General features: G+C 69.9%; 60 protein-coding genes, 1 tRNA gene and 1 other RNA gene (2 of these 62 cut by a window edge). 32 read left to right on the top strand and 30 right to left on the bottom strand.

Annotation, left to right across the window (positions count from 1 at the left end; translation table 11 throughout):
* The 5 genes from ACQUQ0_RS14415 to ACQUQ0_RS14395 form a co-directional block, all read left to right on the top strand.
* Nucleotides 1-369: the 3' portion of a DUF7411 family protein gene (locus ACQUQ0_RS14415; RefSeq protein WP_435186068.1), read on the top strand. 228 nt of this gene lie to the left of the window's left edge; the window shows 369 of its 597 coding nt (coding positions 229-597); its start codon lies beyond the left edge, outside the window; it ends in the stop codon at nucleotides 367-369.
* 94 nt (nucleotides 370-463) lie between these two features.
* Nucleotides 464-1366 (top strand): EamA family transporter, encoded by a 903-nt coding sequence (locus ACQUQ0_RS14410; protein WP_435186067.1) that lies wholly within the window; start codon nucleotides 464-466, stop codon nucleotides 1364-1366.
* Nucleotides 1367-1414: 48 nt separating this feature from the next.
* Nucleotides 1415-2710 carry a histidine--tRNA ligase gene (gene hisS / locus ACQUQ0_RS14405; RefSeq protein WP_435186065.1) on the top strand — a complete coding sequence of 432 codons (1296 nt, stop codon included), beginning with the start codon at nucleotides 1415-1417 and terminating at the stop codon, nucleotides 2708-2710.
* 105 nt (nucleotides 2711-2815) lie between these two features.
* Nucleotides 2816-3667, top strand: coding sequence for a tRNA pseudouridine(38-40) synthase TruA (gene truA / locus ACQUQ0_RS14400; protein ID WP_435186127.1), 852 nt, complete (start codon nucleotides 2816-2818; stop codon nucleotides 3665-3667).
* Nucleotides 3668-3699: 32 nt separating this feature from the next.
* Nucleotides 3700-3990 (top strand): hypothetical protein, encoded by a 291-nt coding sequence (locus ACQUQ0_RS14395; protein ID WP_435186063.1) that lies wholly within the window; start codon nucleotides 3700-3702, stop codon nucleotides 3988-3990.
* 1 nt (nucleotide 3991) lies between these two features.
* Here ACQUQ0_RS14395 and ACQUQ0_RS14390 read toward each other — a convergent pair whose 3' ends face one another.
* Nucleotides 3992-4723, bottom strand: coding sequence for an SDR family oxidoreductase (locus ACQUQ0_RS14390; RefSeq protein ID WP_435186061.1), 732 nt, complete (start codon nucleotides 4721-4723; stop codon nucleotides 3992-3994).
* Between the two features lie 70 nt (nucleotides 4724-4793).
* The gene (locus ACQUQ0_RS14385) at nucleotides 4794-5345 is read right to left on the bottom strand and encodes a GbsR/MarR family transcriptional regulator (protein ID WP_435186059.1); all 552 of its coding nucleotides are present in this window, start codon (nucleotides 5343-5345) and stop codon (nucleotides 4794-4796) included.
* Nucleotides 5346-5485: 140 nt separating this feature from the next.
* Here ACQUQ0_RS14385 and ACQUQ0_RS14380 point away from each other — a divergent pair, with 140 nt between their 5' ends.
* The 4 genes from ACQUQ0_RS14380 to ACQUQ0_RS14365 are packed head-to-tail and all read left to right on the top strand — an operon-like array spanning nucleotide 5486 to nucleotide 9298.
* Nucleotides 5486-7072: a COG1361 S-layer family protein gene (locus tag ACQUQ0_RS14380; protein WP_435186057.1), complete on the top strand. Its 1587-nt coding sequence runs from the start codon at nucleotides 5486-5488 to the stop codon at nucleotides 7070-7072.
* Nucleotides 7069-7821: an ABC transporter ATP-binding protein gene (locus ACQUQ0_RS14375; protein ID WP_435186056.1), complete on the top strand. Its 753-nt coding sequence runs from the start codon at nucleotides 7069-7071 to the stop codon at nucleotides 7819-7821. Before ACQUQ0_RS14380 ends, ACQUQ0_RS14375 begins: the two co-directional genes overlap by 4 nt.
* Complete coding sequence (locus tag ACQUQ0_RS14370) at nucleotides 7818-8567, top strand: hypothetical protein (protein WP_435186055.1); 750 nt, start codon at nucleotides 7818-7820, stop codon at nucleotides 8565-8567. Before ACQUQ0_RS14375 ends, ACQUQ0_RS14370 begins: the two co-directional genes overlap by 4 nt.
* Nucleotides 8564-9298, top strand: coding sequence for a hypothetical protein (locus tag ACQUQ0_RS14365; RefSeq protein WP_435186053.1), 735 nt, complete (start codon nucleotides 8564-8566; stop codon nucleotides 9296-9298). Before ACQUQ0_RS14370 ends, ACQUQ0_RS14365 begins: the two co-directional genes overlap by 4 nt.
* 148 nt (nucleotides 9299-9446) lie before the next feature.
* Here the strand turns inward: ACQUQ0_RS14365 and ACQUQ0_RS14360 are convergent, their stop codons facing one another.
* Both ACQUQ0_RS14360 and ACQUQ0_RS14355 read right to left on the bottom strand, forming a co-directional pair.
* Nucleotides 9447-9893, bottom strand: a complete 447-nt coding sequence (locus ACQUQ0_RS14360) for a universal stress protein (RefSeq protein WP_435186051.1) — start codon at nucleotides 9891-9893, stop codon at nucleotides 9447-9449.
* 75 nt (nucleotides 9894-9968) lie between these two features.
* Nucleotides 9969-10490, bottom strand: a complete 522-nt coding sequence (locus ACQUQ0_RS14355; protein WP_103993131.1) for an archaemetzincin family Zn-dependent metalloprotease — start codon at nucleotides 10488-10490, stop codon at nucleotides 9969-9971.
* A 39-nt stretch (nucleotides 10491-10529) separates the two neighbouring features.
* On the opposite strand from ACQUQ0_RS14355, the gene ACQUQ0_RS14350 reads away from it, so the two are divergent.
* On the top strand, nucleotides 10530-10949 hold the full coding sequence (locus ACQUQ0_RS14350; RefSeq protein ID WP_435186049.1) for a UPF0146 family protein: 420 nt from the start codon (nucleotides 10530-10532) through the stop codon (nucleotides 10947-10949).
* Nucleotides 10950-11028: 79 nt separating this feature from the next.
* Here the strand turns inward: ACQUQ0_RS14350 and ACQUQ0_RS14345 are convergent, their stop codons facing one another.
* The 3 genes from ACQUQ0_RS14345 to hisH form a co-directional block, all read right to left on the bottom strand.
* Entirely contained in the window at nucleotides 11029-11469 is a 441-nt protein-coding gene (locus ACQUQ0_RS14345) for an Hsp20/alpha crystallin family protein (protein ID WP_372387052.1), read from the bottom strand.
* A gap of 104 nt (nucleotides 11470-11573) precedes the next feature.
* The gene (pheA, locus tag ACQUQ0_RS14340; RefSeq protein ID WP_435186047.1) at nucleotides 11574-12380 is read right to left on the bottom strand and encodes a prephenate dehydratase; all 807 of its coding nucleotides are present in this window, start codon (nucleotides 12378-12380) and stop codon (nucleotides 11574-11576) included.
* A gap of 72 nt (nucleotides 12381-12452) precedes the next feature.
* The gene (gene hisH / locus ACQUQ0_RS14335; RefSeq protein WP_435186045.1) at nucleotides 12453-13097 is read right to left on the bottom strand and encodes an imidazole glycerol phosphate synthase subunit HisH; all 645 of its coding nucleotides are present in this window, start codon (nucleotides 13095-13097) and stop codon (nucleotides 12453-12455) included.
* A gap of 146 nt (nucleotides 13098-13243) precedes the next feature.
* Between hisH and phnD the strand changes: the two genes are divergently transcribed.
* The 3 genes from phnD to ACQUQ0_RS14320 all read left to right on the top strand — a co-directional run bounded on the left by phnD (nucleotide 13244) and on the right by ACQUQ0_RS14320 (nucleotide 16198).
* A complete protein-coding gene (gene phnD, locus ACQUQ0_RS14330; protein ID WP_435186044.1) occupies nucleotides 13244-14290 on the top strand; it encodes a phosphate/phosphite/phosphonate ABC transporter substrate-binding protein in 1047 nt (348 codons plus the stop codon).
* A 76-nt stretch (nucleotides 14291-14366) separates the two neighbouring features.
* Nucleotides 14367-15188, top strand: a complete 822-nt coding sequence (gene phnC / locus ACQUQ0_RS14325; RefSeq protein WP_435186042.1) for a phosphonate ABC transporter ATP-binding protein — start codon at nucleotides 14367-14369, stop codon at nucleotides 15186-15188.
* Nucleotides 15185-16198, top strand: coding sequence for a PhnE/PtxC family ABC transporter permease (locus ACQUQ0_RS14320; protein ID WP_435186040.1), 1014 nt, complete (start codon nucleotides 15185-15187; stop codon nucleotides 16196-16198). Before phnC ends, ACQUQ0_RS14320 begins: the two co-directional genes overlap by 4 nt.
* Here ACQUQ0_RS14320 and ACQUQ0_RS14315 read toward each other — a convergent pair.
* The 3 genes from ACQUQ0_RS14315 to ACQUQ0_RS14305 form a co-directional block, all read right to left on the bottom strand.
* Nucleotides 16195-16833 carry a uracil-DNA glycosylase gene (locus ACQUQ0_RS14315; RefSeq protein ID WP_435186038.1) on the bottom strand — a complete coding sequence of 213 codons (639 nt, stop codon included), beginning with the start codon at nucleotides 16831-16833 and terminating at the stop codon, nucleotides 16195-16197. The genes ACQUQ0_RS14320 and ACQUQ0_RS14315 overlap by 4 nt on opposite strands.
* Before the next feature lie 24 nt (nucleotides 16834-16857).
* Nucleotides 16858-17460 carry a DUF99 family protein gene (locus ACQUQ0_RS14310; RefSeq protein ID WP_435186036.1) on the bottom strand — a complete coding sequence of 201 codons (603 nt, stop codon included), beginning with the start codon at nucleotides 17458-17460 and terminating at the stop codon, nucleotides 16858-16860.
* A gap of 96 nt (nucleotides 17461-17556) precedes the next feature.
* Entirely contained in the window at nucleotides 17557-17733 is a 177-nt protein-coding gene (locus ACQUQ0_RS14305; protein ID WP_372387066.1) for a DUF5786 family protein, read from the bottom strand.
* 125 nt (nucleotides 17734-17858) lie between these two features.
* Here ACQUQ0_RS14305 and ACQUQ0_RS14300 point away from each other — a divergent pair, with 125 nt between their 5' ends.
* The 3 genes from ACQUQ0_RS14300 (at nucleotide 17859) to ACQUQ0_RS14290 (ending at nucleotide 19330) form a co-directional block, all read left to right on the top strand.
* Nucleotides 17859-18491: an MBL fold metallo-hydrolase gene (locus ACQUQ0_RS14300; RefSeq protein WP_435186034.1), complete on the top strand. Its 633-nt coding sequence runs from the start codon at nucleotides 17859-17861 to the stop codon at nucleotides 18489-18491.
* A gap of 125 nt (nucleotides 18492-18616) precedes the next feature.
* Complete coding sequence (locus ACQUQ0_RS14295) at nucleotides 18617-18772, top strand: DUF7563 family protein (RefSeq protein WP_372387069.1); 156 nt, start codon at nucleotides 18617-18619, stop codon at nucleotides 18770-18772.
* 48 nt (nucleotides 18773-18820) lie between these two features.
* Nucleotides 18821-19330, top strand: a complete 510-nt coding sequence (locus ACQUQ0_RS14290) for a DUF5807 family protein (protein WP_435186033.1) — start codon at nucleotides 18821-18823, stop codon at nucleotides 19328-19330.
* Nucleotides 19331-19553: 223 nt separating this feature from the next.
* On the opposite strand, the gene ACQUQ0_RS14285 is transcribed toward ACQUQ0_RS14290, so the two are convergent.
* The gene (locus ACQUQ0_RS14285) at nucleotides 19554-20795 is read right to left on the bottom strand and encodes a DHH family phosphoesterase (RefSeq protein WP_435186031.1); all 1242 of its coding nucleotides are present in this window, start codon (nucleotides 20793-20795) and stop codon (nucleotides 19554-19556) included.
* 68 nt (nucleotides 20796-20863) lie between these two features.
* Nucleotides 20864-21334, bottom strand: coding sequence for a universal stress protein (locus ACQUQ0_RS14280; RefSeq protein WP_435186029.1), 471 nt, complete (start codon nucleotides 21332-21334; stop codon nucleotides 20864-20866).
* A gap of 109 nt (nucleotides 21335-21443) precedes the next feature.
* Here ACQUQ0_RS14280 and ACQUQ0_RS14275 point away from each other — a divergent pair, with 109 nt between their 5' ends.
* Nucleotides 21444-21902, top strand: coding sequence for a universal stress protein (locus ACQUQ0_RS14275; protein WP_435186027.1), 459 nt, complete (start codon nucleotides 21444-21446; stop codon nucleotides 21900-21902).
* A gap of 21 nt (nucleotides 21903-21923) precedes the next feature.
* Here the strand turns inward: ACQUQ0_RS14275 and ACQUQ0_RS14270 are convergent, their stop codons facing one another.
* The 3 genes from ACQUQ0_RS14270 to ACQUQ0_RS14260 are packed head-to-tail and all read right to left on the bottom strand — an operon-like array spanning nucleotide 21924 to nucleotide 23805.
* The gene (locus ACQUQ0_RS14270) at nucleotides 21924-22478 is read right to left on the bottom strand and encodes a GNAT family N-acetyltransferase (RefSeq protein WP_435186025.1); all 555 of its coding nucleotides are present in this window, start codon (nucleotides 22476-22478) and stop codon (nucleotides 21924-21926) included.
* A complete protein-coding gene (locus ACQUQ0_RS14265) occupies nucleotides 22475-22840 on the bottom strand; it encodes a universal stress protein (protein WP_435186023.1) in 366 nt (121 codons plus the stop codon). The genes ACQUQ0_RS14270 and ACQUQ0_RS14265 overlap by 4 nt, the downstream gene beginning before the upstream one ends.
* 44 nt (nucleotides 22841-22884) lie before the next feature.
* Nucleotides 22885-23805 (bottom strand): winged helix-turn-helix domain-containing protein, encoded by a 921-nt coding sequence (locus tag ACQUQ0_RS14260; protein ID WP_435186021.1) that lies wholly within the window; start codon nucleotides 23803-23805, stop codon nucleotides 22885-22887.
* A 334-nt stretch (nucleotides 23806-24139) separates the two neighbouring features.
* Here ACQUQ0_RS14260 and ACQUQ0_RS14255 point away from each other — a divergent pair, with 334 nt between their 5' ends.
* The gene (locus tag ACQUQ0_RS14255; protein ID WP_435186020.1) at nucleotides 24140-24913 is read left to right on the top strand and encodes a DUF5806 family protein; all 774 of its coding nucleotides are present in this window, start codon (nucleotides 24140-24142) and stop codon (nucleotides 24911-24913) included.
* Nucleotides 24914-25560: 647 nt separating this feature from the next.
* On the opposite strand, the gene ACQUQ0_RS14250 is transcribed toward ACQUQ0_RS14255, so the two are convergent.
* The 4 genes from ACQUQ0_RS14250 to rnpB all read right to left on the bottom strand — a co-directional run bounded on the left by ACQUQ0_RS14250 (nucleotide 25561) and on the right by rnpB (nucleotide 28852).
* The gene (locus ACQUQ0_RS14250; protein WP_435186018.1) at nucleotides 25561-26793 is read right to left on the bottom strand and encodes an MBL fold metallo-hydrolase; all 1233 of its coding nucleotides are present in this window, start codon (nucleotides 26791-26793) and stop codon (nucleotides 25561-25563) included.
* Nucleotides 26794-26839: 46 nt separating this feature from the next.
* Nucleotides 26840-27136, bottom strand: coding sequence for a hypothetical protein (locus ACQUQ0_RS14245; protein WP_435186125.1), 297 nt, complete (start codon nucleotides 27134-27136; stop codon nucleotides 26840-26842).
* A gap of 89 nt (nucleotides 27137-27225) precedes the next feature.
* Nucleotides 27226-28356, bottom strand: a complete 1131-nt coding sequence (locus ACQUQ0_RS14240) for a matrixin (protein WP_435186017.1) — start codon at nucleotides 28354-28356, stop codon at nucleotides 27226-27228.
* A gap of 113 nt (nucleotides 28357-28469) precedes the next feature.
* Nucleotides 28470-28852, bottom strand: an RNA gene (rnpB, locus tag ACQUQ0_RS14235) — RNase P RNA component.
* Nucleotides 28853-29058: 206 nt separating this feature from the next.
* Here rnpB and ACQUQ0_RS14230 point away from each other — a divergent pair.
* On the top strand, nucleotides 29059-29661 hold the full coding sequence (locus ACQUQ0_RS14230) for a TIGR00296 family protein (protein ID WP_372387094.1): 603 nt from the start codon (nucleotides 29059-29061) through the stop codon (nucleotides 29659-29661).
* A gap of 131 nt (nucleotides 29662-29792) precedes the next feature.
* Here ACQUQ0_RS14230 and ACQUQ0_RS14225 read toward each other — a convergent pair whose 3' ends face one another.
* The 3 genes from ACQUQ0_RS14225 to ACQUQ0_RS14215 form a co-directional block, all read right to left on the bottom strand.
* A complete protein-coding gene (locus ACQUQ0_RS14225) occupies nucleotides 29793-30428 on the bottom strand; it encodes a histidine phosphatase family protein (RefSeq protein WP_435186014.1) in 636 nt (211 codons plus the stop codon).
* A 110-nt stretch (nucleotides 30429-30538) separates the two neighbouring features.
* Nucleotides 30539-31693, bottom strand: coding sequence for a nicotinate phosphoribosyltransferase (locus ACQUQ0_RS14220; protein WP_435186012.1), 1155 nt, complete (start codon nucleotides 31691-31693; stop codon nucleotides 30539-30541).
* Nucleotides 31694-31790: 97 nt separating this feature from the next.
* Complete coding sequence (locus ACQUQ0_RS14215; RefSeq protein WP_435186011.1) at nucleotides 31791-33251, bottom strand: Hvo_1808 family surface protein; 1461 nt, start codon at nucleotides 33249-33251, stop codon at nucleotides 31791-31793.
* Nucleotides 33252-33363: 112 nt separating this feature from the next.
* Between ACQUQ0_RS14215 and ACQUQ0_RS14210 the strand changes: the two genes are divergently transcribed.
* Nucleotides 33364-33942, top strand: coding sequence for a cysteine hydrolase family protein (locus tag ACQUQ0_RS14210; protein ID WP_435186010.1), 579 nt, complete (start codon nucleotides 33364-33366; stop codon nucleotides 33940-33942).
* 15 nt (nucleotides 33943-33957) lie between these two features.
* Here ACQUQ0_RS14210 and ACQUQ0_RS14205 read toward each other — a convergent pair whose 3' ends face one another.
* Complete coding sequence (locus tag ACQUQ0_RS14205) at nucleotides 33958-34968, bottom strand: hypothetical protein (protein ID WP_435186007.1); 1011 nt, start codon at nucleotides 34966-34968, stop codon at nucleotides 33958-33960.
* Between the two features lie 68 nt (nucleotides 34969-35036).
* Between ACQUQ0_RS14205 and ACQUQ0_RS14200 the strand changes: the two genes are divergently transcribed.
* Both ACQUQ0_RS14200 and ACQUQ0_RS14195 read left to right on the top strand, forming a co-directional pair.
* Complete coding sequence (locus ACQUQ0_RS14200) at nucleotides 35037-35801, top strand: lipoate--protein ligase family protein (RefSeq protein ID WP_435186005.1); 765 nt, start codon at nucleotides 35037-35039, stop codon at nucleotides 35799-35801.
* A 24-nt stretch (nucleotides 35802-35825) separates the two neighbouring features.
* A complete protein-coding gene (locus ACQUQ0_RS14195) occupies nucleotides 35826-37124 on the top strand; it encodes a dihydroorotase (RefSeq protein ID WP_435186003.1) in 1299 nt (432 codons plus the stop codon).
* 206 nt (nucleotides 37125-37330) lie between these two features.
* On the opposite strand, the gene ACQUQ0_RS14190 is transcribed toward ACQUQ0_RS14195, so the two are convergent.
* Nucleotides 37331-38101 carry a carbon-nitrogen family hydrolase gene (locus ACQUQ0_RS14190; protein ID WP_435186001.1) on the bottom strand — a complete coding sequence of 257 codons (771 nt, stop codon included), beginning with the start codon at nucleotides 38099-38101 and terminating at the stop codon, nucleotides 37331-37333.
* Nucleotides 38102-38232: 131 nt separating this feature from the next.
* Between ACQUQ0_RS14190 and ACQUQ0_RS14185 the strand changes: the two genes are divergently transcribed.
* Entirely contained in the window at nucleotides 38233-39657 is a 1425-nt protein-coding gene (locus ACQUQ0_RS14185) for an FAD-dependent oxidoreductase (protein ID WP_435185999.1), read from the top strand.
* 299 nt (nucleotides 39658-39956) lie between these two features.
* On the opposite strand, the gene ACQUQ0_RS14180 is transcribed toward ACQUQ0_RS14185, so the two are convergent.
* Nucleotides 39957-40030 (bottom strand) — tRNA-Lys (locus tag ACQUQ0_RS14180).
* Nucleotides 40031-40226: 196 nt separating this feature from the next.
* On the opposite strand from ACQUQ0_RS14180, the gene ACQUQ0_RS14175 reads away from it, so the two are divergent.
* A complete protein-coding gene (locus ACQUQ0_RS14175; RefSeq protein WP_435185998.1) occupies nucleotides 40227-42455 on the top strand; it encodes a PAS domain S-box protein in 2229 nt (742 codons plus the stop codon).
* 17 nt (nucleotides 42456-42472) lie between these two features.
* Here ACQUQ0_RS14175 and ACQUQ0_RS14170 read toward each other — a convergent pair whose 3' ends face one another.
* The 3 genes from ACQUQ0_RS14170 to ACQUQ0_RS14160 form a co-directional block, all read right to left on the bottom strand.
* On the bottom strand, nucleotides 42473-43159 hold the full coding sequence (locus ACQUQ0_RS14170) for a DUF7119 family protein (protein WP_435185997.1): 687 nt from the start codon (nucleotides 43157-43159) through the stop codon (nucleotides 42473-42475).
* 153 nt (nucleotides 43160-43312) lie between these two features.
* Nucleotides 43313-43459: a hypothetical protein gene (locus ACQUQ0_RS14165; protein WP_435185995.1), complete on the bottom strand. Its 147-nt coding sequence runs from the start codon at nucleotides 43457-43459 to the stop codon at nucleotides 43313-43315.
* Nucleotides 43456-43590, bottom strand: a complete 135-nt coding sequence (locus tag ACQUQ0_RS14160; RefSeq protein ID WP_372387116.1) for a hypothetical protein — start codon at nucleotides 43588-43590, stop codon at nucleotides 43456-43458. Before ACQUQ0_RS14160 ends, ACQUQ0_RS14165 begins: the two co-directional genes overlap by 4 nt.
* Nucleotides 43591-43807: 217 nt before the next feature.
* Between ACQUQ0_RS14160 and ACQUQ0_RS14155 the strand changes: the two genes are divergently transcribed.
* From ACQUQ0_RS14155 to ACQUQ0_RS14135, 5 genes are all read left to right on the top strand, one after another.
* The gene (locus ACQUQ0_RS14155; RefSeq protein ID WP_372387118.1) at nucleotides 43808-44119 is read left to right on the top strand and encodes a hypothetical protein; all 312 of its coding nucleotides are present in this window, start codon (nucleotides 43808-43810) and stop codon (nucleotides 44117-44119) included.
* 98 nt (nucleotides 44120-44217) lie between these two features.
* The gene (locus tag ACQUQ0_RS14150; protein ID WP_435185992.1) at nucleotides 44218-46011 is read left to right on the top strand and encodes a nitrite/sulfite reductase; all 1794 of its coding nucleotides are present in this window, start codon (nucleotides 44218-44220) and stop codon (nucleotides 46009-46011) included.
* Between the two features lie 119 nt (nucleotides 46012-46130).
* Nucleotides 46131-46430 (top strand): DUF6360 family protein, encoded by a 300-nt coding sequence (locus ACQUQ0_RS14145; RefSeq protein WP_435185990.1) that lies wholly within the window; start codon nucleotides 46131-46133, stop codon nucleotides 46428-46430.
* Nucleotides 46431-46588: 158 nt separating this feature from the next.
* Nucleotides 46589-47308, top strand: coding sequence for a DUF4396 domain-containing protein (locus ACQUQ0_RS14140; protein WP_435185989.1), 720 nt, complete (start codon nucleotides 46589-46591; stop codon nucleotides 47306-47308).
* A gap of 130 nt (nucleotides 47309-47438) precedes the next feature.
* Nucleotides 47439-47867 (top strand): SHOCT domain-containing protein, encoded by a 429-nt coding sequence (locus ACQUQ0_RS14135; RefSeq protein WP_435185987.1) that lies wholly within the window; start codon nucleotides 47439-47441, stop codon nucleotides 47865-47867.
* Nucleotides 47868-47904: 37 nt separating this feature from the next.
* Here the strand turns inward: ACQUQ0_RS14135 and ACQUQ0_RS14130 are convergent, their stop codons facing one another.
* A complete protein-coding gene (locus tag ACQUQ0_RS14130) occupies nucleotides 47905-48105 on the bottom strand; it encodes a heavy-metal-associated domain-containing protein (RefSeq protein ID WP_435185985.1) in 201 nt (66 codons plus the stop codon).
* A 128-nt stretch (nucleotides 48106-48233) separates the two neighbouring features.
* Here ACQUQ0_RS14130 and ACQUQ0_RS14125 point away from each other — a divergent pair, with 128 nt between their 5' ends.
* The 3 genes from ACQUQ0_RS14125 to ACQUQ0_RS14115 all read left to right on the top strand — a co-directional run bounded on the left by ACQUQ0_RS14125 (nucleotide 48234) and on the right by ACQUQ0_RS14115 (nucleotide 52650).
* A complete protein-coding gene (locus tag ACQUQ0_RS14125; RefSeq protein ID WP_435185983.1) occupies nucleotides 48234-48827 on the top strand; it encodes an AsnC family transcriptional regulator in 594 nt (197 codons plus the stop codon).
* Between the two features lie 91 nt (nucleotides 48828-48918).
* Nucleotides 48919-51666, top strand: a complete 2748-nt coding sequence (locus ACQUQ0_RS14120) for a heavy metal translocating P-type ATPase (protein WP_435185981.1) — start codon at nucleotides 48919-48921, stop codon at nucleotides 51664-51666.
* A 78-nt stretch (nucleotides 51667-51744) separates the two neighbouring features.
* Entirely contained in the window at nucleotides 51745-52650 is a 906-nt protein-coding gene (locus tag ACQUQ0_RS14115; RefSeq protein ID WP_435185979.1) for an acyltransferase, read from the top strand.
* Between the two features lie 111 nt (nucleotides 52651-52761).
* Here the strand turns inward: ACQUQ0_RS14115 and ACQUQ0_RS14110 are convergent, their stop codons facing one another.
* Nucleotides 52762-52867: the end of an ATP-binding protein gene (locus tag ACQUQ0_RS14110; protein ID WP_435185978.1), read on the bottom strand. The gene runs 980 nt beyond the window's last position; the window shows 106 of its 1086 coding nt (coding positions 981-1086); the start codon falls outside the window, past its right edge; it ends in the stop codon at nucleotides 52762-52764.

The raw sequence follows: 52867 nt of genomic DNA, 5'->3' as shown, positions 1-52867 counted from the left end.
CGAAACGGGATCCAGCGCGTCCACGAGCACGCCCTCGAACGCGCCGCCGACCTTGACGTCGACGCCGTCGCCGACGGCACCCGCCGGGACGACCGCGTCCCCACCGTCTCGCGCGCCCAGGCCCAGAGCCTCGAAGACCGCCACGGCGTCGACTACCTCTCGCCGCTGGCCGGCCTGGGCCGCCACGCCGTCGACCGCCTCGTCGACGAGAACTTAGACGTCGAGACCGGCCCCTCCGCGGAGATCCCGAAGGGCGACTACGAGGCCGAACTCCGCGAACTGATCGCCCGCGAGGGCGGCCGCGAGGCCGTCGATCGGGTGTTCCCGGACCACGAGCAGTCGTACGTCCGCGGGTTCGCCGGCGACTGACCGCCGGGGGCGACCGCCTCCGCTTCGGCGCTCCCGCCCCGCGTTTTCGACCCGAATCCGAACCCATTTCTCCCGGCGTCTTCGACCTCCGCTCGTGTTCTCGCTCGGCCCCGGCGTCGCCTACTCCGTCGTCGCCGCCTTCGTCTGGGGGACGTACATCTTCGTTTTGAAGCGCTACTTCCGCGGGTATCCCGGAACCGTCCTCACCGCCGGCATCAACGCCGCCGCGCTCGCGTGGTACCTCCCGCTCGTGACGCTGCGGTCGCGGGCTCTGCGGACGGCCCCGGACCCCGCGTCGCTCGGCGCCGCCGCGCTGGCCGATCCCTTCGGGACCGCCGTCCTCGTCGCGACCGTCCTCTCGACCGCGGCGGCGTTCCTGGCGTTCCTGCGGGCGATCGACGTCGGCGAGGTGTCCTACGTGGCGCCGATCAGCAAGGTCGTCCCCGTCTTCGTGCTCCCGATCGAGGTGCTCTTTCTCCACCAGCGGCTGACCCCGTTGCAGGTCGCGGGCGTCGCCGTCGCCACGCTCGCGGTCTACGTGGCGAACTACCGCTCGGGGCCGCTCCTGGCTCCGCTCCGCAAGGCGGCGTCCTCGCGGGCGGCACAGCTGGCGCTCGCGAGCGCGGCGTGCTACGCGATCAGCGACGTGGGAAAGCGCGTCGTCCTCCAGGAGCTGTCCGTCCCGCTGTCGCTGTGGGTGCCGACAGCGTTGGGCGGCGTGCTGCTCGTCGTGCTCCCGCTGGCCGCCCGCGAGTGGGTCCCGCTCCGGGGCGACCTCCCGAAGTTCGTGCTGGCCGGTGCTGGCGTCGCGCTCGGCGAGCACGTGACCGCGCTGGCGTTCTCGGCCGCGCCGGCGTCGATCGCCTCGCCCATCATCAACACCCAGGCCGTCGTCGCGGTCGTCCTCGGGGGGCTCGTGCTCCGCGAGGAGGCGTTCGGCACGCGGCTCGTCGCCGCCGGGCTGGCGGTCGCGGGCGTGGGACTCATCGCGGTGTAGTCACGCGGCTTCAACAGTTTCAAGCGCGACACCGCCGAAACCCGGCGTATGTACGACCGACTCAAGGGCTTTCGCGACTTCTACCCCGAGGAGATGGCCCCGCGGCGGGAGGTCATCGACACGCTGGAGGCGACCGCCGCCCGCTACGGCTTCCGCGAGATTTCGACGCCCGCGCTGGAGCGCACCGAGATGTACGTCGACAAGAGCGGCGAGGAAATCGTCGAAGAGCTGTACGCCTTCGAGGACAAGGGCGGCCGCGAGGTGTCGCTGACGCCGGAGCTGACGCCGACGGTCGCGCGGATGGTCGTCGCCAAACAGCAGGAGCTCGCAAAGCCGATCAAGTGGGTCTCGACCCGCCCGTTCTGGCGCTTCGAGCAGGTCCAGCAGGGCCGATTCAGGGAGTTCTACCAGACCAACGTCGACATCTTCGGCTCCGCCGAGCCGGAGGCCGACGCCGAGATCCTGGCGTTCGCGGCCGACGCGCTCACCGACCTCGGCCTGACGGGCGAGGACTTCGAGTTCCGGGTCTCCCACCGCGACATCCTCAGCGGGCTCCTCGACGCCTTCGACGCCGAGGTCGACACCCGCGACGCGATCCGCGCGGTCGACAAGCGCGCCAAGGTCGAAGAGACCGAGTACCTGGGACTGCTCTCGGACGCGGGCCTCTCCTACGACCAGGCCCGGGAATTCGACGACCTCGTCGCGACCGGCGACCTCGACGCGATCGCCGACTTCGGCGGGGACGACGTCGCGGCGGCCGTCGAGAACCTGGAGGACGTCCTCGCGGCGGCCGAGGACTTCGGCGCCCGCGAGTACTGCGAGGTGTCGCTGACGACCGCGCGCGGCCTCGATTACTACACGGGCGTCGTCTTCGAGTGCTTCGACTCGACGGGCGAGATCTCCAGATCCGTGTTCGGCGGCGGCCGCTACGACGACCTCATCGAGAGCTTCGGCGGCCAGCCCACGCCCGCGGTCGGCGTCGCGCCCGGCCTCGCGCCGCTTTCCCTCCTGTGTCAGCGCGCCGGCGTCTGGCCCGAGGAGGCGCTCGCGACCGACTACTACGTCCTCACGGTCGGCGACACCCGCGACGTGGCGTCCCGGATCGCCCGCGACCTCCGCGCCGCGGGCAACGTCGTCGAGGTGGACGTCTCCGGCCGGAGCTTCGGTGCGCAGATGGGCTACGCCGACAGCATCAACGCCGAGACGGTCGTGATCGTCGGCGAGCAGGACCTCGCGAACGGCGAGGTGACGGTGAAGGATATGGCCTCCGGCGACCAGACCACCGCCCCCGTCGAGGAGTTCCCCGGCGACCGCGACGCGCCGACCTACGACGACCTCGCGTAGGCGATGGGCACTGACACGGACTCCGATGTCGACGTCGACATCGACCCCGGCGCCGATGCCGACCCCGGCGCCGACACCGACGCTCGCCCCGACTCGGAGTACCGGATGCGCGCCTTCCGCGTCGCCTACGACGGCCGCCCGTTCTACGGCTTCCAGCGCCAGCCCTCGGTCCCGACCGTCGAGGACGCGATCTTCGACGCGCTCGACGACCTCGGCGTCTTCGACCGCGAGAGCGCCCACCGGCCGGACGGCTACGCCGCGGCCGGCCGGACCGACGCGGGCGTCTCCGCGCTCGCCCAGACGGTCGCTTTCCGCTGTCCCGAGTGGTGTACGCCGCGCGCGCTGAACGGCGAGCTGCCGGCGGACGTCCGGGCGTGGGCCGCCGCAGAGGCCCCCGCGGAGTTCCACGCGACCCACGACGCCGAGCGCAGAACGTACGTCTACGACCTCTACGGACCGACTCTCGACGACGAGCGCGTCGACGCGGCGGCCGCGGCGCTGTCGGGCCAGCACGACTTTCACAACCTCACGCCCGACGACGCGGGCACCGAGCGCGAGGTCTCGATCCGGGCCGAGCGCGACGGCGACTTCGTGGCGCTCCGGGTCGCGGCGGGCGGTTTCCCCCGCAATCTCGTCCGACGACTCGCTTCGGTCATCCGGTGCGTCGGGAGCGGCGAGCGGGGGACCGCGTGGGTCGACGACCTGCTCGGCCCCGAGGCGCTCGACGGCCCCGACGGGGTGCCGCCGGCGCCGCCCGAACCGCTGCTGCTCGCCGACGTCGACTATCCGGGGCTGGCGTTCGACCGCGACGACCGGGCCGCGGCGAGCACGGCGGCGGTCTTCTCGGCGCGGCGGCGCGACCATCTCGTCCGCGCCCGCGTGGCCGGTCGAGTGGCCGACGGAGTCGACGCAGAGGGCGAGACGTCGCCGGAACGCCCCGACGAACGACCCGGCTGAACAGTTATCACCGGCGTCGGCGAAACGCCCGTATGGCACCCTCCCCGCCGCCCACCGCACAGCCCCACCGCGACGCCGCCTACCGCTTCGCCGTCGGCGCGGCGTACTTCGCGGTCATCTCCGGGCTCGGCTCGCTCGCGGCCGTGCTCTTCGGCCCGTTCGGCGTCGTCGTGAGCGTCCTCGTCTCGCTCGTCGGCGTCTACTACGGCGGCATCGAGGTCGCACGCGGCGTCGACATCGTTGTCAGATACGCGATGCGCGAATCCGGCGGTGAGAGCGAGCCGGCGGACGGTGGGACACAGGAACTGGACTCGATGGAGTGACCTACCAGCCGTCGAACTTGTCGCGCCGGTAGAGGTCGATCTCGTGGACGGTCGAGCGGTCCTGCGCGGCGGCGAAGGCGACGGCCTCGGCGACCTCCTCGGGCTCTGTCACCTCGCCGGGCTCGAAGCGTTCCTCGAAGGCCTCGCCGGACTCGCTGCCGAACTCGGTTCGGACCTCGGTGGGGTTGACGACGCTGACGCCGATCCCGTCCGAGCCGACCTGTCCCTCGACGCTGTGGGCGAAGCCGCGGACCCACCACTTCGTCGCCGCGTAGACCGGATTGAACGGCCGGGGGTACTGGCCGGCGAAACTGCCGACGAAGACGAGGTTGCCCCCGGTCTCCCGGAGGTGCGGGATCGCCGCCCGGGTCGCGAAGAAGTAGCCGTCGGCGTTCGTCTCCATCATCAGGCGGTAGTCCTCGGTCGAGAGGTCCTCGACGTCGCTGCCGACGCCCACGCCGACGTTGTTCACGAGGACGTCGAGGCGGCCGAACGTCTCGACGGTCTCTGCGACCGTCGCCTCGACCTGGTCCTCCTCGCGGACGTCCGTCGGGACGACGAGCGTCTCGACGCCGTGGGAGGCTTCGAGGTCGTCGGCGAGGTCGTCGAGCCGCTCGCGACGCCGCGCCGCGACTGCGACGTCCGCGCCCTCGCGGGCGAGCGCGTGCGCTGTCTCTTCGCCGATTCCCGAACTGGCCCCCGTGACGAGGGCGACGCTGTCCTGGAGTGTCACGTCCGAGTGGTCTCGACCGAGCGCCTTGAGTCCTCGGCCCGCCGAGCCCTCGCCCGCGGTTCGCTCCGACTCAGTCGCGACGCAGTCGTTCCAGAAGCCCAGTCAGCCGGTCGATCGAACTGCTCGTGAGGACGTCCAGCAGCCGCTCGCTCCGGTCGTACATCGTCCGGAGGGACTCGATCCGTTCGAGGTCCGCCTGCGCCTGCTCGTCGTCGACGCCGTCGAGGCGGTCCGCCGCCGAATCGAGCGCCCGCGTCATCACGTCGATCTCGCGGCGGACCTCGTGCTGGAGGAACTTCTGGACCACGTGCCAGAAGTCCGTCTCGGCCTCGTAGAACGCCTTCTTCCCCTCGCCCGGGACCGACCGCCGGTGGACGAGGTGGAGCCGGTTCAGCTTCTGCATCGCGGTGCTGACCGTCGACTTGGCGTACCCGCTCTCTTCGACCAGTTCGTCGAGCGAGAGCGGCTCGTTCTCGAAGAAGAGGACGCCGTAGAGCCGGCCGTAGCTCTGATTTAGACCGTACACCTCCGCGCTCCGCTCTAGAGCCTGGATGACTTCCTCGCGGGCCTGTTCGACCGGGTCGTCGCGGGCCGCGCCGGCGTCGTCGGCACCTTCGTTCATAATATTCGGTAACTCCCGAAAATACTAAATCTTATCGAACAAAATATTCGGAACACACCGAATATGATGAATACAGTCCCCGCGGGATCCTCCCGCACGCGGCGGATCGACGCCCTCCCGAGCGCCGGAGGTGAACCCCGATGAAGCGGCTCGCCCTGGCCCTCCTGCTCGTCGGCTCGCTGTTCTCGGTCGGGGCGGCGGCCGAGGTCCGCGGCAGCCCCGAACTGCACGCCTCCCTCCCGGACGACACCGTGGTCCCCGGGTCGGAGACGACTCTCCGCGTCACCGTCACCAACGACGGTACGCTCCGGAGCGGCGAACGCCCGGCCCTCGACGAGATGGCCACGACGGCCCGGGGCGTCGACGTCTCGCTCGACGCCGGCGGCGCGCCGATCGAGGTCGACACCGGAAGCCGGTCGGTCGGCCGGCTCCGCGCGGGCGACCAGACGCGACTCGGCTTCGACGTCACCGTTCCGGAGGACGCGGCGCCGGGAACGTACGCGCTCGACCTCACCGCGACCTACGAGTACTACGGGACGATCGACACCGGCGGCACCGACACTCGCTACGTCGAGCGGACCAGGACCCGGCACTTCGATCTGCGCGTCGAGGTCGACGACCGGGCGGCGTTCGAGGTCGTCGCCGTCGACGCGGACGTCCGCGTCGGCTCCGTCGGGACGGTGAACGTGACGATGCGGAACGTCGGCTCGGAGGCGGCCAACGCGACGCGCGTCCGGCTCGCCTCCGAGGCCCCGGCGCTCCGATTCGGCGGCACCGCCGAAGCCAGCCGCTTCGCGGGCGACTGGGCCCCCGGAGAGACGCGCACGCTCTCGTACCAGGTCGCCGCCGCGCCCGACGCCGCCGTCGAGCGGCACGCCGTCACCGCCGTCGCGACCTTCGAGGACGACGACGGCGTCGCCGTCGAGTCCGACCGGCTCGGCCTCGGCGTGGTTCCCCGCCCCGAACAGACGTTCCGCGTCGTCGCCGCCGAGCGCGACGTCGCGGTCGGCGAGGACGGCACCGTCTCGCTGACGCTCCGGAACGCCGGCCCCGCGGCGGTGACCGACGCGACCGTCACGGTCGAATCGCCCCGTCACCTCCGCGTGGCCGGCGGGGCGAACGCCACGCGCTACCTCGGGGACTGGGCCCCCGGCGAACGCCGGACCGTCACGTACGAACTGCGGGCCACGGAGGCGGCCGAGCCGCGGAACTACTCGCTCCCGGTCTCGGTCGGCTACCGCGACGCCGACGGCGACCGGGCGACAGAGCGCGTCGGCCCGGTCGGCGTGCGGCCCGCCGCCGAACAGACGACGCTCGTCGTCGAGCCGGTGAACGCCACCCTCGGGATCGACACCGCGAACGCCGTCCGCGTCCGCGTGCGGAACGTCGGCGACGAGCGGCTCACCGACGTCCGCGCCCGACTGGCTGTCGAGGACCCCTACGAGAGCGACAACCCGACGAGCTACGTCGACTCCCTGGCGCCGGGCGAGCGCGTGACGATGACCTTCGAGCTGACGACCCCCGAGGACGGCGTCCCCACGCGCGATGCGATCCCGCTCGCGGTGACCGCCGACACGCCCGACGACGAGCGCGTCACCTACGACGGGTACTACGTCCCGGTCACGATCTCGGACGCCGGCGGCGCGACCCGGCTCCTCCCGATCGTCGGCGTCGGCGCGGCGGCGCTCGCCGCCCTCGGCGGCGCGTGGTGGTGGTACGAGCGATGATCGGGGGCGCCGCCGACTCACCGAAGCGGGAATCCGGCGGAGGCTCCGGGTCGGACGAGCCCGGTGGACCGAACGCGGAGGTCGTCCTCCGCGGGACCGACCTGGCGAAGACCTACTCCTCTAAGCTCCCCTTCGGTCGCGACGTCGAGGTGCTCACCGGCGCGAGCGTCGCCATCCGGCGCGGCGAGGTCGTCGGCATCGTGGGCGGCAACGGCTCGGGCAAGTCGACGCTGATGAAGATCCTGGTGGGCGCGCTCGACGCCGACGACGGCTCCGTGACGGTCGACGGACGCATCGGCTGGTGCCCCCAGGACGAACTGCTGTACGACCGACTCACCGTCGCGGAGACCTTCCAGCTGTTCGGCGAGGGCTACGGGATGGACCGTTCGGGGATCGAAGCCGCCCGCGACCGCCTCGCCGAGACGCTGGACTTCGAGGCGTTCCTCGACTACCGGATCGATCGCCTCTCGGGCGGCAACCGCCAGAAGGTGAACCTCTCGATCGCCCTGATGCACGACCCCGACGTGCTCCTCTTGGACGAGCCCTACACGGGCTTCGACTGGGAGACCTACCTCGCCTTCTGGGACCTCACCGAGGACCTCAGGGAGCGCGGGACGGCGGTGGCGATCATCTCGCACCTGATCAACGAACAGGAGCGGTTCGATCGCATCCTCGAACTCGCCGACGGCACGCTCAGCGACGTGACGGACCAGGGATCGAGCCAGGCCGGCGCGGAGGGGATACGATGACGGCGGACGCCCGCGCGGGCGGGCGACTGCGGGTCGGCCTCGGCGCGGCGATCAGGGAGTTCGTCCGCGAGCCGATCAACCTCGCCCTCATCCTCGCGCTGCCGCCGGTCGTCATCGCGAGCTACGAGTCGGTGCTGTCGGCGTTCCCGCGGCTCCCGTACATGACGACGGACCCGGAAGCGCTCGGCGCGACCGCCGGCACCCTCTTCGTCGCCGCGTTCCTCCCCGGCGTGATTGGACTCTTTCAGGTGATAAGCGCCCAGCGTGCCGACGAGCGGCTCTCGCTCGCGGGCTTTTCGACGCCGGTGCTCTTCGCCTCCCGGCTGGCCGCGGTCTGTCTCGCCGCCGTCGTCACCGCTGCGCTCTCGCTCGCCGTGCTGGCGACGAGCACCGAGGTAGAGGCCCTCGCGCTGGGGTTCCTGACGCTGGCGTTCGTCGGCGGGCTCTACGGGCTCGTCGGGATGCTGATCGGGACGGTCCTCCCCCGCGAACTCGAAGGGTCGCTGGCGCTGATCTTCGTCGTCGACGTCGACGAGGCGCTCGCGAGCGGCGTGATGGCGACGGACGCGGCGGCGACGAAGCTCTTCCCGCTCCACTACCCGCACCAGGTGTTCCGAGCCGCGGTCGACGGCCGTGCCCCGGACCTCGTCGACCTCGTCGCCGCCGGTACCTACGGCCTCGTCGTCCTCGCTACGACTTTCTTCGTCTACACCGTGCTCGCCGGCACCGGGGGTGAGACGGGATGAGCACGCTCCGGACGGCCTTCGAGATGGGCGTCCGCGAGTACGCGCGGACACCGGTCCTGCTCGCGCTCTTGGCGTTCCTCCCGATCTACCTGATCCTGGTCTTCGCCTGGGTGATGCCGGAGAGCCGGGCCGCGGTCGAGGTCCCCGTCCAGGGCACGATGGCCGTCGAGATGACGACGCTCACGACGGTCCTGACGACGCCGATGGCCGCCGCGTTCGTCGGCGGGGCGGCCGGGCTGTTCCTGATGCAGTCCGCGAGCGCGGTCGACGGCCGGCTCGCGCTCGTCGGCGCCGACACCTCCGAGATCGTCGCCGCCCGCGCCGGCGTCCTGGTGCTCGCGGCCGCCATCGGCAGCGTCGTCTCCGTCGGGGTCCTGTCGACGGTCGCGTCGGTCGAACGCGGCCTGTGGTACCTGCTCGCCACGCTCCTCGTCGGGCTGCTGTACGGCGGCGTCGGCGCCCTCGTCGGCCTCGTGTTGAACCGGCTTGCGGGGATCTACGTCCTGATGTTCGGTCCGTTCGTCGACCTGTTCCTCGCTCAGAGCCCGCTGACCGACGAGACGCACGCCCTGGCGCCGCTCCTCCCCGGTCACTTCCCGATGAAACTGGCGTTCGACGCGGCGCTGACCGCGCGGGTGCGGCCGGCGAACCTGTGGTTCAGCCTCGCGTACCTCTGCGTCCTGGCGGCCGTCGTCGGCGTGGCCTTCCGGCGCGCCATACGCGTCGGGTGAGAGCGACGGCGGGGGACCGATCCCGACGCTCCCGGGATCTCAACCGTATGATGTCTGTCAGGAAGTGCGTCTATATGGCACTCGCACGATGCGTCCGACGGGCATACCGGGGGTACGGCGTCGCCGCGATCGGGCTCGTCCGACAGCGTCACTTCACGACCGTGACCGGCACGGTCGCCTTCTCGACGAGGCCTTTGGCGACGCTCCCGACGACTTCCATCCGCCCGGAGAGCCCGCGGTGGCCGACCACGATCCCGTCGATCGCCTCCTCGTCGGCGTACTCGACGATGCTCTCGACCGGGTCGCCGTAGAGGAGCGTCGTCTCGACGTCCACGTCGGCGTCGGCCGCCCGTTCCCGGGCGTCGTCGAGGACGTCCTGTCCGCGCTGTTCGGCCACCTCGAGGTCCTCGGTGTAGATCCGCTGGCCCACCTCCGAGTGGGTCGGCGCCTCCGCGCCGGCGTCCTCGACGAGCACCCGCGGTTCGACCGCGTACGCGACCACGATCGCGGCGTCCATCCGCTCGGCGACGTCGAGCGCGTGTTCGAGCGCCCCGGTACTGGACTCCGAACCGTCGACGGCGACGAGGTACTGCATCACTTCTCGATCTTGGACCGGCGCCCGTATAGTTGTTAATCACGGCGAACGGGACCGCGGTCGCGTATGGAACAGTCAGTAGAGCAGTTGACTACACGTCCCGCAGAGGTTCTCCTCTTTCACGTCGACTTCCCGCACCGTCGGCGAAAACGACATCACGCACTTGCTGTTGTCGCAGTGTTCCAGCCCGAGCGTGTGGCCGATCTCGTGGACGACCTCCTTGCGGACGCGGTCGGCGAACACCTCCGACTGGGGTTTCGTCGTGATCCCGCCGTCCGAGGAGGTCTGCAGCCGGTGGGTGGAGATGACCGAGCCGTTGCCGTTCAGGTACGCGAGGCCGAAGACGTAGTTGCGCCGGCGGTAGTAGAGGTCCTGGGAGGTGATGCCGATGTTCTTCTCGCCCGTCCCGACCCGGCTCGCCAGCTCGATGAACTGCTCGGCCCGGTACTGATTCCGGCTCCGGTCGAACGCGCCGTCGGGGATCGACTGCTCCTCCTGCACCGTCACGTCGCAATCGTAGACCCCTCGAAGCGCGGCCGAGGCCTCGCGCTTGACCTGCGCGGAGAGGTCCCCGATCGGCACGATGTCGACGAGCATAGCAGGGCTTATGCGGGGTGGACTGATAAATATCCCGCCGTGAATACGCCGCGTGAGAACGCCCTCGTCGGCCGATTTTCGACCTACGGGTCGGCCGTCGAGATCGGCGTCGGTCGCCGTCCCGACGTCGCGGTCGCGCTCGCCGAGGCGGGGGTCGACGTCACCGTCACCGACGTCGCCGCGGCCGGCGAACTGGGGGTCCCGTCGTCGCTCCGGTTCCTCCGCGACGACGTCGTCGCCGCCGGCGAGCGCGACCACCCCGGCGAGTCCTACGAGGCCGACCTCGTCTACGGGCTGAATCTCCCGCCGGAGCTCCACCGCCCGACACGAAACGTCGCCCGCGCGGTCGACGCCGACTTCCTGTTCACGACGCTCGGTTACGACTCGCCGGCGATTCCCGTAGACACCGAGTGTCTCCCCGGAGGCGAGACGCTGTACGCCGCCCGCGAGGGAGTGTAAGTCCGGTGCAGTTGTATCAATTAACAATCCTCGAATGCCGAAAAAGCCAATCTGGCGGGCGCTCCGGGACGAAGCGGCGTTACTCGATGTCGATCCGGTGGGACTCGTCGTCGTCGACGACGAGCTTGGGGAGCGACACGGTGAGGACGCCGTTGTTGTAGCCCGCCGAGGCGCCGTCGGGGCGTACCTCACCGGGGAGCCGGATCGAGCGGTGCGCCGACTGCGAGCGGCGCTCGCGGTGGACGTAGTGGTCGCGCTCGTCGGCCTCGTCGGCCTCGCGCGCGGCCTCGATCGTCAGCATCCGGTCGTCGACCGTGATCTCGATGTCGTCCTTCTCGTAGCCCGGGAGGTCGACGACCGCGACGAACGCCTCGGGCTCCTCGCGGAGGTCGATCGCCATCTCGCGGCCGAACGATCGGGGGCCGTCGAGCTGGCTGCTCATCTCCTCGAACTGTCGGGACATCCGGGCGAAGAGGTCATCGAACGCGAATTCGTCGAAACCGGGGGAACGCTTCATCATCGTAAATTCACCGACCACCAGGAGGCGCGCCGAGGTATTAAATACAGACGGACGTATGCGCGCAGATCGCACGCTCGGGCGGCGAAAGTGCCGGATTCTGGACTTCAGTCGACGACGTGCTGGCGGTCGTAGGAGCCGAGCCGCTTCACCCACCCGTCGGCGGCGATCTCTTCGACCTCCTCGAGCGCCTCCTTCGCGCGGTCCTCGTAGAGGCCGGCCTCGAAGTCGATGTGGAAGAGGTAGTCGCCGAGGCGGTTGCCGCTCGGGCGCGATTCGATCCGCGAGAGATTGATGTCCCGCTCGGCGAACGCCTCCAGCAGTTCGAGGAGGAGCCCCGGGTAGTTCGCGTTCGGGTAGACGACGACCGTCGACTTGCCGCCGCCCTGCGAGCGCTCGCTGGCGGGCGCGACGACGAAAAAGCGCGTCGAGTTCGAAGAGCGGTCCTGGATGTCCTCCGCGACGACGACGAGGTCGTCGCCGGCGTTGCCGGGGTGGCCGATCCCGGCGACGGTGGGGTCCTCGCGGGCGTACTCGACGCCCTTCGCGGTGCTCGTGGCCGCCTCCAGGTCGACGTCGGGGTACTCGCGTTCGAGGTACGAGCGGCACTGCGCGAGCGCCTGGGAGTGGGAGGCGACCGTCTCGAAGTTGGGAGACTGCGCGAGGAGGGCGTGGCGGATCGGCGTGACGATCTCCTGGGTCACGGCGATGTCGGCGTCGGCGATGGCGTCGAGCGTCTCGGTGACGCTCCCCTCGATGCTGTTTTCGATGGGCACGACGCCCCGCTCGAACTCCCCGGCGTCGACGGCGGCCACGATCGCCGAGACCGACTCGCGGAAGACCACGTCGTCGGAGACAGCGCTGGCGGCGCGGTGGGAGTACGTTCCTTCGGGGCCCAGCGTGACTACCTGCATAGGGCCGTCTACTCCGAGGGATCCTAAAAGCCCGTCGGGGACGCGCCCTGCCGCTCCGGCGGCGTGGGACGGTTACCGCTCGGCGCAGTACTCGACGAAGTTCCGCAGGATCCGCAGGCCGGTCTCCCCGGACTTCTCGGGGTGGAACTGCGTGCCGAAGACGGTGCCCGCCTCGTTGGCGATCACCGCCGGGAACGACACGCCGTAGTCGGCGGTCGCCACCACGGCGTCGGGGTCGTCCGGCTCGGCGTAGTAGGAGTGGACGAAGTAGGCGTACTCCCCGTCGACTCCCTCGACGATCGGGTGCTCGCGCTCGACGCGCAGTTCGTTCCAGCCCATGTGCGGCACCTTCCGGTCGCGCTCGAACCGGACGTTCGTCCCGGGGACGAAATCGAGCCCCTCCACTTGGCCCTGGCCGGCGTGGTCGGCCTCCTCGCTCGTGGTGAGGAGCATCTGCATTCCGAGGCAGATCCCGAAGATCGGCTGGCCCCGGTCGGCGGCGGCGGCGAGCGGTTCGCGGAAGGGCCCCGCGTTCTCCATCCCCTCGCTGAACGCGCCCACGCCCGGGAGCACGATCCCGTCGGCGGCCGCGAAGTCGTCGGGGTCGTCGGTGATCTCGACCGCGGCGCCGGCGCGTTCGAGCCCGCGCTGTGCGCTACGGAGGTTTCCGAGTCCGTAGTCGACGAGGACGACCTCCGCTACCGTCTGAGCGCTCATACGACAACTTCGAGGGGGCGGGTGAAATCGCTTCCGACACTCTCGATTACCTCCCGGATCGCTGTTGATTTTATTCGTCACTGTTTGGCTATATATTGTTGAATCAGAATCTTTATGCGGCTGATACAGAAGTTCCATACGATCGTATGACGAAACGACGTGCGTTTCTCAAGTCCGCGGGGGCCGTCGGGGTCGCCGGACTCATCGCTGGGTGTAGCGGCGGATCAGGTGGCGGCGGCAGCACGGCGACCGAGGGATCGTCCGACACGGCGACGGCGACGGCCACACAGACCGCGACGCCGGCCGCGGGGATGACCTTCGGCGGCGACGACACGGTCAACTTCGGCATCTCGCCGTCGGTCCCCCAGGAGGACCTCGAAGTCCAGTACGCGCCCCTGATGGATCACGTCGGGAGCTACCTCCGGGAGAACCACGACGTCCCGGAGGGCCTCTCAGTCAAGGGGAACATCGGCAGCAACTACAGCGCCGTGATCCAGTCGCTCGGGCAGGGCACGACCGACATCGCCGAGACCGGGCCGTTCGCGGCCGCGCTCGGCGTGAAGACCGGGAACGCCGAGATCATCCTCCAGCGGTACGGCTACGGCAGCTGGGAATACACGAGCATCATCGCGGTACCCGAGGGCAGCGACATCACGCAACTGTCGGACCTCTCCGGGAAGACGGTCGCGTTCTCCGACCGACTGTCGACGAGCGGCTGCCTCTACCCGCTGTACAGTATGTCCAAGCAGGGCGGACTCGACATCGGCAACCTCCCCGAGGGCAACGGCTCGCAGGCGGAGTTCACGCCCCGGTTCGCGGGCGGTCACGTCCAGTCGTACACGCTCTTAGAACAGGGACAGGTCGACGCCGCCGCGATGGGCGGATTCGTCCGCGACACCAGTACCGGCCCGACGTCGACCGAGTGGCAGAGCGTCGCCACCACGCTCCACGAGGACAACGGCCTGCCGCGCGCGCCGATCGTGGTATCGCCGGCCCTCAGCGACGAGGCCAAGACCGCACTGCAGGAGGCGTTCCTCGGCGCTCCCGACAGCATCTACTACGGCGCCGACGGCGAGGAGGGAACCGAAGACGACCTCTGGTTCAGCCGCGTCCGCAAGGCGTCCCAGGACCGGTATCAGGAGGTCATCGACGTCGCGAACGAACTCGGCGTCGGCACCGACATCTTCAAGTAATCATTCGTCCCGGCCGCCCGGCTACATCCGCGTCGTTTTTCGGGCCACCGGGCCTCCATCCACCCACCACTGACAGATGCCCACGATCGAATTCGAGAACGTCACGAAAATATACGGGGAGGACACCGTCGCGCTGGACGACGTGTCGTTCACCATCTCCGAGGGCGAGTTCGTCATCCTGCTCGGACCGTCGGGGGCCGGCAAGTCGACGATGCTCCGCGTACTGAACGGCCTCACCGATCCCACCGAGGGCACGGTCCGGATCAACGGCGTGGAGGTCTCCGGCAACCAGAGCGGGGTCGGGATGGTGTTTCAGGAGCACTACCTCATCGAGAGCAAGAGCGCGTTCGGCAACGCCCTCACGGGCGCGCTGTCCCGCAACGGACTGCTCCGGAGCCTGCTCGGCCTCCATTCCGAGTACGACAAGACCAACGCGCTCGAAGCGCTGCAGACCGTCGGCCTGCTCGACGAGGCCGGCCAGCGCGCCGAGTCGATGAGCGGCGGCCAGAAGCAGCGGGTCGGGATCGCCCGCGCGCTGGTGCAGGAGCCGGAGATCCTGCTCGCCGACGAGCCGGTCGCCAGCCTCGATCCCAAGGCCGCCCGCGAGGTGATGCGCTACCTCAAGAAGGCGGCGAGCGAACAGGACCTCACCTCGGTGACGAGCCTCCACCAGGTGAACATCGCCCGCGAGTTCGGCGACCGCTTCCTCGGGATCCGCGACGGCGAGGTGATCTTCGACGGCGACGCCGACGACCTCACGATGGAAGAGATGGACCGCATCTACTACGGCGGCGAGGCCGGCGACGAGTCACTCAAGAACGACCCGACGGGCACCGATTCGGTGCCGTCCGGAACGCCCGGAGCGAACGCCGCCGCCGACGGAGGTGACGGAACGTGAGCTCCGAATCCGCCGGCTCCGACGTCCGGGAGAAGCTCCGCTCGCTGGACCGGCTGCGACGCCTCCGCTACCTGCTGTGGTTGGCGATCGTCGGGTTCGTCCTCGGGGTGACATACTGGGGTTTCGGCTTCATCGGATTCCAGCCGCGCGTGGTCCTCGGTCGGCTCACCGCGATGTACGAGTTCATCGCGCAGGGCTTCTTCCCGCCGGACTTCCAGAACTTCACCGTCTACACGAAGGAACGCAACATCACCGGGCTCCGGGCCATCCCCGTGAGCTTCCGCAACTGGGGCCGGCCGATCTTCGAGAGCCTCGCGTCCGCGCGGCTGTCGCTCGTGAAGGCCAGCCTGGTGACGCTGCTGCTCGGATTTATGGGCACCGTGCTCGCGTTCCCGTTCGCGCTCGTCCTGGGCGTGCTGGGCAGCGAGCGCGTCACGCCCTTCCCGTTCAATTTCGTCTTTCGTGGGACGCTGAGCGCGATCCGCGCAATCCCTGCCATCGTCTGGATCTTCCTCTACATCCCGATCGGCCCGCCGAGTCAGATCACCGCGGTGCTGGCGATCGGCACCGACAGCATCGGGAACCTCGGCCGCCTGTTCACCGACGACCTCGAAGAGATCGACGAGGGGCCGATCGAGGCTATCCGGTCGACCGGCGCGTCGGGCACCCAGACGGTGAGCTTCGGGATGCTGAGCCAGGTGTCGCGCTCGTTCATCGCGTGGACGCTGTACATCTTGGAGATCAACACCCGGATCGCCATCTCGCTCGGCGTCGTCGGCGCCGGCGGCCTCGGGCTGATGATCCGGAACAGCCAGGACCTCTTCGAGTTCCAGCAGACCGCCGCCGGCCTGATTATGGTGTTCATCGTCGTGCTGGGTATCGAACTGATCTCCTCGCGGATCCGCGCCCGCCTGCGTCCCGGCGAGCACTCCGGCAAGGGCCTCGTCGAGGCGGTCCGGGACTTGTTCGACCCGAAGAAGTGGCTCGGCGTCGGAAAGCCCCGCGACTAGAACTCACCGAGGCTCGACTGCCCGCCCCCGCCCTCTCCGACGCCGGCGATGTCGGCCGCGCGGGCGATCGTCTCGAAGAACGTCTCGCGCTGGCTCCCGTCGTAGAGGGTCGCCGCCGGGTGGACGGAGATCACGGTCCGGTAGCTCCGGTCGCCGACCCGGGCGTCGACGACGTCGCCCGCCTCGTTCGTGACGGCCACCGACCGGTCCAGCAGGTGCTCTGAGGGCACCTTCCCGAGCGTCACGAGTAGCTCCGGGTCGACGGCGTCGAGTTCGCGTTCGAGGTGGCCGCGGCAGTTCGCGAGCTCGCCGCTCCTGGGGTCGCGGTTCTCCGGCGGCCGGCACCGCACGCAGTTCGTGATCCGGACGTCCGCCCGGGCGAGGCCAGCATCCCGGAGGGCCTCGTCGAGGACGCTCCCGGAGCGTCCCACGAACGGCTCGCCCTCCGCGTCCTCGTTGGCGCCGGGGGCCTCGCCGAGGAACACCAGTTCGGCGTCGTCGGGGCCGACCCCGTTGACGATCCGCGAGCGCGACGCGACCAGGTCGGGACACCGCCCGCAGGCCGCGACGTCGGGCCCGTCGGTCCGCACGGTCGCGTCCCCGCCGTCGGCGTCGCCGCCTCCATCCTGGGTCATATCGGAGAGGCGACCGGGCGCGACTTACCCGTGACGGTCCTCGCCGTCTTCGTCCGCCTCGTGGTCGTCGCGGGCGCGCCACTCCCTGGCCCCGCGGGCGGCGAGCCGCGCGACCCGCAGGGGCTCGGGGCGGCCGCCCGCGGGCGTGAAGCCGCGGACGACGCGCTCGGCGTCGTCACCGTCGAGTCCGAGGCCCCGCACGAACACCGTCTCGTCGTTCACCTCCATCTCCCGGCGCGGCGGCAACCCCTCGTAGACGCCGAACCGCGCGTCGCGCGCGTCGCCGTCGAAGTGCTCGCGGAGCGCGGTCTCGAGCCCCGGGCTGTCCTCGTAGGAGACGGCACAGACCGGCCGGTCGGCGGCGTCGACGACCGCCTCAAGATCGACGAGGTTGAACCACGCGGGCGCGACGCCCGAGAGCAACACGTACTGGACGTCCTCGCGGGCCGTTCGATCGACGACGTCGCAGACGGCGTCGGTGGCGTCGAGACCGCCGACGGTCGCCGTCGCGAACCCGACGCCGTCGACCGTCCGGTCGGCGCGGACGACCGCGCCGCAGAAGACACAGCGGCCGCTGGCCTCGTCGGTCGACTCCGCGATGCCGAGCGCTCGCGTGCCCGGCTTCACCTGCGAGTTAGCCCCCGCCGGCCGCGCCGACGTTCCACTGTCGCCCCCGCCGTTCGCCCGGCGGTGGCGATACCCCCGGTCGCACGGTTCGGGTCGTCACTCCTCTTTGATGTCTTTGAGCCGATCCAAGAGTTCGTCGTTCGATGCCCCGATTTCGAACTCTACGTCTCCCCGGTGGTCCGCCTGGGAGGTAGCGACGCCGTCGTCGTCTTCGAGATCGGTATCGAAGTCCTGATTCTCTTGTTCGGACTCGTCGTAGCTCCCAAATCCCATACACGGATAGATACCGTCGGCAGCGGTAAAAAACACACGCAGGTCCGAGACCGAATCCGGTGACTGGGAGGCCCCGCCGACCGCGACGCCAGAGCCTTTTTCGCCGCGGCTTCGAATCGGGAGGTATGGAGATCCACACCGTCACCGAGGGCGCCGAGGAGTTCACCTGCAACGCGTACCTGCTCGCCGGCGAGTCGTCCGCACTGGTCGATGCGGGCACGATGCCGGGCGTCGAGGACGTCGTCGCCGACCACGTCGACGACCTCGACGCGGTGGTCCTGACACACCAGCACCGCGACCACGTGGGCGAACTGGATGCCGTTCTCGATCGGTTCGACGCCGACCTCTACGCCTACGGCGATCACCCACGGCGGACCGCGGCGCTGGAAGACGGACAGACGATCGAGCTTGCGGGCGAGGCCTACGAGGTCGTCCACACGCCCGGCCACGCCGACGACCACGTGTCGCTCGTCGGCGAGGCGCGCGTCTTCAGCGGCGACGTCGTCGTCTACAACGACGGCGCCTTCGACGACGGGAGCTTCGGCCGGACGGATATGCCCGGCCAGTCCCGCGAGGCGCTCATCGAGAGCCTCCGGCGGCTGCTGGACCGGCTGCCGGAGACGGTGGAGGGGCTGTACGCGGGACACGGCGACGTCTACCGCGCGGATCCGGCGGGCGAGGCGGACTCGGTCCGCGACGTGATCGAGCGCGCGCTCGACCGCGCCGAGCGGCGGGAGCCGAAGTACCCCGACGAGTAGCGCGGCTCCCCGCCTGTATCCCGCTTCGGCGAGCGACGGCCGTCGGGGTCAGCGGCGGATCGCCCGCCGGACACTGCCGTCCCTCGCCCTAAATATTATTTTCGTTCACTACAAACCGGCTGGCGATGCCGACATGCGAGAACTGCGGCTCGTTCGTCACCGCGGAGTACGTCCGGGTGTTCGCCCCGAACGGGATGGAGAACCCGCGCGTCTGCCCCAACTGCGAGGACAAGGTCCGAGACGGGGCCGACGTCCGAGAGGCCCGAGCGACGCGGCACTGACGCGGCGGATTCCAGCCTCTTTTTACCGCTCCGCGCCGTCTCGACCCCATGAGCAAACTCGAGGCGTTCCTCGCGGGCGAGCGCCACGACGACGTCGCGCTGTTCCTCACGGAGTTGTACCTCGACAGCCAGCACAAGCTCCCGAAGATGGGCGAGACCGTCGAGAACGGCTACGTGCTCGTGGTCCCGGGCGACGACGGCCGGCGGGCGTTCTCCGCGGGCACCGGGATGGACGCGATGGAGTTCGCCCGCGGCGCGATGGAGCGGCGGGGCCACATCTCCCGGTCGCTGGACGGCGGCGAGTGTCCGGCGCGAGAGGAAGGCGACGCCGGCGGCGAGGCCGACGCTGACGGGACGGACGCTCACGAGGTGGAGTTCATCTTCGCCTTCTCGGAGGCGCAGAACGAGGAGGTCGGCGGCCTCTACGAGCGCGGCGACGTGGTCCACGCGTACGCGCACTGCGCCTGCGGCGCGAGCTACTCGGACAAGTGGGTCGTCGGCGCGGAGGGGGAGACGGGCGTCCAGCCCGGCGAGTCCGAGCCGGCCGAAGCGGAGTAAGAGCGAACAGCCGACACGGCCGCCCCCGCGCCGACGTGTCGGGCAACCGCGTCCCGGCGCGGGGCTGGCGTCACACCACACCGCGGCTGGCCGCGTGTTCGTATATAAGCGTTCGCGCCGTCGCGCTTATTCCGTCTTCGCGCTTATACTGTCGGACACAACTGTTTCAAGATATTCGCCGCCCCGGGCGGCGAAATTCTTCACAGACTTGTGTCCGACAGTATTACTCCGCGGACGAATCGTCGCTCTCTTCTTCGGCTTCGCTTTCGACGTCGGCCGCGACTTCCTCGAACGCCCGGAGGATCACCCGCTTCGCGGTCGATCCCTGGGTCGTCCAGTGGTGAGCGTAATCGAGCATATCGTCGTAGATCTCGGGCTTGCAGCCCGCGGCGCGCGGGTGACCGCCGCCGTTGACCTTCCGAGCGACCTCGTGGGCGCGCTCGAACCCCTCGGAGCCGCGGATGCTCGCGCTCCCGGCGGGCTTGACGATCACGGCCCCGTCGGCGCCCTCCTCGCGCAGCGCCTCGGCGACCTCGTTCTGCGAGCACCGGCCGTAGGTGACGCCGATCGTCCAGGGGCCGACCGACTTCAGTTCCGCGCGGGCGACGGCGGCCTCGATCAGCTGCTGTTTTTCGACCCGCCGGAGTTCGATGTACTCTTCGACGACGTCGGGGAGGTCGACGCCGAAGACGCCGACGACGGTGACGTACTCCTCGGGGTCGGCCCAGTAGGCGTAGTCCGCGAGGTCGTCGCTCCGTGGGTCTTCCTTCAGCCAGAGGTCGTGGTCGCGGGTGACGGCCGCGAGCTCGGTCCACCGCTCGTCGAAGTCGTAGTCGAGTTCGCGGAGCGTCACGTCGGTCGAGCACTCCTCGTCGGACGCGCCGACGACGAGGTCGGCGCCGGTCTCGCGGACTTTTTCGGCCGTTTCGTCGTCCCACTGGTGGTGGTCGTACCAGGCGACCGACGCCGCCAGGTCGGAGACGGCGGCGAGCTCGTCTTCGATCCACGCGTACTCGTCGGGACAGATGTCGCAGACGTAGAGGTCGATCCCCGCGGGCGCGTACTCGGCGACGTGTTCGAGCGCCTCGTCCAGCGAGTACGGCCCCGCGCCGACGAGCGCGACCGTCGAGCGCGCGGCCGCCTCGTCCGTCTCCTCCTCGTCTTCGTCGCTCTCGTCGTCGGCGGGCTCGTCGCGCTCCCAGCGCTCGACGCGGTCTGTCACCGACTCCTCGAACGTCGCCCACTCCAGGGTGGCGTCGTACATCTCCCGAACGAGCGCGACACAGCCCAGCCCGTCGGCGTCGGTGTCGGCGACGACGACCGCCTCCGCGCCGTCGACCGCCTCGGCGATCCGCTCTTCGGTCCGGTCTTCGTCCAGGGAGTCCGGGTAGAAGAAGCCCGTCCCCGGAAGCTGTGACTTCCGCGGGAGCGAGAGGCTCGCGCTGTCGATGAGTTCGTCTTCCATACCCCCGACGACGGGGGCCGCGGTGAAAACCGACGTGGTTCCGCGGGCGCGTCCGCCGGCCCCGTCGGTCAGCCCGCCTGCTCGGGCGTCCCGATCAGCTCCTCGTCGCTCTCGTCGGTGGCGAGCTGTCGGACCGTGAGCACCGGCACCGGACACGTCCGGACCACGCGCTCGGCGACCGACCCGATGAGGAATCGGTTCTCGCCGTGTCGGCCGCGGGTCCCCATCGCGACGACGTCAGCGTCGACCTCGCGGGCGTACTCGTCGATCACGGAGGGCGGGTGGCCCTCCTCGATCGCGCCGGTCACCTCGCGATCGGTCGACTCGCGGACCTCCGCGATCGCTTCCGTGCCCCGGTCTTCGAGCGCCTCGGCCATCTCGACGCGGAGCCGCTCCGGCGACGAGGCCACGTCGCCCTCGTCGATGACATAGAGGCAGTGGACCGCCGCGTCGAAGCGGTCGGCGAGGTCCAGCGCCACGTCGACGGCCCGCCTGACGCTCTCGGAGCCGTCGGTCGCGATGACGATGGTCTCGAACATACCCCCGGATTCGCCGGCGTCCGGGATAAATCCCCGCGGGCCGCGGCGGTCGGGAGCGGGCGCGCCGATAGTATGTGGATTTTTGCCGCCGGGCGTCGCAGAGGGGAGTATGACCGACCGCCGGCCGCTGTCCGTCGACCTCGTGCTCGTCCCGGTGGACGCGAGCGACGAGTCGACGGAGGCGGTAACGTACGCGACCGCGATCGCCGACGAGTACGACGCGGGCGTCCACGTCGTCCACGTGCTCGGCGAGGACGTCGTTGAGGCCATAGAGGAGGGACGCGTCGACGACGAGGCGGTCGCCGCCGACGGCGAGGCGATAATGGAGTCCGCCGAGTCGATCGCCGCCGAGCAGGGCGTCGAGCTCTCGACCTCGGTCGCCTACGGCTTCTCGACGAAGATGAAGCTCCGTCATCCCGGAAGCGTCGTCCTCGACACCGCAGAGGAGCTGTCGGCGGACTTCCTCGTCGTCCCCCGCGAGCCGCTGTCGGGCGATCCCGGCGAGGTGCTCGCGAAGGCCGCCGAGTACGTGCTCCTGTACGCGAGCCAGCCCGTGCTGTCGGTCTGAACGGTCGATTCTGCCTTCCCGTCATCCACCCTCGTCGCGCCCGTCGGCCAGTCGGATCGCCATCTCCAACTCGAAGCTCTCGGAGTCGCTGACCTCGAAGCCGATCTTCTTGTAGAGGCCGACCGCGGGGCTGTTCCACCGCTCGACGGTGAGCCACACCTTCTCGACGCCCTGTTCGGCCCCGTAGCCCAGCAGGGTCTTCATCAGGCGCGTGCCGATCCCCGCCTCCTGGTACTTCTGGAGGACGAAGATCGCGAGCTCGTAGGCGTCCTGGTCGGGCACGAGCGTCGCGTGGCCCGCGGCGTCGTCGTCGTCCCACGCGATGACGTTGAGGCAGTCGCCGCTCAGGATGTTGTCGAGCCACTCGCGGACGCGCCGCTCCTGGCTCGGCGGGATGCCCTGGGCGCGGTCCGCCGGGTCGAACGCCACGTACATCGACGCGAGCGCCTCGTACTCCGCGTCGCTTCCGTCGTACGCGCGGATCTCGATCTCGCGGCCCTCGCGGTCCTCGAAGGTCAGGGGCGGCCCCTCGAACGGCCCGGCCACCGCGTCGGGGAACAGACGGTCTCGAGTCATCGGACGAGCGTCACGCTGACGTGGGAGTTCAGGAGGACGAACTCGGCCGTACTGCCCAGTTGGATCTTTCCCATCGGACTGGTCGTGCCGCCGCCGATGACGATCCGATCGAAGCCCTCCGATTCGGCGATGTCGACCAGTTCGCTCCCGGCGTCGGCGTCCAGGTACCTGATCTCCGCGGTGAGGCCCCGCTCGTCGAGGGCCTGCTGTACGTCGGCTTCGATGTCGTCGACCGACCGCTCGCCGCCGTCGTCGATGATCGCAACCGTCAGATCGTCGCCCGCCTCGACCGCGCGCTCGGCAGTCCGCTCTAGCGCCTGGAGGGAGTCGTCGCCGGCGCCGAGTCCCAGCAGAATTCTCATACGCCGGATGTCGACGGCGGAGTAGAAAAATCGTCGGGTACGAACTACGGCGACGCGTCGGACTCCATAGGGCTCGCTTCCCGTTCGATCTCGTGGACCGTCAGGTCGTCGTCGAAGGTGAGCGTGATCGAATCGCCCTCGTACGCGTAGGTGACTGCCACGCGCCAGGGATCCTCCGAACGGACGTCGTACTCGGGAATGTCGATAGGCAGCTTCAGCGGATTGTGTTCACGGATATTGAGCCCGTGTTCGTAACAGAAAGCGACGACTGCCGGATGCAGATAGCCGGGGAACTCGATCGTCGTGCTGATGAACCAATGACAAATCGAACAGGTGAACGTGATCGCCGGATCCGATCCCTGTGCATCGTCCGGTACGGCTTCGGTATGTCGATAGTCGATCTTCGATTGCACGTCACCACTGCAGTACGGGCAGAACCCCTGAGTCATCGCGAAGTTGTCCATCCAGAATCGGTGACGGTACGCATCCGCCACCGATTCTGGTCTGCTCGGATCGAATCCGCTGGGCCGAACCGGATTCACACCGATAATCTCGTCGCAGTGTTCGCACTCGCCGTACACGCGGTGGTCCTCGTACCGGATCGACAGCGGCTTCCCGCACTCCTCGTGGTCGAGGTCCAACTCGAACGGGCCGACCGCCTCGCTCCCGCTGAGAACGCCCGATCGGACGAACTGGTAGATCCGGAGGCCCCGGAGCGTCAGCCGGTAGCCCTCCTCGGTCCGCTCGACGTACCCCTGTTCGCGGAGCCTGTCGAGGTGATAGGTGGTCTGTCCGCTGTCGGACAGCCCGATCTGCTCCATCAGTTCGGAGAATCGCCGGGTGCCGTACCGCCCGTCTCGGACGACGGCCCCGAGGCTCGCGATGATCCGGAGCCGAGTCTCGTTGGCGACCGCCTTGAGCGCTTCGTCGTCGAGTTCGACGTGGTCCGGCGGTTGTCGGCTCACGCTCGGGCCTCGTCGCCGAGACGGAAAACGATTCTGTCAGTGGGGGTTCTCGCTCGGGGGCGATCGCCGTCGCTGTCGCCTTCGTCGACGCCGTCGGCACGGGCCGCAGGCTGCGTGTACGAAAGGTGCGCGACCGTCGCCGGTGCAGAGGCACAAACACCGGACGACGCCCGGCCGAGTTACCACCCCGGCGTATTATTTCACTCGACGGGAGTTGAAAAATCCGCGGTGAAATTTTCTTCACAAACGGCGCCGACACGAATTCGACCGTGTCGTGATGCGGTTTCGCCCCGGCGACAGAACGCTTTTTGCCGTCGGCGCGACACGCGGCAGTATGGACGACGACGCCGAGGCGCCGACGCCGGACGCGCCGCGGGCCGACGAGGACGTGGACCGCCCGGCCGAGCGGAGCGACGCCGGCGGCGACGAGACGGACGCCGACGTCGATCCGGACGGCGACGGCTCGTCGAGCGCCCCCGATCCCTCGGATACCGACGGGCCCTCCGATACCGGCGACTCCTCTGGGGTCGGCGACGTCGCCGCCGGCGATGCGGCGGCTGACACCGACGACGCGGCCGGCACAGCCCCCGAGGACGGGACGCCGGCCGACGTGCGGAAGTACGCCCGGTTCAAGAAGGTCGACGGCGCGCAGTACGACCGCGTCAACGACTTCCTCCGGGACCGCACGTACATCACCGCCCGCGAGTGGGCGATCGCCCGGCTGTGTGCGGACTTCCGAACCGAGACCGGCGTCGAGATGACCAAGATCGGCGAGAACCTCCCCGAACTGGTCCCCTTTATGACCGACACCTACACGCCGCAGGCGGTCAATCAGGCCCGTTCGTCGTTCGAGGACAAAATCCGAAAGTCGGGCGCGACGTTCCTCTACGGCGCGATGTCGGGATTTTTCACCGCCGAGGACCTCGACGAGATGATGTACGAGGTCACAGAGATCGCGAAATTCTTACTCGAGGTCGAGGGCGTCGACCTCTCCGTCGAGGAGGAACTGGAGGCCGAAGAGCGGATTTCGAGCGTGATGCGGGAAGTCCGGGAAGCGAGCGCAGACCTGCGGGCCGAAGAACTCACCGAAGACGCCGACGACGCGTAATCGGAGACGGTATCTTCTGTCGGGAGCTCGTCGGTCACCCGGCCGCCGATAGATCGCCGACCGATCGTCGACCGACCGTCGAGTAATTCTCCACCGGCTGACGTATATACTCGCTGTCCTTCCGAGATCCGTTTCTGGAGGTTTCTCGACTCATTCGCGTAGGAATCCACGTTATCGAATCTAACGCGATCGAATATCTCGTCTTACAATCCCGCCGAAACGGCGGTACATATTGTATAAACACGTACCCGCAGGCTGGTACAGTTTGTACGTGCAAGACTTCCTTACGACTAACTATACAAATATAGGAAAGATTCTTTTAATCATCTTCAAGCTTCCACTGATGACGGTAATGTAAGCGCAAACGACTGCAAATCGATCGAAATAGCGAACAATTCGAAATCAACTAAAGCGTCGGTTCGGGGGGTGTGCCAGTGAGCGTCATCGTCTACGGGCTGGCGGCGATCATCGCTGATGATGGTCATCGGGTTCTACGTCTCCCGGAAGGTCAAGGGCGACAGCATCAACTACATCGTCGCCGGCCGGGGGCTCACCCTGCCGCTGGCCGCCGCGACCCCCGCCGCCGACGACTGACCGCCGACTGCGGCAGCGACTCGCCGCTCCGGAACCCACCGAGCACGCGCCGCTCAGATCTCCACCGTCTCGCCGACCGCCGGCGCCGACGCCCGGTATCCCTCCCCGTTCAGTTCCGCGGCGAAGGCCTCACAGCGATCGCCGTGATTGACGAAGACCGGCACGTCGCGGTACTCGGAGAGTAGCTTCAAGAGCCCCTCGCGGTCGGCGTGCGCGGAGAAGTCGTACCACTCCACCCGGGCGCTGATCGGCATCACCCGCCCGTCGATCTCGGCGCGCCCCCGCTCTAGGAGATCGCGTCCGGGCGTCCCCTCGACCTGGTAGCCCGTCAGCGCGATCTTGTTCGTCGGGTTCGCCCTGATCGCCGGGACGTAGGTCATCGCCGGCCCGCCCGAGAGCATCCCGCTCGTGGTCACGATCACGGTGTTCTGGTCGGCGATGCGTTTCCGCTGGCCGTCGCGTCCGTCGACGAACCGGGCGTTCGACTTCGCGCGCCGGAGCGCGTCGGCGTCCCGGACGAACTCGGGGTGTCGCCGCAGCATCTCGGTCACGCCCTTTCCCATCCCGTCGACGTAGCAGTCGATGTCGTTGGCCTCGCAGACGAGCAGTATCTCCTGGGTCCGGCCGATGGCGAACGCCGGGACGACGACGGTGCCGCCCTCCCAGACGGTCGCCCGGAGGCTCTCTGCGAACCGCCGTTCGATCGCTGCGCGGGCCTCGTGTTCGACGTCCGAGTACGTGCTCTCACAGATCACGGCGTCCGCGTCGGGGCGGGCGGTCGACGCCGACACGAGCCGCTGGTCGTCGGTGTGGAAGTCGGCGGTGTACAGCAGGCGCGTGTCGCCGTCGTCGACGAGAACGTGGGCGCTCCCGGGGATGTGGCCCGCGTCGAACAGCGTCACCTCGTGGCCCGCGGCCTCGAAGGACTCCCCGTAGCCGTGGGTCTCCGAGACCTGCGTGACGCGCCGGACCTCCTCCTCGGTGAACGGGCAGTCGTAGGTCCCGCCGTGGAGCCTGAGCGTGTCGCGGGCGAGCGTCAGCGCGAGCTCCCGGGTGGGCGGCGTCCAGTGGATCGGCGGTCGGCGGTCGCCGGACAACAGCGAGGGGATCGCGCCGACGTGATCGAGGTGGCCGTGGGAGGCGACGACCGCCTCGGGCTCGGGGGTCTCGACGGGGAACTGCGGCGGATTCCCGGTCAGGGTTCCGTAGTCCAAGAGCAGCGAGCCGTTCACGAGGATGGCGCTCCGTCCCACCTCGCGGGCGCCGCCGAGAAACCGAACGTCCATCGCGTCCCGCTACCGACTCCGTCCGCTTGGGTCCGTCGCTTTCGCGTCAGTTCTGTTCTTCGTTCGGCACCGCCCGGACCTCGAACTCGCGATAGCCGCCGTAGGCGGTGTCGAGCGCGCCCAGCCACCAGTTCCAGCGGTCGGCCACGCTGGAGTCCTCGGGCGCGTCGTCGAGGTTGCGGACGATGGCCTCGATCGTGAGCGGTTCGCCCCGGTCCTCGGCGACGACGCCCGCGTCCGCGAGGTCGCGGGCCTGTCTGGCGACGACGCGGTACTCCGCGTCGGTGCCGTCGAAGGCGTCTTCGAGCGCCTCTGCCAGTTCGTCGGCCTCGAAGCGGGCCATCTCCAGCGTCGGGGTCTCGGAGTCGCCGTTTTCGGTCATAGCTCTGCCTACGTGATCGACAGAAAAGAATCCGCCGACGCGCGTCCCGATCAGGTCCACCACTCGCTCCGGACCTCTTCGTAGGAGGCGTCCCGGAACGGCGGCGGCTTGTCCGCGTCCGCCTCGGCGCCGAAGCCGTACGCCAGCCAGTAGCCCGTGTGCCACGCCACGGCGTCGGTGTCGAGGTCGACGAGCGAGACCCGGAGCTGCGAGTAGGTCTCGATCGCGCCGTCGCCGTCGGGATCCCAGCCTCGAATCTCTCTACAGGACGCCGCGCCCGACCCGCACGGCGAGGTCCCGACCGATCGGACGGCGATCTCGGCGTCGCTGGCGTTGTCGACGCGCGTGAAGGTGATGTTGGTCGGCATCCCCGGCGCGTCGTCCTCGTAGTACTCCAGCGCGTGGCGGACCTGCTCGCGGGCGCCCGCGGGGTCGGACGCGTTCGCGACGTCCACGTAGACGGTGAAGTCGGCGTCGTCCCACGGGAAGGCGCGCTCTGTCGCGTTGAGTCGGGGCTCGGTGAAGAGCACCGACCGACCGGCCATGATCTCCTGCGGCGCGTCGTCGTGCCGGAGGCCGAGGGTGTGACCGAGTTCGTGCTCGATGATCCGCACCGTAGAGTCGTCCGAGAAGCCGGTGCGGACGTAGACGGTCTCGGGCCGCGTGATCTGCCGGCGGTCCTCGATCAGCGGCGCACAGCCGGCGGCGTCGTCGGCGCCCTCACAGACCGGGACCGTGTCGACGAACTCGACGATCAGATCCGGGTTCGACGCGTCCGGCCGGACCGCGTAGTCGACGGGGAACCCCGCGAAGCGCTCGGCGCTGGCCTCCCAGTAGGCGGTCGCCTCCTCGACCAGCGGCGTCCACTCCCGGCCGGTGCCCGCGGTGTCGCGGACCGCGACCACGATCGGCTCGTCGCCCCACGGACTCCGCCGGTCGGCGACGGCCGTCGGCGTCGCGGTCGGCGTCCCCGAGGGCGTCGTCGCCGTCGGCTCGGCGGTCGTCGCGGTCGGTCCGGTCGTCGTCGGAGACGCTCCGCCGGTCGTCGTTGCGGGCTCGGTCTCGGCCTCGCTCGCGGGCTCCGTCGCCGGCAACTCCGCGACCGGGCTCGCACAGCCCGCGAGCACGACGAGGAGCGCGAGGCCCGCCGCGACCGCGACCCCGGACGACCGGCTCGGCATACGTGCGGAGAGGGCCGTCGCGGCAAAGAAGGTTCGGTACCGGCCGACGGAGTCGAGGTGGAATGCCGAAACCGACGCCCCTCCCGCCGGCGCCGCCGCTCTCGGGCGTGAGCGGCTGAGAGGAGTAAGCCCCCTTCTGTTCGGCTCGGCATTCGGCTGAGCGTCAGCGCCCTGTCCGGACTACCTTGTCGGCGCTGACTTGCACCGGTGAGGATTCGCCGTTCCATCCGTTCTCGGCCGTCTGCGGCCTCGCGGCCGCGGGCCCTCCGCGGGTCAGCTCCCCTGCCTTGCGGTCGGGTTCGCGCGTTCGCGTCTCCGCGAACGCCGCCGACGGCGAGGCCGTCGACGCGCGTCATCGGTCGGGCCGAGGGGTCTCGTTTCTGTTCCAGAGCCAGCCGTCTCCGACTCCGGGCTTGCGCCCGGTCACCCGTCCGGACGGTGGGGGGACTTTCCTCATCGGTCCGGTCGGACCGACGGGGGCCGAGCTCTCTCTGCCGATCGGACGTTGGGCGGAGATCCGGATAAGCCGTTCGGTCCCCCGGTTTCGTCGGTCGAACGCGTCGGCGGCGGGACGCGAGAAAATGAACTCGGTCGTCAGTAAGTCCGGACATCGATCCAAACCCCGCCGAACCGACGCTCACAGCCGTATACGTCCGAGATAGAAGGGAAGCGTTCAAGTCGGGCGAGCGCCTCCACGAATGTATGTCCGAGGCGCAGACCGTTCGTCTCTCCTACGACGACGGGGCGAGGGCGGTCGAGCTAGCGCGTGAATCGGTCGAATCGTACGTTCTCCACGGACAGCGCGAACAGCCGGGCAGTATGCGGGACGCCTTCTACGCCCGCACCGGCGCGTTCGTCCGCATCCGGTCCACGCGCGGTCGCGGCCGCCTCCGGGGATGTGCCGGCGCGTACCGCGGCAACGACCAACTGGGCCACGCGATCGTCGACGCCGCGATCCAGGCCGCCTCCGGCGACTCCTGCGGCTCGGAGATCGAACAGCCCGAACTGTCGAACCTCACCATCTCCGTCTGTGTCGTCTGCGACTACACACAGACCGACCGACCGCTCGACGACGTCGACCTGGGGACACACGGCGTCGTCGTAGACAAGGACGGCAACCACGGCTGGCTCTATCCGACGATCCCGATCGAGAACGGCTGGAACGAAGAACAGTTCCTCACCCACGCCTGCCGGAAGGCGGGCCTCTCCCCGCTCGCCTGGCAGGACGACGACACCACGGTCACGCTTTTCGACGGTCAGGTCTTCCGCGAGCGCGCCGACGGCGGCAGCGTCGAAGAACTGTAAGCGACGGCGCCGACGCCGACGCCAGCGACGCCGACTCTGACGGCCGACACGCGACCCTCGACAGCCGAGTGGCGACGATCGTCCGCCGGATCGCCGAGTCGATATGACTACCGCCGAGTCCCCGGCCGCCGCTACAGGTGCGACGTGTCGCCGGAGAAGTCCAGCCGCCACTCGCCCGCCTCCGTCCCCTCCTCACCGCCGATCCGTTCGACCCGCGTGAGCCCGCACAGCTGCGCGTCGACGCCGTCCGTCGAGCCGACGAGCCCGTCGACCACGCCGCCGACGGTGAGGCCGTGGCCGACCACGAGGACGGTCCCCGGCTCGTCGGCGACGATCCGACGGACCGTCTCCCCGACCCGCGCCGTCGCCGCCGCGCCCGTCTCCGGGAACGTCGGCTGGACGTACGGCTCGCGGTCGGCCCGGATCGTGTCGAACCGCGCGGTCAGTTCGTCGACGGGGAGCGTCTCCGGCTCGGCGTCGAACCACTCCGGGTTCCGGTGTTCGCCGAGTCCCGGTTCGAGCCGTCCCTCCCGTCCGATCTCCCGGCAGATCTCGTCTGCGGTCTCGACCGTCCGCAGAAACGGCGAGGCGTAGACGGCGTCGAACGGCGGCCCCGACTCCGCGAGCCGGCGGCCGACGCGCCAGGCCGCCCAGCGCCCCAGTTCCGTCAGCGGCGGGTCATAGAGCCGCTCGGCGTGCGCTTCCCAGTCGGGGTCGACCGTGTCCTGCCGTTCGCCGTGTCTGACCGCCCAGACGACGTCCGCCATACGACCCCTACGCGGTCGCGATGCATAGCTTCCGCGCCGGGGCGGGGCGGATCGCTGTCAGCGGTGGGGCGGTGGGTCGACGGGTCGGCGTTCGAGATGGGAATGGGCCGCTACTCCGCGCCGTACGCACACAGGTCCGCGTCCCGCGCCGCCCGCTCGGCCGCCGCGTCGATGTCGAACGCGACGTCCTCGACGACCTCGCCGTCGCGGAGCAGCGGCTGGAGGAGCACCTCGCCGTCGTCGGGGCCGTCGCGGCCGCGCAGGCCGACGTGGTGGCCGCCGTCGGTCGTCCGGTAGACCTCCTTCGCGCCGGTGAGCTTGCCGCGCTTGGCCGCCGGCTCGCCGTCGACCTCGACGATGTCGAGCGCGAAGTCGACGGGGTCGGCGTTGGAGACGTAGCCGCCGACGCCGAAGCCGTCGGCGACGTCCCGGAGCTCGCGGAGCTCTTGGGGACCCAGTCCGCCCGAAACGAAGACCCCGACGTCCTCGTGGCCGTGGGCGTCGAGCGTCCAGCGGACCTCCTTGATGATGTGCCGAAAGTCCCCGCGGCGCGAGCCGGTGGTGTCGAGGCGGACGCTGTCGAGGCGGTCGCCGAGGGCTTCGGCGGCCCGCAGCGCCTCGTCGGTCTCGTCGGAGTAGGTGTCACACAGCGCGACCCGCGGCACGTCCTCGCCGACCGCCTCGTCGAAGGCGGTCCAGGCCTCTTCCTGGTTCCCGCGGCCGAAGCAGATTACGAGCGCGTGCGGCATCGTCCCGCCGGCCTCCTTCCCCAGCACGTCCCCCGCGGCGACGTGCGAGAAGCCGTCGAGGCCCGCGACCAGCGCGCTCCGCTCGATCATCGCCGCCACGGAGGGGTGGACGTGGCGCGCGCCGAACGAGAGCACGAGCGAGTCGGGGGCGGCCCGCCGGACGTCGAGCGCGGCGGTCGCGACCCCTGAGGCGTGCGAGAGGAAACCTAGGATCGACGTCTCCAGCCGCGCGAACTCCAGGTAGTCGCCCTCGATCCGCATCACCGGCCCGCCGTCGAAGAGCCGCCCCGACGGGATCGCGTCGACGTCGACGTCCCGCCCTTCGAGCAGCGCCGCGACGTCCTTCACGCCCGCCAGGAGCTCGTAGTCGCCGTCGGGGAACTGATCGGCGGTGATCTCCGCGACGACGCGGGGGTTCCGCCCGGCGTGCCGGAGCGTCGTCTCCGTCCGGTCGAAGTACGCGTCGGTCGCGCTGCCCTCCCGGATCGCGTCGGGCCCGACGATGTCGAAGTCCATACGCGGGGTTCGACCGGCGCGCTGAAAAATTCACTCGTTCGTCCGCCGAATCCGAAGGGGATTCCTCTTCAACGACGCGGACGCTCGGCCGCCGCTGCTACGACGACTGAGACGACCGGGGCCGGATGTCGTTGAGGTCCGACACCGTCGGGCCGTTCACGATCGTCACGCGCGTGCCCGACCGGGTCACGCGGAAGGCGTCCGCGTAACTGCCCTCGGGGACGACGTAGGTGTTCTCGGCGCGCTGTTCGGCGTCGAGGGCGTCGAGGATGGCCTGGTACGCCCGCCGGAACTCCCTTGCGTCCTGCGCTGTGTCCCACTCGGTCACCCAGACGTAGCCGTACTTCTCGCCGCCGTCGACTTCCTTCTGGTAGGGGAACAGCCGGTCGTTGGCCCACCCTGCCGACGGCTCGGCGTCGTAGTTGTAGGTGTCGTAGGGGCCGTCGGCGTTCCCGAGCGTCCGCGGGTCGATCGTCTCGGCGTTGGCGGTCCGGGCCTGGTACCAGAACATCACGTACATTGACGCCTCCCCGACGGTGTCGGAGCCGTCTTCTCCCTGCTCAGGGAACGTCTCCCAGCCGTTCCGCGCGCGGTCGCGGTAGGTGATCGGCGTCGGCGTCTCCGAAGTGCGGTGGATGATCTGCTCGGAGGAGACCGGCGGCTCGCGGAAGCGCTCCTCGACGGCCCCCCAGCCCCCGGTGCTGACGAGGTCGTGGACGTAGACCGGGCCGTCGGAGTAGGGCTGAAAGATGGTCAGGAAGATGCCGAGGTTCGACGGGCCGGCGCCTCCGCCGCCCCCGCTGCCGCCGCTGGGGGCGGGCGTCGGGACGCACTCCCACGCGGCGCCGCACCGCTCGACGTACCGCTGTTCGATGTAGCTCGCGTCGCCCTCGACGAGCCCGTCGGTCGCGAGCTGGGCGTCCTGGGTCTCGCCCCCGTACTTCGACTTGGTGAGGTCGTAGTGCTGGTCCTGGAGCGCGTGGACGAGCTCGTGGATCAGGGTCGTGTTGCTGATCGTCGGCGACTCGGGCGTTCCGGTGATGACCTTGATCTCGTCGTCCGTGGGCGAGTAGAAGCCGGCGACGGCCGCGCTCCGGGTGCTGCTGATCGCCGAGCCGCTCCCCTGGGACTCGCCGACGACGAACAGCGCCTCCCAGACCTGGTCGTTCCACTGGCTGTACTCGCTCGGCCCGGACGACGAGTCGCCGCCGGACGAGCGGTTGCGGTACTCCGCGCGGGAGATGGCAGACACCGGGACGCGTCGCTCGAACTCGCGCCCGCGGAGGTACTCGACGCGGGCCATCCCCCGGCCGACGTACGCCCGGAGTTCGCCGTCCGAGAGCCCGTCGGACTGGTCGACGTCGATCGACTCGTTGTGCCAGTAGCCGTCCTCCCAGCCGAGCGGGTCGCCGGCCGGGTCGTCGAAGTCGGCGTTCGGGACGCCGACCTCACCGCCGGGGCCGCCCGCCGGATCGGCTTCCATCACCGGCGCGGAACAGCCGGCGAGCACGAGCAACAGGGCGACCGCCGGAACGACGAGACCGCGTCTCAGCCTCATTGACGGGAAAAGGGTCCACGCGGGGAAGTGCCTTTCTGCCGGGCGTCGCCGGCGTCCGCCGACCGCCGTGGGAGAACGCATTTGCCGCTGTGCCGGCGACGTTCGAACACCGATGCCAACGTTCGACGCCGAACGCACGGCCCTGGTCGTCGTGGATATGCAGAACGGCTTCTGCCACCCCGAGGGGAGCCTCTACGCGCCCGGGAGCGAGGCGGTCGTCGACGACGTCGCCGCGCTCGTCGCGGACGCCCGCGACGCGGGCGCGCAGGTCGTCTACACACGCGACGTCCACCCGCCCGAGCAGTTCGACGACGCGCACTACTACGACGAGTTCGAGCAGTGGGGCGAACACGTCCTCGAAGGGTCGTGGGACGCCGAGCTCGTCGACGATCTCGACGTGCGCGAGTCCGACCACGTCGTCGAGAAGCACACCTACGACGCCTTCCACCGGACCGAACTCGACGGGTGGCTCTCGGCCCGCGGGATCGACGACCTCGTGTTCTGCGGGACGCTCGCGAACGTCTGCGTGCTCCACACCGCGGGGAGCGCCGGCCTCCGGGACTACCGGCCGGTCCTCGTCGAGGACGCGATCGGCGCGATCGAACCCGATCACCGCGAGTACGCACTCGACCACGCCGGCTGGCTGTTCGGCGAGGTCACAGCGCGCGAGGAAGTCGCCTTCGAGGAGTAGCGCGGCGCCGCCGTCTCACCCCAGGCGGATCGGGTCGTCGCTGTCGCGGATCGACACGCGGACCCGCTCGCCGACCGCGAACGTCCGGTCCGGACAGACGAGCTTCGCGCCGAACTCCGGGTCGATCCCGGCGAACAGCGACAGCCCCGTGATCCGGTCGCCGTTCGCGAGGACGTCGACGTCGCGCCAGGCGACCGTGCGGCCCGTGCAGTCACCGACCGAGTGACCGAGGAACGACACCGCGCCGTCGGTGCCTCTACTCTCACCATCGCCGAGTGAGCGACTTCCGAGCGCTCCGCCGCCGGCGTAGTGGGCGAAGCCGCCGTCGAGGGCGACCTTATCTCCCTCTTTTCCGGCTCCCGCGTTCACAACCCCGCCGATCCCGGCGAACCGCTCGCCCGGCGCGGGATGGGCCGGCGCGTCGAGGAGGGCGTACGTCTCGCCGACTTCGATCACCCGGCCGGTGCCGTCCCACGACAGCGGGTCGACGTCGGCGGCGACGTCGATCGGCAGCGACCCGCCGGCGCGGTGGAGATTCTGGTCACTGCGCCGGAATCCGAGGTGGACGTGGTTTCCGACCCACGGCGCGAAGAAGCCCGAGCGGATCATCGGCCCGAGCGAGTCGCCGACGGCGACGCGGTCGCCGGCCTCGACGGTCGGGCGGACGTGGAGGATCCGGGCCACCAGCCCGTCCGCGGATCGGTCGTCATCTCCCGCACTGACGCCGAGCCCGCTCTCCTCGCTGTCGACCGCGACGAGGATCAGGAACTCCTCGTCGGCGGCGTAGGACTTCGGCGGCGCGCGGACGGTCCGCGTCTCGATGACCTCGCCCGCGACCGGCGAGCGGGCGTCGTTCCCCTCTGGATAGAGGTCGATCGCACACCCCGAGTCGTGCGCCGGGTACGGAGAGTTATACAGCGAGAAGCGGCGATAGCGACGGAGCGTCGACGCCGGGAGCCGAACGGACGCGTCGCTCGACGACGCGTCTTCGCCCCCACCGCCATCTCGGCGCGAACCTCTCGTCACCGGGGCTCACCGACCATACCGGACCGGCGGACCGAGAGCGCTTAGGCTCGTCGGCACGTAGTCCGACCGTGATCGAACGCGTCCGACCCGACGCCGACCGGGTCCGCGTCATTCGCGGCCGCGCGCCCACGCTCGACGCCGATCGGTCGGTCCTCGACGATGTAGTCGCCCGCGCCGTCGACAGCGACGCGCCGGCGCTGCGGGTCCGGACGCCGCACCGACAGCTCGCGTTCGGCCGTCGGGACGCGCGCTCGGACGGCTACGAACGCGCTCGCGAGGTGGCCGAACGCCGCGGCTACCCGCCGATCGAGCGGGCGGTCGGCGGTCGGGCCGTCGCCTACACCGGGACGACGGTCGCCTTCGCGGCCGTGATTCCCGCCGAGGATCCCCAGCAGGGGCTCGAAGACCGCTACGAGGCCGCGACGGCGGCGGTCGTGCGCGCCCTGCGGACGATCGGCGCGCCCGCCCGCCGCGGCGAGCCCGAGGCGTCGTTCTGCCCCGGCGACTATTCCGTGCAGGGCCACGGGAAAATCGCCGGGCTCGCACAGCGGATCGGTCGCGACGCGGCGCGCGTCTCCGGCATCGTCGTCGCCGATAGCCACGCGGAGATCGCCGCCGTTCTCGCAGAGGTGTACGACGCGCTCGACGTCCCGTTCGACCCCGATTCGGTAGGGAGCGTGGCACGAAGCGGCGGCCGGGCCGCCTCTGAGACCGTCATCGACGCGATCGTCGACGCGTTCTGCGGCTCGCTCGCGCGCGAATCAGTCGACGTCGACTCGATACGGGACCGTTCGACCAGTCGCGGCGTCGACGAGCCGAACCGCCGGGCTTAGGTCGCCTGCGGCCGACGCCCGCGTATGTCGACGCTCTTTCGCGACGCGCGGCTCGCCGACGGGCGGGTCCGCGACGTCCGCACCGAATCGAGCCGGATCGCCGAGGTGGCATCGTCGGTCGACGCCGACGCGGACCGCGTCGTCGACGCCGACGGCCGGCTGCTCCTGCCGGGCGCCATCGACGCCCACGTCCACTTCCGCGAGCCGGGTCACGGCCACAAGGAGACCTGGACGACCGGCTCGCAGAGCGCGGCCGCCGGCGGCGTGACGACGGTCGTCGACCAGCCGAACACGACGCCGCCGACCGTCTCCGGCGCGGCGTTCGACGAGAAGGCGTCGCTCGCTGAGGCCTCGGTCGTCGACTACGGGATCAACGGTGGCGTCACGCCCGACTGGGACCCCGAATCGCTGTTCGACCGGCCGCTGTTCGCGCTCGGCGAGGTCTTCCTGGCGGACTCGACGGGCGATATGGGCATCGAGGCCGACCGCTTCGCCGACGCGGTTGAGCGCGCGGCCGCCCGCGACGTGGTCGTCACTGTCCACGCCGAGGACGCCGACCTGTTCGACGCTGCCGCCCGCGACCGCGACGCGGGCGGCGTCGGCCGCGACGCCGACGCCGACGTCTGGAGTCAGTTTAGGTCTCCGGAGGCCGAGGCGGCCGCTGTCGAGCGCGCGGTCGAGGTCGGCGCCGAGACGGGCGCCGAGATCCACATCGCCCACACGAGCACGCCCGAGGGCGTCGACGCCGCGGTCGCGGGCGGCGCGACGTGCGAGGCGACGCCGCATCACCTCTTCCTCTCGCGCGAGGACGCGACCGAACTGGGAACCTACGGCCGGATGAACCCGCCGCTCCGCGGCGAGGAGCGGCGCGCCGGGCTCTGGGACCGCCTCGTCGACGGCGACGTCGACATCGTCGCGACCGACCACGCGCCGCACACCGTCGAGGAGAAGGAGGCCGGCCTATGGGACGCGCCGAGCGGCGTCCCCGGCGTTGAGACGATGCTGCCGCTGCTCCTCGAACGCGCGCGGCGGGACGAGATCTCCTACGAGCGCGTCCGCGACGTCACCGCCGCGAACGTCGCCGACGTCTTCGACCTCCCGAACAAGGGCCGGATCCGCGAGGGATGCGACGCCGACCTCGTCCTCGTCGACCCCGAGAACGCCCGCGAGATCCGCGGCGACGACCTCCACTCGAAGTGCGGGTGGACGCCGTTCGAGGGCCGGACGGGCGTCTTCCCGGACCTCACGATGGTCCGCGGTCGCGTGGTCTTCGACGGCGACTCCGTCACCGACGAGCCGATCGGCGAGAACGTCCGGCGGTAGCGCCCTCGCGTCCGACCCCTGCGGTTCGGCTGGAGATCGGTCTCTGTGGCCGTTCACTGGCGTTTTGGCGAACAGCCGACACCCGCGACCGACCCGCGCCGACGTGTCGGACAACCGCTGACCGACGCGGGGCCGTTCTCAGTTCACGAACAGCCTGGCCTCGGTATCGTATATAAACGCTCACGCCGTGAGCCGCTGACCGCGACTCACAGCCGCCGGTCGTCGAGCGCGGGGAACGACTCCCGGACCTCCTGAATCTCGTCGCGGTCGATCGTCGCGTTCGCCGCACCGGGTTCGCGGCCGGCGTTGGCGCGCTCGACGCCCCAGGGATCGACGACGACGCTCTCGCCCGCGAGGTCGACGTCCCGGACCGATCCGGCGAGGTTCGCCGCGACGAGGAGCGACTGATTCTCCACTGCGCGCGTCCGGGCGAAGAGGTGCCAGTGATCGCGCCGCTCGCTCGGCCACGCCGACGTGACGAGGAGGATTTCGACGCCTTCGTCGACGAGCGAGCGGTAGAGCGCCGGAAACCGGAGATCGTAGCAGGTCGTCAGCCCGAGCGTGCCGAGGTCGGTGTCGACGGCGCAGGGCGTTTCGCCGGGCGTGAGCCGACGCGCCTCCTCGGACTCGTAGCCGAAGAGGTGCATCTTGCGGTAGGTCGCGAGGAGATCACCATCGGGGCCGAACAGCACCGAAGTGTTGTACAGGTCGTCGCCCTCGCGCTCGACGATGCTCCCGCCGTGGAGGTGGATCGAGCACTCGTCCGCGAGGTCGGCGAGGCGCTCGGTGGTGGGCCCCGGCACCGATTCGGCCGCGTCGTCGTAGGCGTCGAACGCGAAGTAGCCCACCGGCCACATCTCCGGGAGGACCACGAGGTCCCCGCCGCGTTCGGCGGCGTCACGGATCCGAGCTGTGGCCCGGGCTCGGTTCCCCTCGGGATCGTTCCGCGCCGGGAGTTGGACGGCCGCGACGTGCATATTCGACCTTCGAGACGCGAGCGTGTAAAACCGGACGGCGAGTGGCACGCGCGACCGATCGTCCGCTCGGCCGTGCGCGAGTCGCACCGCCCGGCGAAAGCTATCTACCGTCGGCCGACGCAGGTGGCGGTATGACGGACCCCTTCGTCGTGATCGGCGGCGACGCCGCCGGTCTCTCGGCCGCGAGCAAGTGCCTGCGCGAGGACCCCGAGCGCGACGTCGTCGTCTTCGAGAAGAGCCGGTGGATCTCCTACGCTCACTGCGGCACCCCCTACTTCGTGAAGGACGAGGTCGACCGCCTCGAAGACCTCCTCTCGCTGTCGCCCGAGGAGGCCGACGAGCGCGGCATCGACCTCCGGCGCGGCCACGAGGTCGTCGCGGTCGACACCGACGCGCGGACGGTCACGGTCGAATCCGGGGTAGAGACCTTCGAGCAGGCCTACGGCGACCTCCTCGTCGCTACCGGGGCCCGCGCGGTCGACGCCCCGATCGACGGCGCGGCGCTCGACGGCGTCTTCACGCTCCACGGCCTCGACGACGCGGCGGCCATCCGAGCCTTCCTGACGCCGCCCGAAGAGTTCGATATCGCGGACCTCGGCGGCGGCGACGCCCTCGACGCGTCGGCGGTCGAGCGATACGGCGAGCTGGCTCCTCCCGAGACGGTCGCGGTCGTCGGCGCGGGCTACGTCGGCGTCGAGATGGCCGAGGCGTTCGACGCCTGGGACCTCGACGTCCACGTCTTCCAGCGCTCCGAGCGGCCCGTTCCGGGCTTCGGCGACGCCGTCGGCGACGCGGTCGCGGAGGCGCTCCGGGGCGCGGACGTCACGACCCACTTCGGCGAGGAGGTCGTCCGGCTCCGCGGCGACGACGCGGTCGAGTCGGTGGTCTGTGATTCGGGCTCGGAACTCGACGTCGACGCCGCACTCGTCGGCATCGGCATCCGGCCCAATACCGAACTCGTCGACGGCACGCCGATCGAACTCGGAGAATCGGGCGCGATCGCCACCGACGCCTACGGTCGGACGTCGGCCGCGGACGTCTACGCCGCGGGCGACGTCGCCGAGATGCCCCACGCGGTCACGGGCGCGCCGACCTGGGACCCGCTCGGCCTTCCCGCGAACCGCGCCGGCCGGGCCATCGGCGCGACGGTCGGGGGCGACCCCACGCCGATCGGCGCCGTCGCCGACACGGCGATGGTGAAGGCCTTCGACCTGGAGTGCGGCCGGACCGGGATTTTGGACCCGGACCGCGCCCGCGAGGCCGGCTTCGATCCCGTCTCGGAGACGATCAGCGCCGGGTCGCGCTCGGGCTACTACCCCGGCGCCGCGGAGACGACCGTCACGCTCGTCGCCGACCGCGAGTCCGGCCGCCTGCTCGGCGGCAGCATCGCCGGCACCGATCGCGCGGCCGTCCGCATCGACACCGTCGCGACGGCGCTCGGCGCGGAACTGACCGTCGCGGAACTCGAACGCCAGGACCTCGGTTACGCGCCGCCGTTCAGCCCCGTCTGGGACCCGGTGCTCGTCGCCGCGAAGGTGCTGAACGGGAGCCTCTGACGCTCTCCCCACTTCCTGCTCGGGCGCGTGCTGTCGCGCGCTCCGTCGCCCGGCACACGCACGCGAGGGACGACGAGCGAGCGCCGCGAGCGAGGAATCGGCTGGGGAGGACGTGGTGGCCGGGCGGGACTGGAAGGAGCCGTCCGGATACCCGCGTCGCTCCTCACGTCGTTCGGAGCCGGCTCGACGGGCCGGGAGGGACTTGAACTACGGTCGCTGCTCGCTCCGCTCGCGACGCTCCCTAGTTCACGTCTCCCGACGAGCTCGAACCACGGCTCGCTTCGCTCGCCGGGTTCTCACGGGCCGGGAGGGACTTGAACCCCCGACCGTCTGGTTAAAAGCCAGACGCTCTGCCGAACTGAGCTACCGGCCCGCAGGGTGGGGTAACTGACGGGCCGTGATAAGCGTTTGCTCTCGGGCGGCGTCGGGCGATCCGGCCGTCTACCCGCGAGAAGAACATATATTCGTCCCCACACAGAACGTCCTGGATACGGCGTGATTCATTGGACTCGTGCGGCGGGCGGATCCGGAACGCAGCCGCGGGGCACCGGCCCCGCCCAGAGGTGTCGATGACCGCGGGCGCTTTCTCCCCGACTGTCCTCGTCGACGGCGACGACGCGCTTCTCGCGACGGTGCGGTCGGCCGTCGCGGACCGGACCCCCGCGGTCCGCGTCGTCGGACCGGATTCGACCCAGCACCGCTCGACCGACTGCATCGTCGCCCGCACGGCTCCCGCGTCAGTCGAGGGCGACGTAGCGCGCGGCGGGCCGGATGTCGTCCTCTATCCCCGGACGCCCGACGACGACCTGGCCCGCCGTGCGGCTGGCGCGGCGGGCGTCCGCTACCTCCCGGCGTCGATCGACACCGACGGCGCGGACCTGCTCGCCGATGCGATCGACGCGTTCGTCTCCGTGCGGGAGCGCGGCGGCGACGCCGGCGCCGCGGACGAGGCGTCTGCCGCTGACGCCACCGGCCTCATCGAAGAGGCGACCGCTCTCGCCGGGGTCGGCGGTTGGGCGTACGATCCCGACGCGGAGACGGTCACCTGGACCGCGGAGACCTACCGCCTGCACGGCGTTCCCGAGTCCTTCGAGCCGACCCCCGAGCGGGCGGTCTCGTTCTACCACCCGGACGACCGCGACGCCGTCCGCGCCGACGTAGAGCGCGCGGTCTCTGGCGAACCGTTCGACGCCACCTACCGACTCCGGCGGGCCGACGGCGAACTCCGGTGGGTCCGATCGAAGGCGGCGCCCGTCGTCGAGGACGGCTCGGTCGTGGCCGTCCGCGGCGCGTTCCAGGACGTCACGGAGCGCGAAAAGCGCGAGAACACCGTCCGGCGGTTCAAGCGGGCCATCGAGGCGGCCGGACACGCCATCTTCATCACCGACAGGAGCGGCGAGATCGAGTACGTCAACCCCGCCTTCGAGGAGGTGACGGGCTACCGCTCCGAGGAGGCGATCGGCCGCGACCCCTCGATCCTCAAATCGGGCCAGATGGACCGGACCTACTACTCGGATCTCTGGAGTACGATACTCTCGGGCGAGGTCTGGTCGGAGCCGATCGTGAACGCGCGCAAGTCCGGCGAGCACTACCACGCCTCCGAGACGATCGCGCCGATCACCGGCGTCGACGGGACCATCGAGGGGTTCGTCGCGATCCAGACCGACGTCACAGAACAGGTCCGGACCCGCGAGCGGCTCGAGACGTTCGAGGAGATCGTCAACCGCCTCGACGACCCGATTATGCTCCAGAACCGCGACGGCACGTTCCGCGTCCTCAACGACGCCGTGGCGGAGTACGCCGACCGCTCGAAGGCGGAGCTGATCGACGCCGACGAGTTCGGGTTCATGGACGACGTCACCGCCCGGCGGATCCAACGGGAGAAGGGGGCCGTGCTCGACTCCGAGTCGACGATCACCTACGAGGTCACGCCGACGTTCCCGACGAAGGGCACCCGGTCGGTCATCACGACGCGGTACCCGCACTACGACGGCGACGGCAACGTCGACGGGACGGTCGCTATCTGCCGGGACGTCACGGAACGGGCCGAACGCGAGCACCAGCTCCGGGTGCTCGATCGCATCCTCCGACACAACCTCTACAACAAGATGAACCTCGTCCTCGGCCACGCGGAACTGCTCGAAGAGCGGACCGATGGCCGAATCCGCGAGTCCGCGCGGAAGATCCGGGAGGCGGGCGACGCCCTGGTCGAACTCGCGGACAAGGAGCGCCGGATCGTCGACCTCCTCACAGACGAGTCCGAGCGGCAGCGGCTCGCCCTCCGGCCGATCATCACGGAGACCGTCGCGGAGCTCCGCGCGGCCCATCCGGACCGGGAGATCGCGCTCGACTGCGCGGAGCCGTTCGAGGTCTGTACCATCCCCGAACTCCGCGACGCCCTCGCCGAGCTCCTGCGGAACGCCGTGGTCCACACGGAGCCGGACGCCGACGTCGCCGTCAGAGTCGAACGCGCGGACGGACGCGTGGTCGTGACCGTCGCCGACACGGGGCCCGGGATCCCCGAGATGGAACAACAGGCCGCCCACAGCCCCGGAGACATCACGCCGCTGTTCCACGGCTCCGGGCTGGGCCTCCAGTTCGTCTACCACGTCGTCCAGCGCTCCGGCGGGGCGCTCCGGTTCGGCGCCCGCGACGTCGGCTCCCTGCTCGATGCGGACGCGATCGGGGCGAGCGTCTCGCTGTCGCTCGTTCCGCAGCCGAACGAGGAGCCGAACGAGGGCGCCCGCGACTCGGCGGACGGCACTGACGCCGACGTCGACGTCGACGCGGCGAGCTGACCGCGCCGGCGGTCGGCTCACTCGGGCGTGACCGATTCCTCGGCGAAGTAGGCCTCCAGGGCCTCGCCGACCAGCTCGCCCGGTTCGCGGTTCTCGATCGCGGCCCGGCGGCGGAGCTCGCGGTAGATCTCCAGGGGGAGCGACAGCTCGACCCGGCCGAGTTCGATCCCCCGCTCTGCGAGCGCCTCGGCGGCGCTCGTGGTCCCGTCGACCTCGCTGGCCATCCGGCGGACCTCGCGGACCGTGAGGTCGGCGTCGACGACGGCCCACGCCAGGTCGAAGCGGTCGACGCCGGAGACGCGCGCGATGTGCTTGGCGGCCGTCGGGGCGATGTCGCCGCGGGCGACGTGCCGGCGGATCGCCTGCGGGAGGTCGTGGACTCGCGCCCACTTGCGGACGAACGAGACGGAGACGTCGCCGCCGGCGCGCTCGACCGCCTCCTTGTAGGAGCCGACGCCCCGGACGAGCGCCGCGCACGCGGCCGCGCCGCGGAGCATATACACGTTGTCGGCGGCGCCGACGGTGTTCTCCGAGAAGGCGCGAACCGTCTCGGCGGCCTCAGCGACGCTTTCGGGGTCGTCGGGGTCGAAGCCGACCGCCTCCTCGGCGCGCTCGCCGGTGACGGCGGGGTCCGCGCGGACGACCGGCTGGCCGACGGGCTCTTCGCGGTCGGCTGGCGGGCGTCCGGGGGCGTCGTCGGGCATCGTCTGTCCTACGTAGCGAGTCCGGCACTAAAAGGCTCTTCCCGTCGTGCGCCCGGCGCGGCGATCACGCCGCAGAAACCCTCGCCCCGTCGGAGACGAGCCGGCCGGGCCGCGTGCGTCTCGGGGGCGTCTCCGCCGAGCGCGTTCGGGGGATTACTCCTCGCGGCCCTCGGAGAGGTGCTCCCAGATTTCGGTACACCCGGCGCCGTCCGAGAGGTCGTCGAGATGGCTGTGCTCCGGTTCGGCGTCGGCGTCGGTCTCGTCCGCGTCTGTCTCGTCGAATTCCATCGTCGGGCTCATCGCTGGTACCTCGCAGTAGTCAGTGTCACCGCATCATAGAGTTCCGGGGCGACGTCCGCGGGGGCGTGCTGTCGCGCCCCGCCGGCGTCGGTGGTCGGCGTTCGGTCATCGATCTGGACTGACTCACTCATCGAATTCCCATATGGAGGCGACCCACATAAGGGGCGCTTCCGGTGTAAATCGCACCCCCACTCCCGGATACCAGAAATCCGTTCCGGAACCTATGACGCCTCCGAACGGCGAAAACCGCACCACTACGTCGCGATGGGGCGTCCCTCCGCCGTCGGCGACAGCGTCGCCCTTTGTGACCGCCGTCAGAGTCGGGGTCATAGAGCACATAGCGGGAGTGTGACCACTCGACTTCGCATCCTCGACGACGGGGCCTGGCTCTCCGTCGACGACAGCCGGCGGGTGAGCGTGAGCGAACTCTGGCGCCTTCGGAGCGACGATTTCTGCGATTGCGACCTCGCGGACCTGGTCGTCGAGAACTTCCAGGAGATCGGCGTCGACGGCTCCACCGTCGAGGTCCGCGTCTACGGCCAGTGCATCGCCTGCGGCACCAAGTCCACGACCGGCTGGATCCCCGTGGGCCGGATCGTCGACGGCGAATACGTCGATCTGGACCGGGAGAGCGTCCTGCGCGCCCGTCCGGACGCGTGACCGACGATACCGGCAACATTCTCCGCAGAGCGGGAGCAGCGGGAAGGGTTGACGAAAAGGAGTATGCTTTGAAGGTGGGTGTGTTGTAACCGATAACGATGCCATCGGACGTCGAAAAATGGAAATCCGAAGTCTACGGTAACGAGATACGAGAGCACCTGTTCAGGTTCGCCGAGGAGGGCTTCGACGCCATCCCGGACGACGAGCGCGACGCGTGGTTCGAGCGCTTCAAGTGGTGGGGCCTGTACCACCAGCGGAACGGCCAGGAGGGCTACTTTATGATGCGGATCGGGACGCCGAACGGCGTGCTCGAACCGGGCCAACTGAAGGTCGTCGGCGAGATCGCCGACGAATACGCGAGAGGCCCGGGCACGAACCCGATCTTCGGCGACGCCTACGCCGACTGGACGACGCGGCAGTCGATCCAGCTCCACTGGATCGAACTCTCCGACGTCCCCGAGATCTTCGAGAAGCTCGAAGAGAACGGCCTCTCGACCCAGCAGGCGTGTGGCGACTCCTGGCGGAACATCGTCGGCAACCCCGTCGCCGGCAAGGACGGCCAGGAGGTCATCGACGCCTGGCCCGTCATCCGCGAGCTCAACGAGACGTTCAAGGGCAACGACGACCACTCGAACCTCCCGCGGAAGTGGAAGGTCTCGGTGACGGGCTCGGCCGACGGCTCCGGCCAGGGCGACATCAACGACCTCGCCTTCGAGCCCGCGTACAAGGAGATCGACGCCGTCGAGGGAACCTCGACGAGCAGCCGGACGGAGTCCGGCGACGGCGAGGACGTCGTCGGCTTCAACGTCCGCGTCGGCGGCGGCCTCGCGCGCAACGAGCCGCGCTTCGCCCGCGACATCGACGTGTGGGTCCGCCCCGAGAACGTCTCGGACGTCGCCGGCGGCCTCTCGGCGCTCTTCCGCGACAACGGCGACCGCGAGGACCGCTACAACGCCCGCATCAAGTTCCTCGTCGACGAGTGGGGCCCCGAGAAGGTCCGCGAGACGCTCCAGGAGGAGTACGTCGACTTCGAGCTCCACACCGCCGGCCGCGACGTCCGCGAGGAGTACACCTACAACACCGGCGAGGGCGAGCGCAACGACCTCGTCGGCGTCCACGAACAGAAGGACGGCAAGTACTTCGTCGGCCTGAACGTCCTCGTCGGTCGGATGGGCGCCGAGGACGTCCTCGAACTGGCCGACCTCGCCGAGGAGTACGGCTCCGGCGAGGTCCGCCTCTCCCAGCGGCAGAACGTCATCGTCACCGACGTCCCCGAGGAGAACCTCGACGCGTTCCTCGAAGAGGACCTGCTGGAGCACTACTCGCCGGACCCCTCGCCGTTTATGCGCGGCTCGATCGCGTGTACCGGCACCGAGTTCTGTTCGCTCTCGATCGTCGAGACCAAAAATCGACAAGTGCGCTACGCGCGCTGGCTGAAGGAGAACGTCGACCTCCCCGAAGACGTCGACGAGTTCCACATCCACCTCTCGGGCTGTACCGCCTCCTGCGCCCAGCCGCAGATCGCCGACGTGAGCCTCCGCGGGATGAAGACGCGGAAGGACGGCGAGGCGGTCGAGGCGCTCGACGTCGGCCTCGGCGGCGGCCTCGGCGACGAGCCGCAGTTCGCCCGCTGGGTCACCCAGCGCGTCCCCGTCGACGAGGTCCCCGGCGCGCTCGCGAACCTCATCGAATCGTTCGCCGACGAGCGCGAGGAGGGCGAGTCCTTCCGCGCGTTCGTCGCCCGCCACGACGACGAGGAGCTCGACGAGCTCGTCGAGCCCGAGGAGACGGACTACGAGGACCCGATGATGCACAACACGAAGATGACGTGGTACCCCTACGCCGAGGAGGACGGGATGGACGCCGCCCCGCCCGCCCCGGCCGACGACTGATCCGGGTCGCGTAGCCGACTCCCGATCCCGATCCCGGCCTCGGCTTCGATTCCGACGCCCCACCCTCGACGTCCGACCGGAGCGGTACCCACTTCCCGCCCGGCCCCCTTTTCGCGCCTATGCCCAACCGCCTGCTCAAAGTCAACGCCTACACGACGCTCGACCTCGTCGACGCCGCGGCCCGCGGCCACGACTTCGAAGACGAGGCCGTCGCGGTGCTGAACGTCACCTCGCCGCGCGAGGACCCCGACCACGTGAAGTTCCAACTGGAACTGGACAACTCCCAGCTGGAGTCGGTCCCGGCCCACGCCGACGAGGTGACGCTCTCGCCGGACCAGGCCCGAACGATCGCGGACGCGCTCAATTCCCACGCCGACAAGGTCGAGGCGAACCTCGCCGACGAGGGCGACAACGCGTAAGTCCCGTTTCGTCCAGAGTCGGGTCGCCGTAACTCCCCAGAGCCCACAGATTCCGGGGATGTTCAACCTCCGAGACCGCGAGAAGCGCCTGTTCTCTCACGCGGTCCGCCCGTCGCGGACCGCCACGCACTTCGGTCTCGGCGGCCTCCTCGAAGCGAATGCTCGCTGATTCCCTCGCCGGACTCTCCGATGCGCTCGCTCCGTTCCGCGCCGCGGTCGTGCCGGCGCTCTCGGACCCGACCGTGCTGGCCGCGTGGGCGGTCCTCGTCGCGCTCGCGCTCGGCGTGCTCCTGTGGGACCTGCGGACGCGAAACGCCGCGATCCCGTCGCTGATGAAGGGCGTCTGGACGCTCGTCGTCCTCTATGCGGGCCCGTTCGGGCTCGCGGTCTACTGGCGGAGCGGCCGCTCGGAGATGGCTCGCGACTCGCTGTGGCGCCGCGGCGCGCGCTCGACGGCCCACTGCTTTTCGGGCTGCGGCGCGGGCGAGGTCACCGGCGTCGTCGTCCTCGTGGGCCTGCTCGCGATCGAGAGCACGCTCGCGACGACGCTCGGCACGTTCGCGCTCGCGTACCTGTTCGGCTACGCCCTCACCGTCGGCCCGCTCCTCCAGGACGGCGAGAGCCTCGGGACCGCCGTCCGCGACGCGCTCTACACGGAGACGCCGAGCATCACCGTGATGGAGGTCGTCGCCATCGGGACCGACGTGCTCCTCGCGGGCGAGGCCACGATCGGCACCGCGCTGTTCTGGGGCGCGCTGATCTTCTCGCTGTCGCTCGGGTTCGTCGCGGCCTACCCGATCAACGTCGCGCTCATCGCCGTCGGCGTCAAGGAGGGAATGGGCGATCCAACGGCGATGGACGGCGCGAGCGCGGCCTGATACGAACTTTTGAAAGCGAATTTCACGCCCTCTATCCCTTCGAAACGAAACTGAATTGGCTAACACACCCGAACCGTCAAAGTAGTAATCGTGGTAAGTGTGGAGTACGTACAATACCACGGTGAGACCGATGACACAACAGTACTCCACGCGGTGGCTCGTCGGCGGCGTCGTCGCCCTGGCCGCACTGGCGTTTCTCGCGCCGCTCCTGGTCGGTGGCGGCGCGATGGGCTGGGGCGGAATGGGCGCCAGAATGACCGGCGGAATGGGCAGCGGAACGTGGGGTCCGATGCACGGCGGCTGGATGATGGACGGCGCGACGGCGGGAGCGGGCGGCTGGTGGTGGCTCCTGCTCGCCGCGCTGTGGCGACTCCTCGTGCTCGCGGCGCTCGTCGGCGGCGGGTACCTCCTGTACCGCGCCGTCGTCGGCGACGGCATCGGCGATGTCGACGGCACGGGCGCCGACCCGGCCATCCGCGAACTGCGGACGGCCTACGCCCGCGGCGACCTCTCCGACGAGGAGTACGAGCGCCGCCGCGAGCGCCTCGAAAACGAGTGAGCAGACGCTCACGGCGGCCGTCCCGGCCCTTCGGCCGCTACCCCGACGCCTCGTAGCCGGCGTCGTCGACGGCCGCGACGAGGGAATCGACGTCGGCGTCGCCCTCGACCGTGGCCGACTCGGCGTCCCGGTCGGCCGTCGCGGACTCGACGCCCGCGACCGACTCCAAGGCCTCCTCGACGGTCTGTTCGCAGTGGCCGCAGCTCATCCCTTCGACGGTGATGGTACGCGTCGTCATCGCCTCCCGCTAGGGGCTGCCCGTCTATGCCGATTTCCGTTTTCGTGGTTCGGCTTCTCCCCGGGGTTCGCTTTGGAAACGAAAGGCAGGCGGGAAACTGACTTACGATCTCGGGGTCAATTCCCGGTATGTCCACGCTCGACGAGACCGACGTGCGGATCCTCGAACTCCTGGTGGAAGACGCGCGACGGCCGTACAGCGACATCGCCGAGCGGGTCGACCTCTCGCCGCCCGCTGTCTCCGATCGGGTGGAGCGCCTGCGAGAATCGGGCGTCATCCGACGGTTCACCGTCGACGTCGACCGCTCGCAGCTCCGCGCCGGCGTGCCCGTGCTCGTGACGCTCGAACTCCCCGCCGACGCCGTCGACGACGTCCGCGACGACGTCCTGGAGGCCGAGCCGGTCGAGCACGTCTTCGTCACCGCCGAGGGCGACGTGGTGTTCCACGGCCGCCTGCGCGCCGACGCCGTCCGCGAGCAGCTCGATCGGCTCGTCGACCTCTCGCGCGTCGACGACTACGCGGTGACCGTCGTCGGCGACGTCGAGTGGAGCCCGGCGGTCGGCGGCGCGGAGTTCGCGCTGTCGTGTGCGGAGTGCGGCAACACCGTCACGAGCGAGGGCCGCAGCGAGCGGTTCGGCGGCGAGCGCTACCACTTCTGTTGTCCCTCCTGTCTGGCGCAGTTCCGCGAGCGGTACGAGCGGTTCGAGGCCGACGCCGCGTAGTCCGTACTTTCGATTCGAAAGTTCGGGCCCGCTGCGAGTACGGATCCGAAAGGGGAAATCGGGGTAAGAGAGGGACCCGTACATTAGTACGATGAGTACACGAACCGCCCACATCGACGTGATGGGGATGTCCTGTGCCAACTGCTCGCAGACGGTGCAGGGCGCCGTGGAGGCCCTCGACGGCGTCGAGGAGGCCGCGGTCAACTTCGCGACCGACGAGGCCGCCGTCACCTACGATCCCGAGGAGGCGTCGCTGTCGGCGATCTACGACGCGATCGCCGAGGCCGGCTACGATCCCGTCTCGGAGACGGTCTCGATCGCCATCACGGACCTGTCCTGTGCGAACTGCGCGGAGACGAACCAAGGAGCGTTGGAGTCGACGCCGGGCGTCATCTCGGCGGACGTGAACTTCGCGACCGACGAGGCGTCCGTGACCTACAACCCCGCCGACGCCTCGCTCGACGACCTCTACGACGCCATCGCGTCGGCGGGCTACTCGCCGGTCCGCGAGGGGGGTGACGACGGCGACGACGGGGACTCGGGCGAGCCCGGCTCCGGCGGCGACGCCCGCGACGCCGCCCGCAAGGCCGAGATCCAGCGGCAGAAGCGCCTCACGCTCTTCGGGGCCGTGCTCTCGCTGCCGCTCTTGGCGATGCTCGCCGCGCACCTCTTCGCTCCCGACCTCCTCCCCGGGACGGGCCTGCCGTTCGGCTGGGTCGCGTTCGCGCTCGCGACGCCCGTGCAGGTCGTCCTCGGGCGGGAGTTCTACGAGAACAGCTACACCGCCCTGGTGCGGAACCGCACGGCCAACATGGACGTGCTGATCGCGCTCGGCTCGTCGACGGCGTACCTCTACTCGGTGATCGCGCTCGTCGGGATCCTCCCGAACGCGGGGCTGTACTTCGATACGGCCGCGCTCATCCTCGTCTTCATCACGCTCGGGAACTATCTCGAGGCGCGCTCGAAGGGCCAGGCCTCCGAGGCGCTGCGCTCCCTCTTGGAGATGGAGGCCGACACGGCCACGCTGGTCGAAGACGGCGAGGAGCGCGAGGTGCCCCTCGACGAGGTGGACGTCGGCGACCGGATGAAGGTCCGGCCGGGCGAGAAGATCCCGACCGACGGCGTCGTCGTCGACGGCGAGTCGGCGGTCGACGAGTCGATGGTGACCGGCGAGTCCGTGCCCGTCTCGAAGGCGCCGGGCGACGAGGTCGTCGGCTCGACGGTGAACCAGAACGGCGTCCTCGTGGTCGAGGCCACGAAGGTCGGCGCCGACACCGCGATCCAGCAGATCGTCCAGACCGTCAAGGAGGCCCAGTCGCGCCAGCCGGAGATCCAGAACCTCGCCGACCGGATCTCGGCGTACTTCGTCCCCGCGGTCATCGCGAACGCGGTCTTCTGGGCCGCCGTCTGGGCGCTCTTCCCGGCCCAGCTCGCGGGCGTCGTCGAGGCGCTCCCGCTGTGGGGCGTCGTCGCCGGCGGCCCGGCCGTCGCGGGCGGCGCCGTCTCGACGCTCGAATTCGCCGTCCTGGTGTTCGCCTCCGCCGTGCTCATCGCCTGCCCCTGCGCGCTCGGACTCGCGACCCCCGCGGCGACGATGGTCGGGACCTCCATCGGCGCGCAGAACGGCGTGCTGTTCAAGGGTGGCGACATCTTAGAGCGCGTCCGCGACGTCGACACGGTCGTCTTCGACAAGACCGGGACCCTGACCGAGGGCGAGATGGCGCTGACAGACGTCGTCCCCGTCGGGCTGGCGGCCGACGGCGGCCGACTCCGCGAGCGCGACGCGACGGACGCCGGCGACGAGGCCGAGACCGAGCGCTCCGACGCCGAGACCGATCTCCTGCGCCTCGCGGCCGCGATCGAACAGCACAGCGAGCACCCGCTGGCTCGCGCCATCGTCGAGGGCGCCGAAGAACGCGGCATCGACCTCCCGGAGGCGACGGACTTCGAGAACGTCCCCGGGCAGGGCGTCCGGGCGACGGTCGAGGGCGCGGCGCCACGCGCCGCGGAAGGACCGAGCGGCGACGGGGCGGAGCCGCGAGGTAGCGCGACGATCCTGGTCGGCAACCGCCGGCTGCTCGAAGCCGCCGGGATCGATCCGACGCCGGCCGAAGACGCGATGGCGCGGCTCGAGTCCGAGGGCAAGACCGCGATGCTCGTCGGGCGGGTCTCCGGCGACGGCGACGGGGATGCAGACGCCGACGTGACCGCCGACGCCGACGACGCCGGCGAGGTCCTCGGCGTCGTCGCCGACGCCGACACCGTGAAGCCGAGCGCGGCCGACGCCGTGGCCGCCCTCCGCGAGCGCGGCGTCGACGTCCACATGATCACCGGCGACAACGAGCGGACCGCGCGCGCCGTCGCCGATGAAGTCGGCATCGACCCCGAGAACGTCCGCGCGGGAGTCCTCCCCGAGGAGAAGGCCGACGCCGTGGAGTCGATCCAGTCCGACGGGCGGAAGGCGATGATGGTCGGCGACGGCGTCAACGACGCGCCCGCGCTGGCGGCCGCCTTCGTCGGCACCGCGATCGGCTCCGGCACCGACGTCGCGATCGAGGCCGCCGACGTGACGCTGATGCGCGACGACCCGACCGACGTGGTGAAGGCCATCCGGATCTCCGCGGGGACGCTCGCGAAGATCAAGCAGAACCTCTTCTGGGCGCTCGGCTACAACACCGCGATGATCCCCCTCGCGTCCCTTGGGCTCCTCCAGCCCATCCTCGCGGCGGGCGCGATGGCGCTGTCGTCGGTGTCGGTGCTGACAAACAGCCTGCTCTTCCGGCGCTACACGCCGGATCACGACTACCGTCTCCTCGGATTCCTCCGGGGCGGGAACTGATCGGGCCCCTCCGATCCGGTCGGTCGATTCCTGCGCACATCCGAACGGATTTGCCGTCGGAGTCCGAACCCGGCGTCGATGACCAAAGTCAACGTCTCTCTCCCTGCGGAGGCGGAAGCCAACGTCCGGGCCTTCATCGACGAGGTCGACGAGCGACTCGCCTCCGATGAGGACACCTGCCGCGTCGTCACCGAGACGCTCGTCGACCTCCACGGGGACAGAGAGGCGTACGACCGCTGGCAGGCCGGCGAGGAGATCTCGCCCGCAGAGCGCGTTCGGCTCCAGGGCTACGACCCCTGCAACGCGACGCTGGAGTCGGAGTACTACGCCGAGAAGGACGACGACCGATTCCAGCGCTCGAAGTACCTCCAGTGGCTCTGGCGGCAGTTCGACGCGACGCCGATGGCCGACAACGTCGCCTTCGCGCTCCGGTTCCGGCAGATGCTCGCCGAGCACCTCTTCGAGGAGTGCGGCGACGACTGCCGCTTCTTCAAGGGCATCACCTTCACCTACGGGCACAACATCTCCGTCGGCGACAACGTCGTCATCCACGACGACGTCCACCTCGACGACCGCGGGAAGTTGACGATCGGCGACCGCGCGTCGATCTCCGACGACGTCCACCTCTACAGCCACGACCACGACACCGTCGACCAGACGCAGGTGGCGAACTACCACACGATCGTCGGCGACGACGCCCGCGTCACCTACGACGCGATGGTCCGCGCGGGCTGTCGCGTCGGCGAGAACGCCATCGTCGGCGCGCGCTCGGTCGTCCAGGGCGACGTCCCCGACCACCACATCGCCGCGGGCATCCCCGCCAAGAGCCTGAAAGTGAAGGACGGCTGGGAGTCGGCGGCCGATCCCGTCGAGGATCGATTACCGAACCGACAGGAGGAACGGCGGATCGACTACGACCTGCCCGAGGACCTCGACGCCTTCGACGAGTTCCAGCGAGACCTGACGCCGCCGGACCGCTCCTGATCGGCCGTCGCGGTCGCACTCCCACTCGATCACTCGCAGACGTGCGACTGGATACCGCCAGTCGCTTCTACTCACTTCCCCTCGCTTGTTCCTGGCGACGTCGACGCCCTCCTATCGACTCTCGTCGCCTGTGGCGTCGGCCGGCGGGAGGGTCACCACGAACGTCGTTCCGGTGGGATCGTTGTCCTCGACGCGGATGTCGCCGCCGTAGCCCTCC

This window comes from Halobellus sp. EA9, assembly GCF_051195055.1.
Lineage (GTDB): Archaea > Halobacteriota > Halobacteria > Halobacteriales > Haloferacaceae > Haloquadratum > Haloquadratum rubicundus.
The sequence above is the reverse complement of the archived record's forward strand: the minus strand, read 5'-3'. Positions and strand labels throughout refer to the sequence as shown.

Excerpts from the sequence above, each read along its gene's own strand:
- hisS (WP_435186065.1), top strand. The coding sequence starts at position 1,415 with ATGTACGACCGACTCAAGGGCTTTCGCGACTTCTACCCCGAGGAGATG.
- truA (WP_435186127.1), top strand. The coding sequence starts at position 2,816 with ATGCGCGCCTTCCGCGTCGCCTACGACGGCCGCCCGTTCTACGGCTTC.
- ACQUQ0_RS14395 (WP_435186063.1), top strand. The coding sequence starts at position 3,700 with ATGGCACCCTCCCCGCCGCCCACCGCACAGCCCCACCGCGACGCCGCC.
- ACQUQ0_RS14385 (WP_435186059.1), bottom strand. The coding sequence starts at position 5,345 with ATGAACGAAGGTGCCGACGACGCCGGCGCGGCCCGCGACGACCCGGTC.
- ACQUQ0_RS14380 (WP_435186057.1), top strand. The coding sequence starts at position 5,486 with ATGAAGCGGCTCGCCCTGGCCCTCCTGCTCGTCGGCTCGCTGTTCTCG.
- ACQUQ0_RS14375 (WP_435186056.1), top strand. The coding sequence starts at position 7,069 with ATGATCGGGGGCGCCGCCGACTCACCGAAGCGGGAATCCGGCGGAGGC.
- ACQUQ0_RS14370 (WP_435186055.1), top strand. The coding sequence starts at position 7,818 with ATGACGGCGGACGCCCGCGCGGGCGGGCGACTGCGGGTCGGCCTCGGC.
- ACQUQ0_RS14365 (WP_435186053.1), top strand. The coding sequence starts at position 8,564 with ATGAGCACGCTCCGGACGGCCTTCGAGATGGGCGTCCGCGAGTACGCG.
- ACQUQ0_RS14360 (WP_435186051.1), bottom strand. The coding sequence starts at position 9,893 with ATGCAGTACCTCGTCGCCGTCGACGGTTCGGAGTCCAGTACCGGGGCG.
- ACQUQ0_RS14355 (WP_103993131.1), bottom strand. The coding sequence starts at position 10,490 with ATGCTCGTCGACATCGTGCCGATCGGGGACCTCTCCGCGCAGGTCAAG.
- ACQUQ0_RS14345 (WP_372387052.1), bottom strand. The coding sequence starts at position 11,469 with ATGATGAAGCGTTCCCCCGGTTTCGACGAATTCGCGTTCGATGACCTC.
- pheA (WP_435186047.1), bottom strand. The coding sequence starts at position 12,380 with ATGCAGGTAGTCACGCTGGGCCCCGAAGGAACGTACTCCCACCGCGCC.
- hisH (WP_435186045.1), bottom strand. The coding sequence starts at position 13,097 with ATGAGCGCTCAGACGGTAGCGGAGGTCGTCCTCGTCGACTACGGACTC.
- phnD (WP_435186044.1), top strand. The coding sequence starts at position 13,244 with ATGACGAAACGACGTGCGTTTCTCAAGTCCGCGGGGGCCGTCGGGGTC.
- phnC (WP_435186042.1), top strand. The coding sequence starts at position 14,367 with ATGCCCACGATCGAATTCGAGAACGTCACGAAAATATACGGGGAGGAC.
- ACQUQ0_RS14315 (WP_435186038.1), bottom strand. The coding sequence starts at position 16,833 with ATGACCCAGGATGGAGGCGGCGACGCCGACGGCGGGGACGCGACCGTG.
- ACQUQ0_RS14305 (WP_372387066.1), bottom strand. The coding sequence starts at position 17,733 with ATGGGATTTGGGAGCTACGACGAGTCCGAACAAGAGAATCAGGACTTC.
- ACQUQ0_RS14300 (WP_435186034.1), top strand. The coding sequence starts at position 17,859 with ATGGAGATCCACACCGTCACCGAGGGCGCCGAGGAGTTCACCTGCAAC.
- ACQUQ0_RS14295 (WP_372387069.1), top strand. The coding sequence starts at position 18,617 with ATGCCGACATGCGAGAACTGCGGCTCGTTCGTCACCGCGGAGTACGTC.
- ACQUQ0_RS14290 (WP_435186033.1), top strand. The coding sequence starts at position 18,821 with ATGAGCAAACTCGAGGCGTTCCTCGCGGGCGAGCGCCACGACGACGTC.
- ACQUQ0_RS14285 (WP_435186031.1), bottom strand. The coding sequence starts at position 20,795 with ATGGAAGACGAACTCATCGACAGCGCGAGCCTCTCGCTCCCGCGGAAG.
- ACQUQ0_RS14280 (WP_435186029.1), bottom strand. The coding sequence starts at position 21,334 with ATGTTCGAGACCATCGTCATCGCGACCGACGGCTCCGAGAGCGTCAGG.
- ACQUQ0_RS14275 (WP_435186027.1), top strand. The coding sequence starts at position 21,444 with ATGACCGACCGCCGGCCGCTGTCCGTCGACCTCGTGCTCGTCCCGGTG.
- ACQUQ0_RS14270 (WP_435186025.1), bottom strand. The coding sequence starts at position 22,478 with ATGACTCGAGACCGTCTGTTCCCCGACGCGGTGGCCGGGCCGTTCGAG.
- ACQUQ0_RS14265 (WP_435186023.1), bottom strand. The coding sequence starts at position 22,840 with ATGAGAATTCTGCTGGGACTCGGCGCCGGCGACGACTCCCTCCAGGCG.
- ACQUQ0_RS14255 (WP_435186020.1), top strand. The coding sequence starts at position 24,140 with ATGGACGACGACGCCGAGGCGCCGACGCCGGACGCGCCGCGGGCCGAC.
- ACQUQ0_RS14250 (WP_435186018.1), bottom strand. The coding sequence starts at position 26,793 with ATGGACGTTCGGTTTCTCGGCGGCGCCCGCGAGGTGGGACGGAGCGCC.
- ACQUQ0_RS14245 (WP_435186125.1), bottom strand. The coding sequence starts at position 27,136 with ATGGCCCGCTTCGAGGCCGACGAACTGGCAGAGGCGCTCGAAGACGCC.
- ACQUQ0_RS14240 (WP_435186017.1), bottom strand. The coding sequence starts at position 28,356 with ATGCCGAGCCGGTCGTCCGGGGTCGCGGTCGCGGCGGGCCTCGCGCTC.
- ACQUQ0_RS14230 (WP_372387094.1), top strand. The coding sequence starts at position 29,059 with ATGTCCGAGGCGCAGACCGTTCGTCTCTCCTACGACGACGGGGCGAGG.
- ACQUQ0_RS14225 (WP_435186014.1), bottom strand. The coding sequence starts at position 30,428 with ATGGCGGACGTCGTCTGGGCGGTCAGACACGGCGAACGGCAGGACACG.
- ACQUQ0_RS14220 (WP_435186012.1), bottom strand. The coding sequence starts at position 31,693 with ATGGACTTCGACATCGTCGGGCCCGACGCGATCCGGGAGGGCAGCGCG.
- ACQUQ0_RS14215 (WP_435186011.1), bottom strand. The coding sequence starts at position 33,251 with ATGAGGCTGAGACGCGGTCTCGTCGTTCCGGCGGTCGCCCTGTTGCTC.
- ACQUQ0_RS14210 (WP_435186010.1), top strand. The coding sequence starts at position 33,364 with ATGCCAACGTTCGACGCCGAACGCACGGCCCTGGTCGTCGTGGATATG.
- ACQUQ0_RS14195 (WP_435186003.1), top strand. The coding sequence starts at position 35,826 with ATGTCGACGCTCTTTCGCGACGCGCGGCTCGCCGACGGGCGGGTCCGC.
- ACQUQ0_RS14190 (WP_435186001.1), bottom strand. The coding sequence starts at position 38,101 with ATGCACGTCGCGGCCGTCCAACTCCCGGCGCGGAACGATCCCGAGGGG.
- ACQUQ0_RS14185 (WP_435185999.1), top strand. The coding sequence starts at position 38,233 with ATGACGGACCCCTTCGTCGTGATCGGCGGCGACGCCGCCGGTCTCTCG.
- ACQUQ0_RS14175 (WP_435185998.1), top strand. The coding sequence starts at position 40,227 with ATGACCGCGGGCGCTTTCTCCCCGACTGTCCTCGTCGACGGCGACGAC.
- ACQUQ0_RS14170 (WP_435185997.1), bottom strand. The coding sequence starts at position 43,159 with ATGCCCGACGACGCCCCCGGACGCCCGCCAGCCGACCGCGAAGAGCCC.
- ACQUQ0_RS14165 (WP_435185995.1), bottom strand. The coding sequence starts at position 43,459 with ATGAGCCCGACGATGGAATTCGACGAGACAGACGCGGACGAGACCGAC.
- ACQUQ0_RS14160 (WP_372387116.1), bottom strand. The coding sequence starts at position 43,590 with ATGAGTGAGTCAGTCCAGATCGATGACCGAACGCCGACCACCGACGCC.
- ACQUQ0_RS14150 (WP_435185992.1), top strand. The coding sequence starts at position 44,218 with ATGCCATCGGACGTCGAAAAATGGAAATCCGAAGTCTACGGTAACGAG.
- ACQUQ0_RS14145 (WP_435185990.1), top strand. The coding sequence starts at position 46,131 with ATGCCCAACCGCCTGCTCAAAGTCAACGCCTACACGACGCTCGACCTC.
- ACQUQ0_RS14140 (WP_435185989.1), top strand. The coding sequence starts at position 46,589 with ATGCTCGCTGATTCCCTCGCCGGACTCTCCGATGCGCTCGCTCCGTTC.
- ACQUQ0_RS14135 (WP_435185987.1), top strand. The coding sequence starts at position 47,439 with ATGACACAACAGTACTCCACGCGGTGGCTCGTCGGCGGCGTCGTCGCC.
- ACQUQ0_RS14130 (WP_435185985.1), bottom strand. The coding sequence starts at position 48,105 with ATGACGACGCGTACCATCACCGTCGAAGGGATGAGCTGCGGCCACTGC.
- ACQUQ0_RS14125 (WP_435185983.1), top strand. The coding sequence starts at position 48,234 with ATGTCCACGCTCGACGAGACCGACGTGCGGATCCTCGAACTCCTGGTG.
- ACQUQ0_RS14120 (WP_435185981.1), top strand. The coding sequence starts at position 48,919 with ATGAGTACACGAACCGCCCACATCGACGTGATGGGGATGTCCTGTGCC.
- ACQUQ0_RS14115 (WP_435185979.1), top strand. The coding sequence starts at position 51,745 with ATGACCAAAGTCAACGTCTCTCTCCCTGCGGAGGCGGAAGCCAACGTC.